This is a genomic window from Bacillus cereus group sp. N24, from assembly GCF_016483345.1.
In the GTDB taxonomy this organism is placed as follows: Bacteria; Bacillota; Bacilli; order Bacillales; family Bacillaceae_G; genus Bacillus_A; species Bacillus_A toyonensis.
In genome coordinates, this window is the sequence record NZ_JAEHCA010000012.1 from 115,343 (window position 1) to 158,434 (window position 43,092).

The window sequence follows — 43,092 nt, forward strand, 5'->3', positions numbered from 1 at the left end:
TTTGGAAATGATACGTCTTATAAGAAGTTATTAACGATTGTTGTATATGCTAATATTATTCTTATTATTGGTGGACTTATTAATGGTATTATAGCCCTAATTTTAGATGGTGGAGCAACCCAGTATACAAGTTTAGGACCATTATTTGACCAAGGTTCACTTGCATATGGAATAGGTAATACAATTGAATTGTTCTATTTATGGAATTTAGTTTTAATTTGGTTGGGATTACAAGTTACAGCTGGATTAAGTAAAGTGAAAGCAGCTATTCCAATTATTGTTTTATTCATTATTAAAGCGGCATTCTTAGCTGCATTTGTTGTGTTAATGGCAAAAATATTACCAAATATTCCTGTATAATATGATCTGACAAAAAAGGTGGCTCTCTAGAGTCACCTTTTTTATTTTTACCCTTACTTCAAATACCACCAACAAAATTTCAAATACTGCCTAGTGTAATTTCAAATTCCTTCGGTAGTATTTGAAATTACTCACAGTGAAGTCTCTTCTTTATTTTTATATTGTAAAGGTACCGCGGAATAACAAAGGGGTATACCTTTTAGAAATAGGTACTATGTGAAGCCAGCGACTTTTACAGAGACGGTTGTTTTGTATGAGGGAATGATTGTAAATCAAATAAAAAAGTTAAGTATTTATCAAGATCATGAAGAGTATTATCAATGTGGTTTAATTGGTCTTTGGTATGCGTATGAAAGATATGAGGAGGGGAAAGGAAGTTTTCCTGCTTATGCGGTGATAACGGTACGTGGTTATATATTGGAAAGACTAAAGAAAGAATGTGTAATGCAGGAGAGGTATGTGTGCGTCGGAGAGTACGATGAACAATTTGAGTCTGAAGAAACGGGAATGAGAGCACAGGATTTTATGAGTGTGTTAAATAAGAGGGAGAGACACATTATTTCGGAACGATTTTTTGTAGGGAAAAAGATGGGTGAGATAGCCTGTGAAATGGGAATGACATATTATCAAGTGAGGTGGATATACCGGCAGGCACTTGAGAAAATGCGAGATAGTGTAAAGGGATAAAGAGAATAAGTAGAATGGAAGATAAGAGAAAGATCACCTTCCATTCTATTTGTTTTAAGATAGTAAATGTGGCATGAGGTTTTATGAGTGTAGTGAATCTTGCATGTTCATTTGGGATAAAACATATCCAGCTTTCCATAATTGCTGACTTAACTTATGGGAACTAATTTGTATCGTTACGGTAAATCCGTTTGAGAAATGAATTTTGGCTTTCTTCGTTTTTTTGAAAAACTCTATTGTATGGATATGCTTGTAGAATAACCAAATACAGTTTGGAGAAGCAGGAGATTCTGTTGGAAAAGCGCAAATATATTCCTTATGATTAATTGGAATCGGAACGTTTTGTTTGAATTTAAAGTTTGCTTGAACTGCATTACGTCTGCCCTGATAAGTAGAATAAACATCTGTTAGACAAGATTTCTGTATGAGCTGGAGAGCGGTTTGGCGGGAGTAAAGGTGCTTCCCGCTACTGTCGATAATTTTTGTACGGTAAGAGGGGTGCTTACATGGCTCTAACATCATTGTAGAACTAGAAATAAAAATATCATTTTCATTGTTCATTAGTATAATGCCTCCCTTGTAATTTTTATTCTGAATATAATTATATATAAATTTTGTAAAGTCACTATTAATATTCTGTTTTATATTGTAAATTTTAGTTATTCGTTTACAATCAACAGATGATAGTCTTTCTAATTTGCATCGCTTGTACATATATATGAAAATAGAAAAGAATAGGCGGTGATATAGCATGAAGAAAAAGTATATTATTATAGTTCTAGCTGTTGTTCTCCTAGTTTATTTAGCAAATAGTAATCCGAGTAAAGGAGAATATACGGATTGGGCAGCGAAGCAGTTTATGAAACGTAATGATGTGAGTAAGAAGCTAGATGAGGTTCAAAAAGAAAATGAAGAGGGTCTTCTTGGCGATTTAGCATCGGCAGGTAAGAAGTTGGCGAAAAAGTATGTTGAGCCACAAGTTGGATTATTAATCGACCATTATACAAAGCGAAATGATTATATTTTCTTCTCAACATATACGACCGATTTCGATTTAGGTGGAGAAAATTATAAATATGTATGCGTCGGTTTTTCAAAGATTTTTATTCCGATTGAAATGCCGAAGAAAAAAGACGAATCTGCAAAATAATGCAGATTCGTCTTTTTCGTTTATTCCGCTATTTGCGGGTAGTAAGACTCCTACCTCAAAATTCGGCTGGAGAGAAGAAGTTAGTTGGGAGCCTTACTGCCTGTAAATGCCCGATTGGTGAAGGTTAATAATCAGTAGGGATGAACAAAATCCCCACTGATTAAAGTTTTACTTTATAGAGTAATTGGAACTTCGGATACATTTTTTTCTACGAGACGGGCTCCTTTTTTTCGGGTATTTTCATCAATTGATGAAAATACAGATGACGCAAGAATGGTATCCATTACTTGATTTACGACTTGTGCATCGACGGGTGTGATGGGCTTATCGATAGAAAAAACAACTGTTTTTCCATCTTCTTTCGTGAAAATCAATTCGAGTACTTGCATGCTTTATTCCCTCCTTATTATTTATACGTTAGCAAGATCTGAAGTACTTACAAGTTGTACAGCGTGAAGTGATGATTCTTGTAAGGAAGCAAGGGCACGGGCTACGTTGTGTACTTGCTCTAAGTTTGCATTTGTTTTAACGCGTTTAAATTGTTTGTTCTTCAAAGTTGTTTTTCCATTCTTATCTAATCCATCGTTTAATACAAGACGTAGAGTTAAATCCATTACGATTGTTTCAACTGCCATGTTTATCACCCCCTTTCACTTTATAAATAGGAGGCAAATGTCATGTTTTGGCGTGAAATTTTTTCTTTTTTTTGGTACTCTTAAAAGACTAAGAGAGGGGTTTCGGAAGAATGAATCGTAAATGGTTATTTTGGATTCCTGTATTACTATGGATGGGGATTATCTTCTATTCCTCAGCACAACCATATAAAAAACAGGATATGCGCTCGGATATTGAACAATATGTAAATGTTGAGTTTGTGAAAGAGCATTTTTCGTGGGTATCTATCGATTATGGCGGAGGTACACCTGTTAGTATTGCAAATAAAGGTGTGGGCGGATTTATTGAATTTTTCCTTCGTAAAGGTGCTCATTTTATGGTGTTCTTCATGCTCGGTTCTTTGACGTATTACGCTTTTCATCGATCGGGTTGTTCGAGAAAAAGATGTTTTATATATGCCCTTCTTTTCGTTGCAGGGTATGCAACATTGGATGAAATCCATCAATGGTTTACGGGAGACCGTACACCGATGTGGCAAGATACATTGCTTGATACGTGCGGCGGATTGACAGGAATTATAATAAGTAATTGGTTTTGGAATAGAAAAAGGAGCTAATCTCATTTCGAGATTTGCTCCTTTTGTTTATACACCAAGTAATTCTTTTAATTCGTCTGTTGATAGTTCAGTCATCCAACTATCACTTGTAATGACCGCATTGTTTAGAGATTGTTTTCTTTCTAACATTTCATCAATTTTTTCTTCTAATGTTCCTGTAGTAATGAGTTTGTGAACATGAACGAATCGTTTTTGACCAATACGATATGCGCGGTCTGTTGCTTGATTTTCTACAGCTGGATTCCACCAACGATCGTAGTGAATGACATGGTTGGCAGCGGTTAAGTTTAATCCTGTTCCGCCAGCTTTTAAGGATAAGATGAAAATGTCATACGTTCCGTTTTGGAACTGTTCGATCATCTTATCACGCTCTTTCTTCGGTACACTGCCGTTTAAGAAGAGGACGCGCTGACCAAATGTTTCTTCTAATATGCTCTTTAGCATGTTTCCCATGCTGATGTATTGGGTAAAGATTAAACAGCTCTCATTCTGATCTTTAATATTTTCGATTAGTTCCATTACCGTTTTTGTTTTCATAGAACGTTCAACGATATCTTTCGGCTCTGTTTCTTTTAAATAAAGAGCAGGGTGATTGCAAATTTGTTTTAGTTTATTCAACATTAGTAATATGAACCCGCGACGTTCAATACCGCTTAGCCCTTCAACATTTTGTAATGTATCTTGAACAAGTTGCTCGTATAAGGAAGCCTGTTCACCAGTTAGTGGACAGTAAGCTTTCTGTTCCTGTTTATCTGGTAAGTTTAATGCGACTGTTTGATCTTTCTTCGTTCGACGCAGTAAAAATGGTGAGATAAAGCGTTGGACTTGTTGGATTTTTCTTTCATCACGGTCTTTTTCAATCGGTGTGACGAAGCGGCGCTGGAATTGTCCTAAACTGCCAAGATATCCATGATTAATAAAGTCGAAAATGGACCAAAGCTCGGCAAGTCGGTTTTCCATCGGTGTACCAGTTAAAGCAATTTTATGATTTGCCTGCAAGTTGCGTACTGCTTTCGACTGTTTCGTATGTGGGTTCTTAATATTTTGTGCTTCATCCAAAATAACAGCGTCCCAGCATAACGAAGTAAGTTCTTCCTCGTCAAGTTGAGCTAACGCATAAGACGTTAATACAACATCTGCTGATTGAAGAAAATCTTTAAATGAATCTCCCTTATCGCGGTTACTTCCATAATGTAATTGAACGCGTAAATTTGGTGCGAAACGCTCAAATTCTTTTTGCCAATTTCCAAGGACGGATGTCGGCGCCACGATTAATGCAGGACCTGTTTTGAGCTTGTTTTCTTTTACATATAGTAAGTAAGAGATGGTTTGAATACTTTTCCCAAGTCCCATATCGTCCGCTAATAATGCCCCAAATCCAAGTTTTCGTAAATATAATAACCATTCAATGCCGTGTTGCTGATACGGACGAAGTGTTGCGTTTAGTGAAGTAGGGACATCTACTTTTGGAATATCTCCAATATGGAGCAGCTTTTGGAATAGCTCTTCATAATATCCGTCTAGTTCGATTTCAATATCAGTAAACGGACTATCTTCTTCTACAATTTCTGTTTCAGCAGTGTTTGATAAATGTTGCTGGAGGACATCTTTCATTTCTAGTCCGTATTTATCGGCACGGTTCATTAGTTTTCTTACTTCTTCAATAAAGGCTGGATCCAGTCGCATCCATTGACCATTTATATTGAATAATCGTTTGTTTTGTTCAATGAGTTCAAAAAATTCGCTTTCCGATAAATCAATTCCGTTCGTTGAAATGCGCCAATCAAAATTAACGAGCGTATTCATGCCGAAGAAAGATTGTGTTTGTGCTGTGCTTTGCTTCAGCTGTACACGCAGCTTCGGTTTTGCTGCTTTTAAATTTTGCCACCATGATGGTAATAAAATTGTAATACCAGCTGCAAGTAACTCGTCACTTGCTTCTGTTAAGAAATTCCAAGCTTCCGTTTCAAACAGTTCTTTTCTGAACGTATCCTCTTCTTTTAGCCACGGTACGAGCTTACTAAAGCCTTCTTGCGTTTCCGTAATACGCTCTTCGTAATCGTGCCATCTTTTCGGTAAGGAATCGATGTTTTCATATACATATATGCGATGTGCCCCGCGCTTTGGTGTCACAATCGTTTCAAGCTTCCACATTTCAAATTCCTCTTGTGGTTCTTGCAGTCTTAGTCCAATTGTAAAGGGAAGGTCATCTTCAATGTAACCGATTTTTCGAAGCCAATCTTCTTCATGTAGCGCTGTTTCCAGCTGTCTTTTCGTAAAGTCGTAATGTTCGTATAGTCTCTTTGCATCTTCCCATCCGTCATTTGATCGGTTATCTTGCAATATACTTTCATTTACCGAGGTTGAGAAAAGCGTTGCTAATGTGTCATCTTCGATTGGTGTATTTTGAACTTTCCAAGATGGTTGTTTGGGCCAACGTTCCATATCGGGTACGAAGCTACCGCTTAGGAAGGCATCCCATAATTCATTTGCATCTTTCGTAAGTGCTGTAATAGGATCATTCATTTGAATATGTGCAAAGGAGTTCATCGGTTTGTTTGCGATGTATTCAAATGCTTGTGCGTTTGTTAGCATAACACCTTGTTTCCCTTCAAAGGTTGCTTCTTTTAGAAACGTGCCATAGAAGGAAGTGGCGTGCCATGTAAATGCATTTCGTTTCCAACTTGTTACGGATAATGGAGTACCGCTGTCATCTTCACCCCAAAGGAACCAACCTTGACTAACATGCTGGAGCCTAATTGTTACTTCAGTTTGATTGATCATCGATTAATTTTCCTTTCCGTAATTCCTCTTGTAGTGCACGAAGGCGTGAATGTAGATTGGCGATATGAATAATGAAAGCATCCCATTCATCGGTGCGTTTTAAACGTTTATATAATGTACGTAATTTCTTTAAGTAGCGAACTGCACGTCTATATGATTTACGGTTTCGTTCTTCAATGGCTTCTACAGCAGCAAGATGATAAAGAGGAAGTGCCGCTTCTGGCGCTTCTTTTTCAATATCTTTCAATGGCTCTTTCAATAGTTCAATTGCTTCAAATCCATATAAGAGATGAAGTTCGGACCATGTACGATACTGCTTCTTCGCGAGTACGTATTGTTCGTAGTTTGTGAAACTATACGGTAATAGTTCTTGTAAAATCATTTCGAATCCAGCTTGTTCATTTGTATGCGTTGCATATGTTTCGTACATGATTACAAATAACCGAACGATATCTTTTATGAAGATTGTATCCTCGTGCTCATGTATGGTTTTCTTTACTTGTTTATACGTAAACGAAAGCCAGTTTTTTCCGCGATCCCACTGCATGGCGCTTAATAGCTCTTCTAACCAATAGAAATAAAGACTTACAACAGAAGCAGGCTGTTTTTTTAGTAAGTCCATTGCTAGTAGGTCTTCGTCATTTAAAAAGAATAGATGAGAAGATGCTAATGCTTTGGAAAGTGGATTTATTTTCGTGTCAATTCGTTTTTCTTCTTCTTGCAGTTGATCTTTATTATTTAACAGTTCACTCCATATGTGACGATAAATAAAAAATCTCTCCTGTGTATAGGCATCAGTGGAGAAGAATACTTCGTGAACGAGACGAGCAGTTTCTTGCAAAATGATTTCAGACTCTGAAGGAATCGCTTCTGATTGTAAGTCCCGAACGATGGATTCCACTTTATCTACAAATAGGCGAACGACGTTAACAGGTTGGTGATAAGAATACGTTTTATTTACTTCGAATGCCTGAATTTCTTCTAATAATTTTTGAAAGCAATAAAGTGCCGCGTGTAGTCTGAACAATTCATGTATTGCAATGATACGCGGAGCTTTCCGCTCGAGTTTTGTATAGAAGTCTGTAAAAATACTCATAAGAAAATACATTTGTTTATAAGTAAGCCGAGCTTGTTCTTTTTTAAATGATTCATATTCGTTGTCAAAATATGATTGCCAACTTTTATAATCCGTTTCTTCAAAAGCTGATGATTGCAATACTTGTCTTGCAGTTCGAATAGGAGGAAGAGAAGGTTTCGTATTATTTTTAAATAAAGTTAATACATCTCCTACTTGCCCGAAACTAGACGCTGCAGATAGTAACACAGCGAGCATATGCTCACATTGCGTTGGTGCGAAGCAATCGCAATAGCTTTCAGCGACGTTACGAATCGGGATATGAACGCTATATACGCTGCCTTCAGCATCTACAGTTCCTGATAGCGTGTAACCATCAAAGTCAACGTTGTAGACAACACCACTACGATATAGGTGCCGAGCTGTAGCGACATGTTCCTGATCAGCTGTTTGCTGTGGATCTAGTCCTTGAACGAACTCATTCGCAATCATCATAATTTCATCTTTCGTAATTGAGTGTTGCAGCATAATATTCCTCCGTACACATATTTCTTTCCTTTACCATTATAAACAAAAAATGCTCAAAACAGAAAAAATGAAATTTAGATTATCATATCGTAACTGTGAATGGGAAGATGCTGTATCATTCTCTTGGTACAAAGAATACGTTGAAACCAGGGGAAGTATCTGGTCCGACTCGTTAACGTAAGAAAGACTATCTCTTGTAATTGAGATAGTCTTTTTACGGTCAAAAGCGTGTCTGCTTTAATGTCGCTTGTACATACGGATCATTTACTATTTGTTCGACTAGCGGTAGCATTGCTTGTTCGAATGGAATATCGATAGGAAATGGCTTTTGTGAGCCTGGTTTTATCCCGTATTGTACAATTTTGTAATGTATATTTCCTTCATGGCCGAGCACAATTAATTTATAGCGATTGTCATCGCCGGCGAGTGAAAAATCAATGGATGTAGCATCATATGTTACTTCGTCTTTATATATATAAGGTTTTGGTGTACCAATCCAGTCTACTTTTGCTTGTACATTCATGATAATAGCCTCCTCATAGCTATTATAAATAAATAAAAGCCAGCTCTCAACAAAGAGAACCGGCTGTAATTTAGCAGTCATTGGTTATTTTAAAATTTTCACTTTAACAGTTTTGCGTCCCCATTTTTGGGCAGCGCTATCTGATCCAAGTAGAATGTCGATACGGTTACCTTTAATTGCACCGCCAGTATCTCCAGCGATAGCTTCTCCATAACCTTCAACCCATACTTTAGATCCTAATGGGATTACTTTCGGGTCAACAGCGATCATTTTCATGTTTGGATTCGCAGTTAAATCATGACCCATTGCAGTTAATACACGACCGCCATATGTGCCACCGTTTTCGCTCGGGTGAGCTGTATATGCTGTAGCTACAACTGTTAACTCACGACCACCAGAAGGTTCGCTAGTTTCAGCAGCTTTCACAGCAGGCTTAGCAGCTGGTTTTGCTTGTGCTACAGGTGCTTGAGCTTTAGCTGGTGCTGCAGCTTTAGCAGGAGCTGGTGTTTCTTGTTTCTCAATAACAGGTGCTGTACCTGTTAAGAAAGGAACATGAACATAAGCTGTTTTCCCGTTATATTCAAATTGTAACCACTCATTTTGTACTTGGTTCGTTGTTTCGATCATATCGTCCTTCTTCAATGTTCCAAGAATTTCTGAGTTTGTGTTCGCTTCAGCACGTACGTTTAATACGTTAGCTGTTACGTAGTAGATGCTTTTTGTGAACTCTGCACTTACGAATGCGTCTTTACCATCTAAAGTGATTTTTGACCATCCGTTCTCTGTATTTAGAACATCTATTTTATTACCGTTTAGTAATTTACCGACAACTTTTGATTCAGTAGTAGGGTTTTCGCGTACGTTTAGTACGTCTGTTGTTACAACAGTTTCTGCATTGGCAGATGATGTGAAAATCCCAAGACCAAAAACTGCTGCTGTTGCTATACCAATTAATTTTTTCATGATAGCCTCCATTGCGTTTGTTTTCGTGTCCTCATTATAGCAACAGATTTTTTCGGATTTGGGGAAAACACACAATTACAAACCATTCGTAATCAGTCGTTAACATCCTGTAATATAACAAAAAATATAGGAAAGCGTTTTTCATTCTATATGATTAGTAGGTTTCTAGTTATATTCAAAATATTTAATACAACATATTTTTTTCGGCGTAAATAAAAGTGTTACAATAATATTACAAAACGTTTACTATACAGTTACATTCCTTGAGTATTTTACCGTTTTATGGGTAATATAGTTATATAAACATAAACATTTCGTTTGTGAAGCTATAAACATGTGCTATATACTAGTAAAAAAACCGCATAATTGTTACAAGAAGAAAAGGTTGCAAGGAAGGAATTTGCCCTTTTTTACATATGTAACACATCCTTTTTTGGGAAAATACATTCCCACCCGCATTTTTCTCGCACAATTTGGCAGCAGTATTTCTACCTTGTAGCTCTTGCAGAGTGAAAAGGTTATACGGAAGGTAAGGCTGTCTATAAGAATTCTAATTGGTGAAGGTGAAAGTAAGAGATTTGAAAGAAAATCACCGCAAAAATTATAGTTTTCTATCCGATTTAACATATCGGAATTTATGTTTTTTACAAAAGTGAAACCTACGAAGGGGGATTTGATGAGGAAACTGACAAAAACATTCATCGTTTCATTAACATTATGTATTGCATTTACAATTTGGGGGATTATTCCCGAATCTATTATTGGACAAGGTAGCCTAGGAAATGTAACAACTGCAATTCAAACTGCACTAGTTAGTAAGTTTGGATGGTTTTATATTATTTCTGTTTCTATCGTTTTAGGTGTGTCCATCTTTTTAATTGTCTCGAAATACGGTTCTATTCGTTTAGGTAAAGATGATGACGAACCTGATTATAGTTATATGACATGGTTTGCTATGTTATTTAGTGCTGGTATGGGTATCGGTTTAGTTTTCTGGGGTGTTGCGGAACCATTAAACCATTTATACGCACCTCCGTTTGGAGATAGTGCAACTGAGGAAAGTGCGCGTCTTGCACTGCGTTTTTCATTTTTCCATTGGGGATTACATCCTTGGGGACTATATGCGTTTGTAGCGTTATGTATTGCGTACTTCACTTTTAGAAAAGGAAAAGCAAGTACAATTAGTGCGACAGTAGGTCCGTTATTTAAGGGCGGGGAACATGGGCGTATTGCTCATTCATTTGATGTGTTAGCTGTGTTCGCGACTGTGTTTGGTGTTGCGACATCATTAGGTCTTGGGGCAAAACAAATTGCAGGTGGTGTTAGCTATTTAACATCTATTCCTAATTCATTAACAACACAGTTAGTTATTATCGCAATCGTAACAGTTCTTTTCATGTTATCTGCGCAAACCGGTCTTGATAAAGGAATTAAATATTTAAGTAATACGAACATTATTTTGGCATTTGCACTTATGATAATTGTATTATTTGCAGGTCCAACAAACTTTATTATGAATTACTTCACTTCAACGATTGGGTCTTACATTCAGGAATTGCCAGGCATGAGTTTCCGTTTAAGTCCATTGGATGAAGGCGGAAATCAATGGATCCAGTCTTGGACAATTTTCTATTGGGCATGGTGGATTGCATGGTCACCATTCGTAGGTACATTTATTGCTCGTGTGTCACGAGGGCGTACAATTCGTGAGTTTGTTATTGGTGTGTTACTTGTTCCGACCGTAATTGGTGCACTTTGGTTCTCTGTTTTCGGCGGGACGGGTATTCATATGGAGCTGTTTGGTGATGCGCATATCTTCGACAAAGTGAAAGAGATGGGAACAGAAGTAGGATTATTCGCTATGTTCGATCAGATGGGTAGCTTTGGATCAGCTTTATCAGTTTTAGGTATTCTACTTATTGCAACATTCTTTATTACATCAGCAGATTCTGCGACGTTTGTTTTAGGAATGTTAACGACGCATGGTAGTTTAAATCCACCGAACCGCATTAAAATGGTTTGGGGTATCGTTCTAGCTGCGATAGCTTCTACCTTATTATATGTCGGCGGATTAGAAGCATTGCAAACGGCAGCTATTATTGCGGCATTCCCATTCGTCTTTGTTATTTTCTTTATGATGGCAGCATTATTTAAAGAATTGCAAAAAGAAGGACGTATGAAGCAACATAAATAATAGAAGGAAAAGGGCTGATTCCATATCAGCCCTTTTTTATCCCTCTATTTGTGGGCAGTAAGACACCCACCTCAAAATTCAGCAAAAGCAAAGAAGTTAAGTGGGGGATGAACAAAGCCCCACTGATTAAAGTTTCATTTTATATAGAAGAGATTTTAAATACAAATCAGGGAAATAAAATACTGTACTATATAAGTAGTATGCCTTTTATACGAAGAAAAAACGATAACTTTCGACAACATTCAATTTTTTATGAATTCTATTCATATTTTTGTCAAAAATATGTCGGAAATGTGTTGTCACTTTTATGTATATGTGCTATATTATTTCCTGTAAGCGATTTCAAATAGTTTTAAAGCGCATTCAAGGGGGACATCTAGAATAATGAAACGTTACGAAAGAAAGTGGAAGCATATTTGTTTGAAACGTGTGGCACATCGAAATGTGCAAGAAAGCACGGAACCTAAGACTGAAACGCGCAAAGATCAGCAAGAGAAGCAATTGGTTCTACAAAAATAGCAATCACTTTTTCGTATATAAATGAAGGTCGATCGTTCGTTGGGGGATGGACGTGAAATTACTTTCAGCTAAGGGGTATTGTCTGATATATAATTTATACGGCAATAAATAAGCACAGAGCATACGGCGCTCTGTGCTTATTTTTATTATTTATCTTTTTTGAATCGAACGGTTTTATCCCAGCCGATGACTTGTTTCTTGCTCTTTGCACGTAAGTATAAGATTAGACTGCGAATAAATAAATACGTGAAGAGCTGTGCGTACGTAAAGTACATGATGACGCTAATAAAAATATTCGTCGGTGTAAAGGTTCGTTCGACGCTCTGGGCACTAAATAATTGCGAAACATATGTAATATATGCAACATACCACATAAATAGTAACGGAATACTATATTGAATCTGGAATATCCCGAGTAGTCCAATGACAAACCAAACGTTTGAAATGATTAAAAATAGCCAAAATACGACATACACTAAAACTTGCTGCAAGGAATGGACAAGAAGTTTCCCTTTAAAGAAACTTAACGAAGAAAACATCTTTTCTAAAATATAAAGGTTTCCTTGGAGCCAACGTGTACGTTGTTTAATAAGAATTTTTAAATGCTCAGGTTCTTGTTCCCATGTAATCGATTCTGGAACGATTGGTAAGAGATAGCCTTTTTGTGTAATTCGTAATGTTAATTCAGCGTCTTCTGCAATTGCATAAGGATCATAGCCACCAAGCTCTTCTAAGGCAGAGCGACGAAGAAGCATGTTCGTTCCTGTTAGTGAACCTGTTTGGAATAGTAACCAGCGTCCAGATTGCATAAGGAGCTGGAAGATTTGAAACTCTAGTGAAATCATTCGTGTCAGCCAGTTTCTATTTTCATTGACTGTACGAACGTGTCCAACAGCCCCAACAGCATCTTTGGTTGTTTCAGCATGTTCGACAAGCATTCGCAGAGCATGTGGTTCAGGTTGATTGTCTGCATCGTAAACGCAGAAATATTCACCATCCGAAATACTAAGTCCATAGTTTAATACACGTGATTTTCCTTTTGGTTCACCAGGAGGGACACGAATGTGACGGATATGAGCATAAGCTTTGTCAAAATCATCACCAATTTCAGGTGTTTCATCCTGAGAATTATCGTTTAATAAATAAACAGTTAGTTTGCCTGGATATTCAATCTTTGCCATCGCCTCTAATGTATCTTTAATAACGACCCCTTCATTATGGGCGGGTATTAAAATATCAACGCTCGGATAATGTTCTAGCGTACGATCTTTTCGTTTACTATTTCGGTGAATTAAGCCTGCGAGTGTTAAGAAAGAATAATAAACGAGTAAGCCAGAGAATAGAAAGGCTGTAAAAATAAGTACGTATTTAATTGAAAATGCGATGCTGATCCAAAAAACGAGTACACAGAATAAAAGAAATAAAAGGAGTATAACAAGCGTCATCATAATAATGTCGGTCCTTTACTTCCAATTTGCTCTCGCGAAATTTTTATATCTTGAATTGCTTCAGCAGCAAGCCATTGCCCCATTTTTGGCTGTAGGCGGTTCATTACAATGTTAGCACCGGCTTCATTTGTGTTTTGTAGTAAAATAACCAGTGTATTGCTATCGTATTCAGCAGCAAGGTCAAAGTCATTTCTTACCGTTTCAACTAATAATGAAGCTACACGGTCCATGACGCTTTCTTTCGTGTATTTACTAAAGGAAGCGAAATCGAAGTATATGATAATACCTGATTCATTGCGACGATTCATTGCAGTTATTAATAATGCTTGTCTTCTTTCGAATTCTTGTCTCGTTAATAATTTTGATTCTCCAATGTATTGTTCTAGCGTTCTCACACGCTCAGTTAATTCTTTATTCTCATGAATAACTTTCTTTAATAGATGTGTTGAGATATAAACAATGAAGAAGTTTGCTACCATCAGGAAGTGAGTAATAATGTACTCCCATTGATCTGATGTACTCCATAAGTAAAGCCACGCTTGATAGAATAAATAGAATACCGAAATAATGGTTCCCAATATGAAGAAAACAAATGCGGTTTTATCAGGCAAAAATAGAAATAGTACATTAACGATTACATATATAATTGTAAAAATGAGAGCATGCTCATAATGCGTCACATGTACAGTTGTAAAATAAAATAAAATTTGTAAAATCCACATAGAGAAGACTTTATAGAAATTATTTTTCACAAAACTTTCCTCCTTAAAGGTAATTCAGGCAAGGATACTTGTAGTATGCGCAATTAATAAGAATTAGACCATGTAACTGCAATTCTTTTTTAATAGAACAAAATGAAGTAGTATCTCCCTTGCGCAAGAAAAAATAAACAGACTTACTAATTATTGTATCATAATGTTTTCATATTTAAGCATAAAGTATTTCGTATATATAAAAAATACATTTATACATACAAAAAACCCTCCTCTATGGAAAGAGGAGGGTTGATATAAATTTATAGGAACATCATACCTGCAACTGCTGCGTTTAAGAAGTTCGCTAGTGTACCAGCGATAACTGCTTTAATCCCTAATTGTGCAATTTGTTTACGGCGAGTAGGAGCTAACGTTCCAGTTACACCTAATTGAATTGCAATAGAAGAGAAGTTTGCGAATCCACAGATTGCGAATGTTAAAATCAGATTTGTTTTTGCAGAGAAATCTGCCATATGTGGTCCTAAGTTTGCATATGCAACGAATTCGTTGATTGCAAGTTTTTGACCGATAAAGCTTGCTGCTTGTATAGCTTCACCTGGAGAAACCCCAATTAAGATTGCAAATGGTGATAATAAGTAACCGAAGATTAAATCTAGGCTAAGTTTAATATCGAACCAAGAACCAACCCATCCTAATAATCCATTTAATAAAGCGATTAATGCGATGAAAGCCATTAACATTGCTGCTACGTTAATAACAAGTTGCATACCTTCAGATGCACCACGTGCAGCTGCATCAATAACGTTTGCGTCTTCACGTTCTGTAGAAAGCTCAACGTTATTATCTACTTCTTCTGTTTCTGGCATAATTAGTTTTGCAATTAATAAACTTGATGGAGCTGCCATAATTGCTGCTGCTAATAAGTGTTCTAACGGAATTCCCATCGCTGCATAGCCGACAAGAACTGACCCGGCAACAGCCGTCATACCACTTACCATAATAGTGAAGAACTCACTATTTGTTAAGCGTGCTAAGTAAGGTTTGATTAAGATTGGTGCCTCAGTTTGTCCTAAAAATACAGTTGTTACTGAGTTTAAACTTTCTGCTTTAGAAGTTCCAAGAAGTTTACTTAATGCACCACCAACGACACTAACAAATTTCTGCATAATACCGAAATGATATAAGATTGCTACTAATGAACTAATAAATACAATTGGAAGTAGTGCTTGAATAAAGAAGACAAATCCCCAAGGGCCTTTTGCGTTGACTAAATCCCCAGCAACGAACCTAATTCCCTCGTAAGAAAAATTAATTAATCCTTGAACACCATCAGCAGCGTGTTTTAAACCTGCTTTACCAGCATCCCAGCGTAATACGATAAATGAAAATGACATTTGTAATGCTAGCGCGATTAAAATTGTGCGCCAATTAATAGCTTTGCGGTTGGAAGATAGTAAAAAAGCAATTGCTAATACTCCAATCACGCCGCCAATTCCCCATAAAAGATTCATGCAGTGTATGCTCCTTCCTCATAGTAAAAAAGTGTATAAACCAGTTGTCTATACTTTTGCGAATATAACATCTTAAGTAACTTATCATAATGGACATCGGAGGTCAAACGTCTAACGAAAAGTTTAAATAAAAAGAAAATTCTTCAAAAAAACACATATGAAATGAATAGACATGAAATAGGTTATGTTTTTTGTGGGAATATATTCATTGTGATAACGTTTTGAGTGATTTTTATAGAATATAGTGTACGAAATAGGAAAATGAACGCATAATTTTTGTGTGGAGAGAGAACGAAAGGGGATTACTATATTGAGTTCTTTAAAAAAGAGCCTTCTAGTAATCTAGAAGGCTCTGAAACTATAACTTAAGGTGCTTTCGTATAACCTAAGAAGTGGCTCTTCCAATAAGAGTTACTTAATGAAGCGATTGCTACCCCTTTATCTCCAGATTGGATAAATGATCCGCCCCCAAGGTAAATTCCCATATGAGAAGGACCTGCTTTATAAGTGTTTTGGAAATAAATTAAGTCGCCTGGTTGTGGACTTGAAGTTTTCGGTAAGCTGCTCCAATATCCCGCAACACTTTGACGGCTAATGTTATGACCAAATTTCTTAAATACGTGGTAGATGTAACCACTGCAGTCAACACCGTTAGCAGAAGTACCGCCCCAAACGTATGGTACACCTTGCATAGATTTCGCGTATGCAAGTAGAGAAGAAGTGTCACCGCTGTTGTTGCCTGTATTGTTGTTGTTGTTGTTGTTGTTGTTTTGATTGTTGTTATTTTGATTATTATTGTTGTTAGGCTTATCTACTGCACCACCAACTGGTGTTTTAGATAGGAAACGTGTTCCGATATAACCATTTTGGCCATTATAGTTAATTTTACTCCATCCAGAGTTTTCAGAGATTACTTGCACCTTCTGTCCTTGCGAAAGTGCCCCTATGATTCTATAATTTGTACCTTCGCCACTACGTACATTTAGTGCAGAAGCATTAATGTAGTAGTCACCAATTGCACCTTGGTTAGGCTTTTCAGGTTGTTTCGGTTGTTCAGGAGTAGCAGTGCCACCTTTAACGAATTTTACAAACTCGCCACTCACAAAACCAGTTTTTCCTTGGTAATTAACTTTAAACCAGCTACCTTCAGATCCAACTACGTTTAATGTTGTACCATTTAACACGCCGCCAATTACACTATGGTAAGCAGCAGGGCCTGTACGAACACGTAGAGACGTTGCGTTAACAACGTAAGTACCACCAGTTTGAACAGTTACGTTATTATTTTGATTATTATTTTGATTGTTGCCTTGTGAATCGTTTTCGTTAGAACCGCCCTTTGTTACGTAGTCTTTACTTATGTAGGCAGCTTGTCCTGCATAATTGATTTTGAACCAATCTTGAACTTCGCCAACGACTTGTACTACTTGTCCTTTTGTAATAGAAGCTACAGTTGTATGAGAAGTGCTAGGGCCTGTACGAACACGAAGGGAAGATACATTTACTGTATAGTTTCCGCTTGCTGGTTGTACAGTTTGTTGATTCGTATCGTTTGTAGCTCCTGTATTTGCAGAAACGCCTGATACGAACTGACCACTAACATAACCAGTTTGTCCATTGTGATTGATTTTCACCCAACCATTTTCTTGACCAATTACGTTTAATGTTTGTCCTTCATACACACGTCCTGAAACGGAACTGGAAGTGTTAGGAGCTGTACGTACACGTAATACATCGGCAGTAACTTTATTCTTTCCACCTGTTGTACTTACATTGGAATTAGTTGCTCCCTTTTTTGATACAAATTCGCCACTGACAAAGCCAGTTTTTCCATTATGGTTAATTTTGAACCAACCATTTTCTTCGCCAATCACGTTTAATGATTGACCGTTATAAACACGAGAGATGATATCTTGAGAAGTGCTTGATCCTGCACGAACATGTAATACATCAGCATTTACCGTGTAAGATGAAGTGTTAGGTGCAGAAGCTTGTACAGTTTGTGTAGCAGCTTTTTGTGTATTTTGTTCCGGGGCAGCTTGCACACTATCAAGTGTAGGTGCTGCTCCTCCTGCTACAGACACTGCGGCAAGACCGGCAAGGTATTTTTTCATAGTTTGTCGATTCCTTTCTGTCTGTAATGTAGTGAAGAAAAATTTACCAACTATTAAAAATTCTAAAAGGCATGTCGATTACTGTCAAGACTTATGCGGGAAACTGAATGTGACAAAAAGATTACAAGAAAAAATCAAGGTATGAATTTCTACCTTGATTTTGATTTAAATACATATATTAACATTATAGGAAATGGTAATTATTCGTATTTAAGAAGATGGTGTGTTTGATTTTAAAAGGCTTTGAGAAAAGGATTTTTGTATTGTTTTTGTAATGGGGCCAACTTGACCATCTCGAATCGCAGCTCCATCAAGGTGAGTCATCGGTAAGATTTCAATTGTTGTTCCTGTAAAGAAACATTCATCAGCTTGGTAAACATCACGAATGCTAAAAAGTTCTTCTTGTACAGGAATGTGAAGAGTATTAGCTAAAGAAAGGACATACTGACGAATAATTCCATTTAAAATAAGATGATTGGCTGGATGTGTGTAGAGTGTTCCATTTTTAATTAAAAAGAAGTTGGAACGGCTACCTTCAGTTACAATACCATTTCGTACGAGAAGGGCTTCTTTACAACCTTTGCGTTCAGCTTTCGTAGCAGCTAATACATTTGGTAGTAAATTTAATGATTTAATATCACAGCGAAGCCAGCGAGTATCTGGTTCTGATATAGCACGTACACCATATTCAATCCATAAAGCCGGTCTTTCCTTTTTTGTGATATAGGCATAGATTGTCGGGGGAATGTCATATGAGAATGCATGAGTACGAGCTTGTACACCGCGAGATACTTGCAAATAAATGGTTCCATCTTCGTAGAAATTATTACTTTCAATGAGTTTGTACAGTAAGGTGATGAGCTCTGCTTTTGAGAAAGGAAGCGATAATTCTATTTCTTCTAGGGAGCGATATAGTCTTGTTATGTGCGGATCTAATAAGTGAAAGTTTCCGTTGTAGAGCCGCATTACCTCGTAGACACCATCTCCAAATTGCAAGCCTCTTTCTTCTAGTTCTATGTATGTTTTTTGTTTTGTTGTATCAATAACTGCATCATTCCAAAGTACAAATCTTTCATATGCCAATTTCCATCCCATCCTTTCGTAAGTACTGAAGTAAGGTGAAACTTTGATTAATCGAGCTTATACGGTTAGACCACCCATATGATTTTTGAATCCGGCCAAATTTTGAAGTGGGATTCCTATTGCTAGTTAACGCGGCATAAAATCGCTATAGTAATTTTTATGTAAGCAATACTCTACATATGACGTATATGTATTTGTAAATAATAGGGAAGTAATAGAGATTTATAGCATTTTGTATATACAAATTCGAAAATAAGAAATAAGAATCCTGCCTATAAATAAAAAAAAGCAACATTCATATGGAATGCTGCAAAAGGAGGGTAGCTATCTTTCATAGGGATATCATCTTATTGAAGGTTTTGTACATGAGAACAAAACACTTTAAAAGACAATTAAAAGAAAGTAGAAAACAAACGGTTCGCATATTTCTTTAAGGGATCTTATTGAAGATGAGAGATAAGAAATATGTAGAACCTCGTTTACATATTTTATTATAGAGATGTTTCATTAATGTGGTGTGAATATTTGGTAAAGGTTACGTAATTTTAAAGTTAATGAATAGGAGAAGAAGGATAGCGGAAAATAAAAAAGAGGCTGAGATTACTCAGCGCTCTTCTTTTCTTCTTTAATAGCTGTTTTTACTTCACCAGTTTTAATCTTGTTACTTTCAGAGAAGCGAAGTAAGTCACCTTCAATGAGTTTGTCTGACATGTTCAATTCATTTTGGGCACGATCAATGAGTGGTTGAGATTCTTCTTTCGGTAATTGTACAACTTCGCCAGTAGCACGGTCGTAGAATGTACTGTTCGTGTACATGTACTTATCTGTAATGAAGCTACCGTCACGAAGAACAACGAATCCTTTATTATCAGGTGAGAATACGTCATGGCCAAATTGAATTTGATTCGTAGAATCTACACCAAGTAAGTTTAGAATAGTTGGTTTAATATCAATTTCACCAGTTGGTTTTGAAATTGTTTTACCTTCTTTTTGACCTGGAACGTGAATAAACATCGGTGTTTTTTGTAAGTTCATATGGTCAAATGCAGTAATTTCTTCTTTTCCTAAGAACTGTGCCATTGCACGGTTATGGTTTTCAGAAATACCATAGTGATCACCGTAGAATACGATCACAGAGTTGTCGTAAATGCCTTCTGCTTTTAGACGCTCAATAAAATGTTTCATTGCTTCGTCTAAATAGCGAGCAGTTACCATGTAACGGTCAAACACGCCATCACCAGAATTATATTCATCGATTAATTTCGTGTTGTCATCATAAGTGAATGGGTAATGGTTCGTTAAAGTAAGGAAGCGAGTATAGAATGGTTGCTTCACTTCTTTTAACATATCGATAGATTGATCAAAGTATTCGATATCTTTTAATCCCCAATTTAATTTTGTTTCTGGCGTAATCTTGTAGTCAAGCTCGTTGTAGTAACGATCATAACCAAGTGCCGGATACATAATGTTACGGTTCCAGAATGTTGCGTTGTTTGCGTGGAATACCGATGTGTGGTACCCTTGCTGACGTAAAATTTCTGGAGTTGCTGTGTATTCGTTGTTACCGTGTGTGAAGAATACAGCACCACGGTCTAGTGGATATAAAGAAGTATCTACTAAGAATTCAGCATCAGATGTTTTACCTTGCCCAGTTTGATGGAAGAAGTTATCAAAGTAATAACTTTCTTTCGTAAATTGGTTTAAGAATGGTGTAACTTCTTGTCCGTTAACTGTTGCGCCAATTAAGAATGTTTGTAATGACTCAAGAGAGACAACAATTACGTTTTTTCCTTTTGCAGTACCGAACATATTTGGATCTGGTTTACTTTGTGTTGTTTTCACATAGTTTTCTGTTTCTTGTAATTTACTACCGTCGGCAAATGCCTTTTGTGAACTTGACTTCGCTTGTAAGCCAAGATCGTATGCTTGGTGTACATATAATCCTAAGTTTTTAACAAGCATAACGCGGTCGAATGAACGTGTTAATAGTTCTGGACGTTCAGCTTCTGCAAACCCTAGGTTTACAAAGAAAATAGCAACTGTTGACACGAAGTATAGAGAACGCATCGGACGTGCTACACGCTCTGTCGGTGCAAAGTTTTTCTTCTTCTTCAATAAGATGAAGAATACGATAATATCCGCAAATGCAAGGATAATTTTGTAGTTAAATAATTCTTTCACACTAGAACCTAAGCTTCCAAAGTTAGAAGTTTGCCCTAGTACTGGTAAAGTAACGAAGTCATTGTAGAATCCGTAGAACATTACGTTACCAACAAGAATGAACGTTAAAACAAAATTAATTCCAAGTGCTATATAGTTACGTTTTTTTCCTTTTGCAAATAATGCAAGTCCCACAAACAGTAATGATGCTGCTAATGGACTAATGAATAAAATGAATTCTTGCATGAAAGATTCAAGTTTTAAATCAAAGCTTGTGCGTGTAATAATGTAGGTTTTCAGCCATACGGCTAAAGCTACGAATAAAGTGAAACGCACATTTTGAAATTGTGATTTCAAGGTTTCTTTCATTCATTTCCACCCTTTCTCTATCAGGCTTGGTCGATTTTGGAGCGAAAAATGCTAAAATAAAAAATACATAGTTTCTTTTGCCATAATTAGAGCTTCTATATTCACCCATATACGACTTTAACTATGCATACCCTTTTTTGGTTTCTTTTGCTGCTCATAAGTATAACGTCATTTCTGTATTATACAACAAAATTCATTTCTGAGAAACACTATAACATTTTACATTTTTTGTATGTGTTTTGTCACTACCAGAGAAAACTTTATCATTCGTTTATATGTCCGTCAACTAGAAAATATAACAAAGATAGAGAAGAATGTTAAGTGAAAGTGAAAATTTTCATGGTTGAGAAATAAGAAATGGAAATATGTAATGGTTTGTCTAGAAAACTATTATATGAAGGAAAGGGTATGAAAATTAACGAACACTTGTTCTTTTTAGGTTTGTTTGTTAAAATAAAAATTCATTGATAGATTATGTGTAATTTTGATGAACTTTTACTGGTAATATATTGTAGCTTATTTCTTTTGAAAAATAGGGGGGCTTTTACATGAAACAAAAATTTTCAGTTGAAGCGTTTTGGAAAAAAGTAAAACATGTTGCAAAGCAAGCCGGACAGTCGGTCATTTATGCTAGTTTATTACTGTTTTACGTTTTGCAAAGACCTGATGTTCCAAAGCGGGTGAAAATTATTGTAATTGGAGCACTTGCTTATTTTATTGCACCGATTGATGCCATCCCAGATTTCATTGCTGGAGTTGGTTATACGGACGATTTAGGGGCATTAACGGCGGCACTAATACAGGCGTCATTATATGTCAATGAAGATGTGAAAGATAAGGCACGAGTGAAGTTGGCAGAATGGTTTGGTTCGGATATAGACACATCATTTATCGATCAGAAATTAGATCAATAGGTGAGAACTGTCATAGAGTGACAGGGCGAACGTAAGCGAGGAAGTGCATTATGCCATCAGGAAAAACGCATACGAAAATAAACTTAATATCCCTTCCGGTTGTTTTGTTTCTGCTCTTTTCGTATGGATTAACAAATTTTGATTTTTTATTAACTTTTGCAATTGGCTTTTTAGTAGGTACTTCATTTTTAACACCTGATTTAGATACGTACAGTAATGCGTATAATAAATGGGGATTCCTGCGTATATTTTGGTATCCGTATAAGAAAGTAATGCCACATCGTTCCTTTCTTACACATACGATTATACTTGGTGATGTAATTCGTATTGCATACATGTTAATCGTATTTTCTCCGTTTTTATTTCTATTAAATGTAATAGCACTGGACGGGAACTTAATAGAAATTGCGAAAAAACATGAGGTGGAAATTAAAACGTTCCTAATGGGAATTGTTGTGGCGAGCACGCTTCACATTATAGCGGATAAAACGAATACGCGCCGAAAGAAAATGATGAGAAAAAAGAAGAAACGAAGAAGATAAAGTGAAACTTTAATCGGTAGGGGCATCCCCCGCTAATTATTAGCTCACACTAATCGGGAAAAGGACACTTGCAAATTGCAAGTGTCCTTTTTTTAAACAAACGTTTGTTTAAAATTAAGCTTTCAGCACTTTAATTCCTTTTACAATGTTCCAGATGAAGTAGTATAAGCTGATGATTCCGCAAATAGCTAAGACAATCATTGCTCCAATTCCAAGTGTTACATCTGGTTGGTCCGATCCGATGCCCATAATTCCTAAAATGGCTACGCCGATAAATGTAGCGATACTTGGAATGATATGTGTCCATAGAGCACGTTTTGCATGTGGCTTTGTTTCAGCATCCCCCACAATCCAAACGATGATTGGGAATAAGATAGGGGCAAATAGTACACTAAAGTATGATAAAGCAGCTAGTATTTTGTTTCCATTCATATATATCACCTCATAAATAATGTCCGTTGTTATACTATTATTATGCAGTAATTTTTGCAAGCTTACTATCGATGAACATTACAAGAACGTGACGATTTTGTAAGATTTTTTCTTTAAATAATAAAATTTTCAAAAAAATCTTTTTTTATAGAAAATGCTGTGATAAAGTATAAATGGGATTAGATGAAAACGTTTTCTTGAACGTTTTTTATTTTTAGACTTAAAGGTATGATGACCTGATAGTCTATTGATGAGGTTATTCTATTTAAAAGGGGATTCTTTAGGGGGAGAGAACAATGAACACATGGACACAAGTTTATGATCCGTTCGGTAACATTTGGATTTCGGCAGCAGTGGCACTTATTCCAATCATCTTTTTTTTCTTAGCTTTAGCAGTTTTCCGCATGAAGGGGTATGTGGCAGGGTTTATTACAGTTGTACTTACAATTTTAGTAGCGTTATTCGCTTATAAAATGCCGTTTACGATGGCGATGGCAGCAACCGGATACGGTTTTTTATACGGACTATGGCCAATTGCTTGGATTATCATTATGTCGGTATTTTTGTATAAAATTTCCGTAAAAACAGGTCAATTCGATGTCATTCGTGCATCTGTATTATCTATTACAAACGATCACCGTTTACTCGTTATTCTAATTGGTTTTTCATTCGGAGCATTTTTAGAAGGGGCTGCGGGATTCGGTGCACCAGTAGCAATCACGGCAGCGCTTCTAGCAGGTCTCGGATTAAATCCTTTATATGCGGCTGGTCTTTGTTTAATCGCAAATACTGCACCGGTAGCATTCGGAGCGATGGGAATTCCGATTACAGTTGCTGGACAAGTAACGGGTATTGATCCACATAAAATCGGACAAATGGCTGGACATCAGTTACCGTTTCTATCATTATTTGTTCCGTTCTTCATCGTATTTTTAATGGATGGGTTTAAAGGGGTAAAACAAACGTGGCCTGCGTTACTTGTAGCAGGTAGTTCATTTGCAATTACACAGTTTATTACAGCAACGTTTCTAGGGCCGGAGCTTCCGGATATTACGTCAGCACTTGTAAGTTTAGTGAGTTTAGCGCTGTTCTTAAAAGTTTGGCAGCCGAAAGAAATCTATCAATCTAAACAAGCAAATAGTGAAGTAGCGGCAACAACGACGACATCTATGCCAAAACTCACAATAGGAAAAGTAGTGAAAGCATGGTCTCCGTTCATTATTTTAACGGTTATGGTAGTTGTTTGGAGCCAAAGCTTCTTTAAATCTTTATTTGCTCCAGGAGGCGCTTTAGAAAGTCTTGTATTTAAGTTTGAAGTTCCAGGCTTACACAATTTAGTAATGAAAGCAGAGCCGATAGTAAATAAACCAACGCCTTATGAAGCAATTTTGAAATTAGATGTTTTATCAGCGACTGGAACGGCAATTTTAATTGCTTGTATTATTTCTATCTTTATTTTGAAAATGAGTGCAAAAGATGCAGTAGCGACATTTAAAGAAACGTTAAACGAACTTAAGATGCCAATTCTATCTATCGGATTCGTATTAGGATTCGCATTTATCGCAAACTATTCTGGTCTATCTTCTACATTAGCGCTAGCGCTAGCAGGAACTGGCGGACTATTCCCGTTCTTCTCACCATTCCTAGGTTGGATTGGTGTATTCTTAACAGGATCCGATACGTCAGCGAACGCACTGTTCTCGAATTTACAAGCAATTACGGCGCAGCAAGTTGGTGTATCTGAAGTACTTCTCGTTGCGGCAAATACAACAGGTGGTGTAACAGGTAAGATGATTTCTCCGCAATCGATTGCAATTGCTTGTGCGGCAGTTGGACTTGCCGGAAAAGAGTCGGATTTGTTCCGTTTTACAGTTAAGCATAGTTTGTTCTTCGTTATTATTGTTGGGATTATGACGTATGTTCAGGCTTATTATTTAACTTGGATGATTCCGTAAGCGGAAAACAAATAACCTTTGCATTTTTCAGATTATCGTGTATGATGGGAAAGTATTGAAAATTAAATCAGTGATAAACTAGGGGTGCCTAACGTATGCGTAGGCTGAGAGAGAAGCGTGTGAACTTCTTAACCCTTTGGACCTGATCTGGCTCGTACCAGCGTAGGGAAGTTAATGGCTTTACATAATGATGTCTTTTATGAGCCAGGTCCTTATTTTTTTATGGACCTGGCTCTTTTTGTTTTGGCATACGCTGGCCATATCTCGTCCTTGTCACGTACAGGGGGGCAACAAAGGTTATGAAACAATCTGTTTCAGCTGAACAAATTGAATTGAAATCGAGTTTACCAGGAAGTAAGAAAGTGTATGTAGATGGACCACGAGAAGGTATGAAAGTACCGATGCGTGAGATTGCACAAAGCGATACGAATGGTGTCCAAAATCCGCCCATCCGTGTGTATGATACGAGTGGTCCTTATACGGATCCGGCCTATAAAGTGGAGCTGGAAAAGGGGATTCCAACGCCGCGTCATTCTTGGGTCATGGAGCGCGGGGATGTAGAGGCATACGAAGGGCGTGAAGTAAAACCAGAGGATGACGGTGTGAAAGTGGCTTCGAAACATACACCTGTTTTCCCGCAAATGGATCGTAAGCCGCTTAGAGCGAAGGAAGGTGCAAATGTTACGCAAATGCACTATGCGCGTAATGGCATTATTACGTCTGAGATGGAGTATGTTGCGATTCGTGAAGGAGTGGAGCCTGAGTTTGTTCGTAAGGAAATTGCAGAAGGTCGTGCGATTTTACCAGCGAATATTAACCATCCGGAAGCAGAACCGATGATTATCGGACGTAACTTTCATGTGAAGGTAAATGCAAATATCGGAAACTCTGCTGTATCTTCTTCTATTGCAGAAGAAGTAGAGAAGATGACATGGGCAACGCGCTGGGGTGCAGATACGATTATGGATTTATCTACAGGTAAAAATATTCATACGACGCGCGAATGGATTATTCGTAATGCTCCTGTACCGGTTGGAACTGTGCCCATTTATCAAGCACTTGAGAAAGTAAACGGAATTGCAGAAGATTTAACGTGGGAAGTGTACCGTGATACGTTAATTGAGCAAGCGGAGCAAGGCGTTGATTACTTTACGATTCACGCTGGTGTATTACTTCGTTACATTCCAATTACTGCAAAACGTACGACAGGTATCGTTTCACGCGGTGGTTCGATTATGGCACAGTGGTGTTTATTCCATCATAAAGAAAACTTCCTATATACTCATTTTGAAGAGATTTGTGAAATTATGAAGCAGTACGATGTTTCATTCTCGCTTGGAGATGGATTACGCCCAGGTTCGATTGCAGATGCAAATGACGAAGCGCAGTTCTCGGAGCTTGAAACGCTTGGTGAATTGACGAAAATCGCTTGGAAACATGATGTGCAAGTTATGATTGAAGGACCTGGACATGTACCGATGCACTTAATTAAAGAAAATATGGAGAAAGAACTTGATATTTGTCAGGGCGCGCCATTTTATACACTTGGGCCGCTAACGACAGATATTGCACCAGGATATGACCATATTACATCCGCAATTGGAGCAGCAATGATCGGCTGGTTTGGAACGGCGATGCTTTGTTATGTAACGCCGAAAGAACATTTAGGTTTACCAAATAAAGATGATGTTCGAGAAGGGGTTATTACGTATAAAATTGCAGCACATGCGGCTGATCTTGCGAAAGGGCATAAAACGGCTCATCAGCGCGATGACGCACTTTCAAAAGCACGTTTCGAATTTCGTTGGCGCGATCAATTTAATTTGTCTTTAGATCCTGAACGTGCGATGGAGTATCACGATGAAACGTTACCAGCAGAAGGAGCGAAAACAGCTCATTTTTGTTCAATGTGTGGACCGAAGTTTTGTAGTATGAGAATTTCACATGATATTCGTGAATATGCGAAAGAAAATGACTTAGAAACGACAGAAGCAATTGAAAAAGGAATGAAAGAGAAGGCGAAAGAATTTAAAGATACTGGTAGTCATTTATACCAATAACACGTTACACCTCTTTACTTGATTGATCACACTGTAGTACCTAACTTAATTATAGAAAAAGCCCCCTTTGCTAAGACGGTAGCAAAGGGGGCTTCTGTTTTCTTTATAAGGCGAAGAAGAGGTGTACCCAGTAGTATAAGAGGAATAATGTGACGACTGTTGTGAGAGGAATAACGATGAGAGATACGCTTAAATAATCTTTCCATTTTACTTTAATTTTGTTTTGTTTCAGAATATACATCCAGATGAGGGAAGCTAGTGTACCGATTGGTAATAATAGTGAACCGATGTCACTACCAATAATGTTTGCGAGATAGATTGTTTTTAATGTGACTGGATCTAGTCCCATTTCTGTTAATGTGATTGTACCAATCATAAGTGCAGGGTGGTTATTGAAGACGTTAGAGAGGATGGATACAAGTCCGCCCATTGCAAAGCTAGCATAGAGTAAATGCTGACTTACAAGTGGCTCGAGCCATTGCACAAGTGCGGCTGTTAATCCTGCGTTGTGAAGCCCGTAAATAATGACGTACATAGAGAAGGCGAAGATTAAAATGTGCCACGGTGTCTTTTTCAAAATATCGACAGGGTTTGTTCGTAAGTAGTACCATCTCCAGATGAGAAGAACGAGGGAACCGAGCACCGCAACGATTTCGATTGGGATAGATAAGAAGGATGCAACGAACAGAAGACAGCGCATAAGGAAGACAAAACCTAATACTTTTAACATGAATTTTGTACGTTTTTGTTTCGTATCAACAGAGTTTTTTCCTTTTAATGGATGGAAGTTTTTCGTGAAGAAAATTTCTTCAATATCATATGAAGAAACTGGTAATTTCTCTGGTAATTTTTTCTTTAAAACAGTATACATGAGCCATGACATAAACAATAATCCTAATGTTGCAGGTACAAACATCATCGCTGTGTGCATATAAAGAGTCATATTAACGATATTTAATGCGATTAAGTTTACGATATTACTTACACCGATTGGTGCACTAGATGCAGTGGCTATTAAAGCACCGCTTAATAAATAAGGAATTTGTTGATGAGGCTTTAATTGAAGATTTTTCAGAAGAAGGATTAAAATTGGGGTTGTAATCAAAATACTACCGTCATTATTAAATAAAAGAGTCATAAGAAAGCATAGTAATTGAATATACCAGTATAGGCGGCGTCCAGAACCTTTCGCTAAATTTGCGAGTTTTGCTGCAGCCCAGTGGAAGAAGCCGAAGCTTTCTAATATAACTGCCATAACGATGGTCGCCAATATCGTTATGGAAGCGCCTCCGATTTTACTTATAATGTCTATGACATCTGGCCTTGAGACAAGTCCAGTAATGAGGATTATACCAGCGCCAATTGCTGCTGGCCATGCCTCATTTAAGCCACGAGGTCGCCAAAAGATAACAATCATCGTTAAGAAGAATACAATAATAGTAATCCATATCTCAATGCTCATATTTTACCTACCTTTCTATTTTTCCTTGAATCAATGTAGCTTGTCTCAAGGTCTGTATTGGTAGTATATTCGAAAAAGAATAAGAGGAACTAGACGTATAATAGAAGAAAGTGAATATGTGTTTTTCAAGCTATAGGACAAGTATACATACTAGTGAAATAACTATTAGGAGAGGAGTCTAATAAATGAGGGGCATTCTATGTACGAATGCCCCTCATTTATCCCGCTATTTGTGGGCAGTAAGACTCCTACCTCAAAATTCGGCGAGAGCAAAGAAGTTAGGTGAAAGTCCTGCTGCCCGTAAACGCCTGATTGGTGAAGGCTAATAATCAGTGGGGGATGAACAAAACCCCCATTGATTAAAGTTTCACTTTATTATTTTTCCTTCAAAAAAGTTCGATCCTTCAAGAATAAATTCCAGAAGAAAATGAATCCGGGTAGTAAAATTGCAATCCCGATTGCGTAGAGGATAAGAAGCGCATAGAAGGTTTCGACCGTTGTAAAGCTTGTAAATACAGTTACGTCCGGGTAAATGATATACGGTAAATGAGCGACGCCGTAAGCGTAGCTTGCAAATGCATATTGAGCGACGACAGCTAAAACTGCAATGCGAGGAAACCCTAGTGTGCTATATTTCTTATTTGTCCACCAAAGGGAGGAATAGCCGATAACAAATAAAATGATAGAGACTGTAAACCATGGGAATTGCTTTATTAATCCTTGCATTAGCCAGTGTGTTTGTGGGTCCATTACAACGAGAGCTATAATTGCCGTAACGAGCGTTGCAGGACCAAGTATGATGGCATTTCTTCTATAAATTCTATATGCATCTTCTGAACCTTGCTCTCTCGCAAAATCCGCGAGAAAGAGAGAAGATAGAAACAGTTCCGAAGTTAGTCCGAATAGCATATAACAATAAATAACAGGACTAGAAAGAAGTTTTCCGTAAAGGAGTACTTCTTTTCCTTCAGCCATTGTAATGTAGGCACCCTCTGTAACAGGTAAAACGGTAATTAATAGGGCTGGAATTAAGAGCCCTGTAATACCTGAAATAATCCGAAGAAGATGTTGGTACTTCGGCAGAGAGTAAGCAAATACCATAAATGTACTACGAATTGCAACGAGTACTAGAATTAGCATGACTGGTACGAACATAACGGTTGCAAGGGTAAAGGCTGCTTTCGGAAAGAAACCAAGGAAAGCGACAACGACAAAGACAAGAAACGTATTTGTTACTTCCCAAGTTGGTGATAAGTATCGATTGGCAAGCTTGGCAGCAAGTGTTGGATGTTTCGCATATACCATGCCCCAAAAACCCGCTCCAAAATCAATGGACCCTAATATACTGTATACGAAAATAAGAGCCCATAAGATGATGATTGCAATGCTTTCCTCATGCACGAGAATCGCCTCCTTGGTGATGTAAATCATTCTTTAGCGGATGTCTCTTAAAGAATGTCCGTAGTACAAAGACTGTTAAAATACCGAGTCCGATATATAAAATGATGAATAGAATAAATAAAGGGCCGACGAAATCAGCGCGTGTAGAAGCATCGACTGTACGTTGCATACCATAAATTGTCCACGGCTGACGACCGCTACAGCTGAAAATCCATCCGAATTCAATACCGAGCATCATAACAGGTCCACATGCGGCAGCTCCCCAAAGAAGCCACTTCGGTAACTCGGCTCCTTTTTTTCGGTAAACGAAGTACCAATATAAGAGAGCGATTGCTGCAACTGCAAAGGTAAAGGCAGCGGTGCCGACCATTAAGTTGAACAGCGTATGTGTGTAAAATGGTGGCCATGTTTCTTGTGGGAATTCCTTTAAACCCTTTACGACGGTGCTAGGGTCTAGTCCCACTAATAGGCTAAGCATGTTCGGAATTTCCAGCGCATAGTTTAGTTCAAGTGTGTTAGGATCCACAACCCCGCCAATTGATAAGGGAGCATGTGATGTCGTTTCAAATAAAGCTTCAGCAGATGCAAGTTTTTCAGGTGAATGCTTATGTAAGGCGATTGCTGATTCGTGCCCTGAAAGCCACATCGTAGCACCTGTAATAAATGTCACGACGAGTCCTAACAGTAGTCCCTTTTTATGATAAGCCACTTCACGCTCACTTACATTCTTCTTTAATAATTTAAATCCAGCGATAGAGGCAATGACGGCTGCTCCAGTCGCATAGGCTGTAATAACGACGTGGAATGCGCTTGTGCCAAAGCTCGGATTAAAGAAAGCTTTCCACGGATCAACGTTAAAAACCGATCCATCTGGCCCCATGGAAAAGCCTGCGGGTGTATTCATCCATGTATTTGCTGATGTAATAAGCACGGCGGATGCCGTGGCACCAATCATGACGAAAAAGAGTGAGATTAATCTCATGAATGGAGGTAATTTATCAGCTGCATATACATAAATAGACATGAATAAAGCTTCTAAAAAGAAGGCGAAAATCTCAATTTGAAAGGGAACAGAAATAACTTGCCCAACAATTTTGGCGAAACCAGGCCAAAGAAGTGAGATTTGTACACCAACAATTGTTCCAGTTGGAATTGCTACACCGAGAAGAATAGCAAAAGCCTTTGTCCATCTTTTTGCCATAATGGCATAGTCGGAATCTTTCTTCCAGTGATAGAGTATCTCACTTATAAAAATCATCAAAGATAGCCCGACTCCAAGTGTTGCAAAGATAATGTGGAATGCTAATGAAGAACCAAAAAACGCTCTTGCTAATGTTACGGTATCCATATATATACTCCTCTTCTTTTTTGCCATTATTTTCTGATTGAATTGGAAGATTTATTCAATAAACTGCCAAAAATATATATGTATTTAAAAAGTGAATATGGTAATATGATGTTTGAATATTATAAATAGAAAGAAATTAACGTTTAATAATATTTTGTTTGTTTTTTATCTAGGAATATTTTATAATCTTTTATGCGAACATAAGTTCTATTTTGATTGGAGAAGTTTATGTGAAATGGAGAGGGTGTTTTATGTATCCTGAAGTCATTAAAAAGATGGCGTTTTCAAAAGAGCATAGAGATTTATTATTGAAGTTGTATAATAAAGAAATTACACGTCGTGAATATGACCGACTCGTGGAATCACTATATAGACCTTCTAAAGAGGTTTGTGAGGGGTAGAAATGCGGGAGACAATCTAATAGATTGTCTTTTTTAATTTACGTATGTTCTGGTAAAATTAAGGTTAGCCTTATTAGGGAGGTGAAAAGATTGCGGAAACGTTTATATATAGGGATTGGAGTGATTCTCTTAATCGCCTTAGGTGGAATTGTATTTTGGTCAGCCTTACAAGGAAACCGTACGGAACATTTTATTTTAAGACATATGGTGAATGAAAATGGGACACTTGCCACCTACCGTTTAGAAGATACAAAGGCAGGTACTGGGGAAGCGAAAGGCCGTGAAGCTTTATCAGAATCGGCAGGACTATGGCTACAATATACATTGGATAAAGATGATCAAGCGTTATTTGATGAACAAGTAAAGGTCGTTCAAAATAACTTTGTACATAAGGATCGTATCGTTTTATGGAAAGTCTCTGAAAAGGGAGAAATGCAGTCAGCTACAAATGCACTTATAGATGATCTTCGTATTATAGAACAATTATATCGTGCTTATGAAATGTATAAGGAAGATCGTTATAAAAATCTTGCAGATCAATTGAGTGATGCTGTACTTCGTTACAATAAGAAAGATAATTATTACGTTGATTATTATGACGCGGATGCAGGGAAGCAAAGTGGTTTTGCAACAACATCATACATAAATCCGCATGCATTCTCGTACATGAAAAAGTATGGAAAAGTTTCTGCTGAGCAGTATCAAGAAGTGGTTCAATTTCTAGCGGATTATCCAAGGCATGGCTGGGCATTCCCGAAAGAGTATAAGGAAGATGGTACATTTACGTACGATAAAGAAGTGAATCTTATTGACCAATCATATGTTGCTTACCATCGTAGTTTAGGTGGTCTTTCATCAGATGCTTATTTGGAATTCATAAAGAAGAAGTTCCAGAAGGACGGAAAGTTATACGGCCGTTATAATTTAGAAACGGGAAAACAAACTGTGGATTATGAATCACCAGCTGCTTACGGATTAACGATTTTGTACGTACTACAAACAGGTGATACAAAGTTTGCGACGGAATTGTATGAACATATGGCCACATTCCGAAATGATAATGTATTTAGTAGATATTACGGTGGGTACGTAACAGGCGAAAATAATAATACGCATATTTTTGATAATGTACTACCACTTTTAGCTGAAATGGAATTAGAGAAGAGTAAGAAATAGAAGGTGCCATCCTATGGGGGTGGCACCTTCTATTTGTGTCGTTATTTGTTGATAAATCAATATTTCTTGGCGAAACGTCGATATATTTGAAGTTATGATCGATATAATTTTATGACCTAATATTGGAGAAGTAATCAATCACAAATTCACGAAATTTCTGAGCAGTTTTCGATAAGTAGCGTTTCTTCGACCAACTTAAGCCGATGGTTCGCTCGCAATTCGGTTCAATAATACGTAATTTATTTAATGCTAAAGTAGAGTTTTTTAATAAAGTTAAACTTGGGACAAAAGCGATGCCGAGACCTTGCTTAATGAGGTCGCTAATCACGGTTGGTTCATCTACTTCAAAAGCGATATGTGGAGTGAAGCCAGCTTCTTTACAAAATTCATCTGTTAAGTGTCGAAATCCATAACCAGTGTTCATACTAATAAATGGTTCGTCCTTTACTTCATGAAGATAGATACTTTCACGTCCTGATAAACGGTGGCCTGAAGGGACGACTAAGAAAATTTCTTCTGTAATAAGTGGTTCCCAAATAATCTCCTCGCCTTCAATTGGCACAGAAGAAATGCAAAAGTCAATTTCTATATTATCTAGTTGTCGTTTCATAGAAGGAGTAGATGCGAGAAACTGTTGGAACCGAACGTTAGGATGTTCTAGTAAAAAAGAACCGAGTAGTTCTGGTAATATTCTTGGAATAGAAACGGCCAGCGTAATAGAGCTTTGTTGTAAGTTAGCTAAATCTTTAATTTCTCGTTCGCCTTCACTTAATTCATGAAAAATGCGCTCTACTCGTTTTAAGAATACTTTCCCGAAAGAGTTTAATGTAATTTGTCGACCTTGGCGATCAAATAACGGGACGCCTAAGTCTTTTTCTAGTCTAGCAATTGTTTTGCTGAGCGAAGGCTGTGCGATATGCAATTCTTCAGCGGCTTTTGTCATATGTTCTAATCGTGCAACTGTTTGAAAGTATTTTAGTTGAAGAAGTTCCATTTTGACTCTCCTTTCTATAGACCAAAAGGAATGGATTGATAATTAAAGATGTATTATACAGTATGAAAATGGACGTGTATAGTAAATCTGTTAAACCATTCTAATGGTGTTAAATTCGGAGAAGGAGTATGTTTCATGAAGGGAATTCAACTTATATTTAAAGATTGGAAAGCAATGTGGAACCATAAACATGGACGTATCGCTTTAATTTTTTTGTTAATCGTTCCTTTAATTTATTCGGGATTCTTTTTAGCTGGATATTGGGATCCATACGGACGATTAGATAAATTACCTGTTGCAGTTGTGAATTTAGATAAAGGTGCTGCAATGGATGAAAAAACAATTCATGCAGGAGACGATTTTGTTAAAAATTTAAAAGAGAATAAGGAACTGGCTTTTCATTTCGTATCAGAAAAAAATGCTGATGAAGGGTTAAAAGAAGATAGGTATTATATGGTTGTTACGATTCCGGAAGATTTCTCTAAAAAAGTAAGTACACTTATGGATGAGAAACCAGAACCGGCACAATTGCAGTACAAAGTAAATCCAGGTAAAAACTTTGTAGCAGCTCAAATTGGAACGACAGCTGTTGAAAATATGAAAACAAAAATCTCAAAAAGTATTACGAAATCTTATACAGAAGGTGTCTTTTCAAAGTTTCAAGATTTGGCACAAGGATTGAGTGATGCAAGTAATGGGGCTGAGAAGTTACATGAAGGAACGACCGATGCAAAAAATGGAGCAAATTGGCTTGCGGATGGTATTGATCGTTTAAGTGACGGGACATCGAAATTGAAAGAGGGAAGTGACAAGCTTGCATCCAGTCAATCTGCTTTAACCGGGGGAGCAAATGAGCTAAGTCAAGGAGCGACATCACTTCATAGTGGTTTGGAATTACTAGCGCAAGGTGAAGGAACTTTACAATCAGGAGTTAGTGAATTAAGTGCTGGTACAAACGAATGGGTGAACGGAAGCGAGAAACTTGCTGAGGGACAAGTGAAAGCGGATGATGCGGCAAGTAGTGTGAAGAAGCAATTAGAGGAGTACATGAAAAGTCATCCAGAAGCACAGCAAGATCCTGCTTTTCAAAAAATCGTTGCTACTTCTAATGGGTTAGCTAAAGCAACAAATACTTTAAATAATGGCCAACAACAATTGACACAAGGCGCGAAGAAGCTTGCTGACGGTCAGCGTAAAGTTGAAGAAGGCATGAATACATTCGGAGTTAAGTTAAATGAAGCTACTGCTGGAACGAAAAAGATAGCAGATGGTGCGGCAAATCTAGCTGATGGATTTACGAAGTGGGGCAATGGATTTACATCATTACAAGAAGGTGTAAATCAGCTTGCGAGTGGTGGAACAGAGCTGAATAATGGCGCTGGAAAGTTAGTGAATGGCCTTGTTAAACTTGACGATGGTGCGAAAGAACTTGCTACGAAATTAGGAGAGGGCGCAGAGAAGATAGCGGATGTTCGCAATGATGATGCACGCAATACGATGTTCTCGGAGCCAGTTCAATTAGTGAAGTCAACAGTTTCTGACGTACCTAACTACGGTTCAGGTATTGCACCATATTTCTTATCACTTGCATTTTATGTCGGCGGAATTATGGCATCAAATATTTTACCGCTTGGCCGTAGACAAAATATGAAAGTAAGTGGAACGGTACACTTTATTAATAAACTAGGATTAGTATATTTAATTGGGCTCATTCAAGCGCTACTTGTAGATGTTGTTGTGCTAGGAGCCATGAAATTAGAAGTTGCAAGTGTACCGCTCTTTGTTTTATCAAGTATTGTTATTTCCTTTACGTTCATGACGTTTATTCTTATGTTAGTAACGGTATTTGGTCTTGTTGGGAAATTCGCGGCAGTAACACTTCTCGTCTTGCAATTAGCGACGAGTGGGGGGACTTTCCCAGGAGAATTAAACGTAGCTGTTCTTAGCAAAATCGGACAGTTTCTTCCAATGTCACATTCTCTTAAAGGATTACAAGATGTTATTTCTTTAGGGGATTGGTCGCAATTACGAATGCAAATTTTAATATTGTTATGTTACCTCGTTGTTGCTGGTGGAATTGCTTGGATTACGAGTCATATACAGCATAGAGAAACGAATACAGAACAAGTTTCTTAAAATGAAAGAAGCTATCCGATTTTTTCGGATAGCTTCTTTTTTATTTTCGTTCCATTACCGCAAAGTAATTATTTTCATTATCAGCAAAATTAAATGCTTTACCAGTAGGTAAATCTACAACTTGTCCAACTGTGACATTTTTCTCAGAAAGGTCTTTATATAGACGGTCTAAGTTATTTGAGAAGAACATAAGTGAAGGTGTATTAAGATTTAGTTCAGGTTGCATCTTCGCGATTAACGCTTTATCGTGAAGGACGATGCTTGTTCCTGCTTCTTTCGCCGGTGCAATTTCAATCCAGCGGAATCCTTTTCCGTTATTTTCTTCCGCAATAATTTGGAATCCTACTGTCTCAGTCCAAAATTGTACGGCTTCATCTTGATTATTTACATATAACATAATTTGTCCAATTTGATTAATCATAGGTGTATCCTACTTTCTTTTCTTGTATGGAATTCTATTATATCAAAGATATGGTTTGCATACTTTTTCGTGATTTTTCCGAAGTATGATCTTCGCCCACTTTATATTTGTTGTAGGAGAAGGTCCTGTAATCCACGTATGAAGTGGTAGTGTACTGCAAATGGCCATTGCTGAAATCGAGATTGTAGCCGTTATTGTAAATAATAATAGGCTATATAATATTGTGTTTTCTTGCAGTGTGAATAAAGAAAGGAATTTTGTACATAGTTGCAAGAAGAAAAAGTGAGCTAAATAAGCACCATACGTGTAATTTCCGATAAATCGTAAAGCTTTATATAAGAAACCGCGTCGCTGTACGATTGTAATAGATAGCACGTAAAGTATCATAATTTCACAAACGATATATAAAAACATAGACGGTTTTAAATAAGTAGAAACGGTTAAATGAATAGAGTTTGCTCCGTAAAAACTAAATAACTCATAATTGATGAATAAAAATAAGATGAAAAATAATATTGTGATAAGCGGGATATGTTTCATGACAAATATACGCCAAGTTTTTAATGATACAGCAACGATTCCGCCCATAACGAAATAGAACGAGTAGAAGAAGAAGGAACGATCTGTATAATGTAAAATGGTTGAACTAGTCAATTTCTCTCCATTAAAAATGTAGTGAGAGGAGTACCACATTAAAAGGAAATATAGACAAGCAAAGATGGTTATATATTTATATATGTCTTTTTTATTTTCTGTTCGTTTTTGAAACCAATAAAATAGTGTGCATAGTAAAGGGAATAATAAATGAATTTGGAACATCATAATAACGTACCAAAGATGCGGTGCGGCTGTTCCGAGTAATAAACTTTTTATCCCGCCTTGTAATGTCATAATATCGTTTGTTGTTAATAAGTAAAGAATAGACCAAAAGAAATAAGGAATGAGTAGGTGTGTGGCTTTTTCAGAAATATATTCTTTGTATACTAATTGCTTTGTATAGTGACGAATTAGGTGAAACCCAACGATAAATATGAATGCAGGTGCTGAAAACTTTGCGAGATTAAATAGCATACCCATAATGAGGGATTGTTCAAGTAAGACATTTCCTTGATTCATTGTATATAATAAGGAACTTTGCAAAACGACAGCAAGAAATGCAATGCTTTGCAAAACTTTAAATTCCGGTGCGCTTTGTGTCATTGTTTCCATCTCCTTTTCCATACATGATTATAGTACGGAGTAAGGATGAGAGGTGTGGAATATTTGTGAAGATTTTAACAAATTTGTGGCAAGAGGAGATATCAACGATTTTTCGGATATATCTATTATAACTTCAAATATATCAACGATTTTTCGAATATATCTATCATAACTTCAAATATATCAACGATTTTTTCAATATATCGACGTTTCGACAAGGGATATCGACTTATCAACAAATAACGACAAAAAGAGGATGCTCGTTTAGAGCATCCTCTTTTTATTTATTAAGCAAATTTATTTTTGATCCAGTTTTTACCTTCTACAAGGCGAGCTGTCATTACGGCACAAGCATTATCTGCTGTTACGTTTAACATCGTTGCAGGAGGATCAATAATTGTACTAATTGCTGCGATAATTGGCAGTGCTTCTGGCGGGAATCCATATAGAGAAACGATTAACATTTCCCCAATCATACCTCCGCCTGGAATAGCACCCATTACTGTTCCTACTAATAGAGAAACGACAAGTGCGATTGCTAATGTTTTTGGTCCTTCAAATTCCATGTTGAAAATACCGAATAAGAAAGCAATCTTTAATACCCCGCCTAAAACAGAGCCGTCTTTATGAAGTGTAGATCCAAGAAGGACAACTGTTTCACGAACGTCTGAAGAAATACCCATTTTCTTCGTTGCTTCTAAGTTCGCTGGAATACTTGCGGCACTACTACAAGTTGCAAGAGATGTAACTGTAGGAGAGACCATGTTCTTCCAAAATATTTGAACACCTTGTTTGCGACCTGCAAGGTATGCATAGAAAGTGAAGAATACAAAGAAATAAATTAGAGATGCTGGATAGTATACCATTGCTGCTCGGAAGTAAGTTCCAAGAAGTTGTGGTCCGAATTCGCCAACTAATGCTGCGAAGTAAGCAGCAAGTCCGATTGGAGCGTAGTACATAATGAAAGATACGACTTTCATTGAAATCTCTGCACCAGCTTGTAGGAATGTAGCGAACGGTTTACCTTTTTCACCAACTGCTGAAGTTGCAACCCCCATTAAGATAGAGAAGAAAATAAGAGCTAACATATTTTCACGAGATAGTAACTTCGAGAAGTCAGATACTGTTAAGATACCGACGATTTGATCCGCAACACTCACTGCTTTTTCAGCTTTGTCAGGTTGTGTTAGTTCTAATACAACGCCTTGTGCTGGCGGGAATACTTTCACGACAATAATCATAAAAATAGCAGCTAAAATACTTGTAAATAAGAAAGTTCCAGCCATACTAGACATAATTTTACCGAAACGTTTTAATCCATCCATATTAGCAATAGATGACGCGATGCTAAAGAATACTAAAGGTACAACAATCGTAAACATTAAGTTTAAGAAAATGTCACCAAGTGGCTTTAAAGCAACTGCATCGGCACCCATGAAATAACCAATGAAACCACCAATTAGGATAGAAGATAATAAAATAAGTGGAAAGCGATATGCCTTCATAAATATACCCTCCTATCAATTATAAAAAATCATACTGAACTATTATAGCGAGTTAGAGTCCTCTTTACTAGAAGAATACCGATAGATGGAATAGCGTGAAAACCGAGAAATTTTTGTTTTTAAGCTCGGCATACAGTTAGAAATCTAGACATATATATTTGTAACCTAGTGGTAGCAAGGGATGTACCATAACTTAGGTTTAGAAAAAAGGGGAGGGATGCGGGATGAATATTTTGCTTTGCTGTGCAGCGGGAATGTCTTCCAGTTTGATTGTTATAAAAATGGAGAAAGCAGCACAGGCAAAAGGGATAGAGGTAAAGATTTGGGCTGTATCAGGTTCTGAAGTGAATAGTCACATCGATGAAGCAGATGTACTTTTACTTGGACCGCAAGTACGTTATTTATTACCGAAAATGAAAGAACTATGTAAGGGAAAAGGGATACCTGTTGATGTCATTCAATCCGTCCATTACGGACTTTGTAATGGGGAGGCTATCTTGCAAGCAGCTTTGTCAATGAAACCATGAGGAGAGTGGGATAGATGATACGGTTTTTAGAAAAATATGTAATGCCAATAGCAGGGAAGGTAGCAGAGCAGAGGCATTTGCAAGCTATACGTGATGGAATTATTTTAACGATGCCTTTCTTAATTATTGGATCATTTTTTCTTATTATTAGTGCATTACCAATACCAGGTTATAATGATTTTATGGCAGGGTTGTTTGGTGAGAGTTGGCAGAAAGCTTTGGGGTATCCAGTTAGTGCAACTTTTAATATAATGGCTTTAATAGCTGTTTTTGGAATCGCTTACAGACTTGGAGAGTATTATAAAGTGGATGCTTTAGCATCCGGGGCATTGTCGCTTGTGACATTTTTACTTGCGACTCCATTTCAAGTTGCATATATTATACCAAGCACGAAGGAAAGTGTGATTGTAGATGGAGCAATCCCAGCGGCGTTAATGGGAAGCCAAGGTTTATTTGTAGCGATGATTATTGCAATTATATCTACTGAAATATACCGATTTATTGTACAGAAAAAAATGATTATAAAGATGCCTGAGACAGTTCCACCTGCAGTAACACGTTCATTTGCTGCTCTTATTCCAGGATTTATTGTTGTGACAGTTGTTTGGATCATTAGATTGATTTTTGAACACACAACTTTCGGAAGTATTCATAATGTTGTAGGGAAGCTGCTGCAAGAGCCACTTAGTGTACTTGGTGCTAGTCTTTGGGGCGCAGTAATTGCAGTTATTATTGTCCATGTTCTTTGGGCGTGCGGAATTCATGGTGCTGCAATTGTTGGTGGTGTAATGAGCCCGATTTGGTTATCGTTAATGGATCAAAACCGAGTTGCTTTTCAAGCAGGGCAAGATGTACCAAATACGATTACCGCACAGTTTTTTGATTTATGGATTTATATGGGCGGTTCCGGTGCAACACTTGCTTTAGTTGTAGGAATGTTATTGTTTGCACGAAGTCAGCAATTAAAAAGTATTGGTCGATTGTCCATTGCACCTGGTATTTTTAATATTAATGAAATGGTGACGTTCGGCATGCCAATTGTAATGAATCCACTTTTACTTATTCCATTTATATTAGTTCCAGTTGTGTTAACGCTTGTTTCTTACTTTGCGATGGAATGGGGATTAGTTGCTCGTCCGAGCGGAGCGGCTGTACCTTGGACGACACCTATTCTTTTTAGTGGATATTTAGGATCGGGCGGGAAAATTTCAGGGGTTATTTTGCAACTTGTTAACTTTGCACTAGCATTCTTTATTTACTTACCATTCTTAAAAATATGGGATAAACAAAAATTAGCAGAAGAAAAGGGGGAGTAAAGAACTAAAATGGATACGATAGAGACGAAAGCTTTTCATCTAATCTTGCATGGGGGAAATGCAAGAAGTTGTTCAATGGAAGCAATTGATTGCGCGAAGCGTGGGGCGTTTACAGAAGCTGAAGCCAAATTACAAGAAGCACTAGAAGAATTAAAAGAGGCGCATCGTGTACAAACGGAACTTATACAAAAAGAGGCTGGTGGCGAAAAGACAGAGGTTACCCTACTGATGGTGCATGCGCAAGATCATTTAATGAATGCTATTACAGTAAAGGAATTAGCGAGTGAATTTGTAGAATTATATAGGAAGATGTCAGTGAATGAATGAACCTTGCGTATGCAAGGTTTTTTTATGTATTTGCCCGCACCATCAGTGGGGTGTTCGTTCCACTGATGGTATTTACAATCCTCCTTTTTACGGATGAGTAAGAGAAATAGTTAATCAATAGTAACAATTTCTCCTATACCACGAATCAATTTTTTAATTTGTATCTGCTCCGGTTTTAATATATTTACGATATAATCAATCGCCATTTGTGGTTCAACAGTTGTACCGCATGTATAGCAATCAATTGCTGCAAAGTTTTTTTCTGGATAAGTGTGAATAGAAAGATGGCTTTCTGATAGTAACACTAATACTGTAACGCCATAAGGATGGAATTCTTTTGTACTTACATTTAAAACATGTGCGCCAGAATGGTCGGCAGCGACAACTAAATGGCGTTCTAAAAAGTGAATATCATCTAAGAGGGAAAAATCCACTCCCCACAAATCTACTATTATATGCTTACCGAAAGTAGAATATTCCATAGGTTAGCACTCCTTACTATAATATCGTCAAAACTCCATTTCCTTTTTGTAACATTGATGTAGGATAAGATTGGATTCTGAGTTTAGAAGAGCGAGATTACGGTGATCTAAATGTTCTTCTTTAAATTGAAATAAAGGAAAAAGAAGAGAAGGTAATGTTCGAGGAGTTGGTACTACGTATAATTGCTCAATTTGATCGAGTACATAGGCAGAATTAGCTGCAATATGAAATCCCCAGTCAGTTCCGAAAGAAGGAACAATTATATGATAGCTTTTTACAATTAAGCCGGCATTTTCAATTGTATTACCGATACTCCAATATACAAGAGGTGCATCAGCAGGTGAATTAGATTGGCAGACGAAAGCACCATCTTCTGTTAAGAATGTAGCTATACGAGCAAAAAGTTCGCTTGTATATAAAGTACTTAATAACTCTGTCGCTGGATCAGGGAAATCAATGATGATTACATCGTATAAAGAGGAAGGAGAATTCAAAAACTCTTTTGCATCGCATACGTGTGCATTCACACGATTATCAAAAAATGCGCTTTTGTTCAAAGAAACTAATTCAGGAACGTTACGCGCCATATTAATCATTGCCTCGTCTAGATCAACAAGGTCTACATGTAGCACTGTTTCATATTTCAATACCTCTCGTAAGGCAAGACCATCGCCACCGCCTAATATGAGAACACGTTTTGGATCAATTACCTTTGACATAATCGGATGCACAAGTGCTTCATGATAAATTTGTTCATCAACGGAACTAAATTGTAGTTGTTTGTCCAAATAGAGGCGAACATCGCTGACTTGTACTAAATTAATATTTTGATAATTACTTCTTTCTTCAAATAAATTTGTGTGTTCCCCAGCTTGTATTTCTTTTAGAGAAATTTCATCCCATATATCTAAGCTGTGTGAATCTGTGGGTACTATGACTACATTTTCCGATTGTACTTGTTTGTCCTGTTTGTCCTGTTTGTCCTGTTTGTCCTGTTTGTCCATTTATATAATACAAATATGAAGCTGAAGAAGAATATCATTGTGTAGATATAGGTGGTAGCCGTATAATTAAAAA

Annotated in this window: 38 protein-coding genes, 1 pseudogene and 1 riboswitch (1 of these 40 running past the window's edge); of the genes and pseudogenes, 16 read left to right on the forward strand and 23 right to left on the reverse strand. The window is 37.2% G+C overall.

Features of this window, described 5'->3' with window-relative positions; translation table 11 throughout:
- A protein-coding gene (yknW, locus tag JDS95_RS18110; RefSeq protein ID WP_016107266.1) for a YknW family membrane protein crosses the window boundary here: on the forward strand, positions 1-360 show its 3' portion. It extends 339 nt beyond the left edge of the window; 360 of the gene's 699 nt are visible here — the last part of the coding sequence; the start codon falls outside the window, past its left edge; the stop codon is at positions 358-360.
- 216 nt (positions 361-576) lie between these two features.
- Positions 577-1,047, forward strand: a complete 471-nt coding sequence (locus tag JDS95_RS18115) for a sigma-70 family RNA polymerase sigma factor (RefSeq protein WP_000801309.1) — start codon at positions 577-579, stop codon at positions 1,045-1,047.
- A gap of 81 nt (positions 1,048-1,128) precedes the next feature.
- Here JDS95_RS18115 and JDS95_RS18120 read toward each other — a convergent pair whose 3' ends face one another.
- Complete coding sequence (locus JDS95_RS18120; protein WP_001058458.1) at positions 1,129-1,608, reverse strand: competence protein ComK; 480 nt, start codon at positions 1,606-1,608, stop codon at positions 1,129-1,131.
- A gap of 190 nt (positions 1,609-1,798) precedes the next feature.
- On the opposite strand from JDS95_RS18120, the gene JDS95_RS18125 reads away from it, so the two are divergent.
- On the forward strand, positions 1,799-2,197 hold the full coding sequence (locus JDS95_RS18125) for a DUF4359 domain-containing protein (protein ID WP_000731398.1): 399 nt from the start codon (positions 1,799-1,801) through the stop codon (positions 2,195-2,197).
- Positions 2,198-2,370: 173 nt separating this feature from the next.
- On the opposite strand, the gene JDS95_RS18130 is transcribed toward JDS95_RS18125, so the two are convergent.
- Both JDS95_RS18130 and JDS95_RS18135 read right to left on the reverse strand, forming a co-directional pair.
- The gene (locus JDS95_RS18130; protein WP_001197607.1) at positions 2,371-2,586 is read right to left on the reverse strand and encodes a DUF2922 domain-containing protein; all 216 of its coding nucleotides are present in this window, start codon (positions 2,584-2,586) and stop codon (positions 2,371-2,373) included.
- Positions 2,587-2,607: 21 nt separating this feature from the next.
- On the reverse strand, positions 2,608-2,832 hold the full coding sequence (locus JDS95_RS18135) for a DUF1659 domain-containing protein (protein ID WP_000257692.1): 225 nt from the start codon (positions 2,830-2,832) through the stop codon (positions 2,608-2,610).
- Positions 2,833-2,942: 110 nt separating this feature from the next.
- On the opposite strand from JDS95_RS18135, the gene JDS95_RS18140 reads away from it, so the two are divergent.
- Positions 2,943-3,428, forward strand: coding sequence for a VanZ family protein (locus tag JDS95_RS18140; RefSeq protein ID WP_001080697.1), 486 nt, complete (start codon positions 2,943-2,945; stop codon positions 3,426-3,428).
- 27 nt (positions 3,429-3,455) lie between these two features.
- Here the strand turns inward: JDS95_RS18140 and JDS95_RS18145 are convergent, their stop codons facing one another.
- The 4 genes from JDS95_RS18145 to JDS95_RS18160 all read right to left on the reverse strand — a co-directional run bounded on the left by JDS95_RS18145 (position 3,456) and on the right by JDS95_RS18160 (position 9,301).
- A complete protein-coding gene (locus JDS95_RS18145; protein WP_199690706.1) occupies positions 3,456-6,212 on the reverse strand; it encodes a DEAD/DEAH box helicase in 2,757 nt (918 codons plus the stop codon).
- A complete protein-coding gene (locus JDS95_RS18150; RefSeq protein WP_144467253.1) occupies positions 6,196-7,815 on the reverse strand; it encodes an SWIM zinc finger family protein in 1,620 nt (539 codons plus the stop codon). Before JDS95_RS18150 ends, JDS95_RS18145 begins: the two co-directional genes overlap by 17 nt.
- A 220-nt stretch (positions 7,816-8,035) precedes the next feature.
- The gene (locus JDS95_RS18155) at positions 8,036-8,338 is read right to left on the reverse strand and encodes a DUF3910 family protein (RefSeq protein WP_001102519.1); all 303 of its coding nucleotides are present in this window, start codon (positions 8,336-8,338) and stop codon (positions 8,036-8,038) included.
- Positions 8,339-8,422: 84 nt separating this feature from the next.
- On the reverse strand, positions 8,423-9,301 hold the full coding sequence (locus JDS95_RS18160; RefSeq protein ID WP_000733305.1) for a cell wall-binding protein EntA: 879 nt from the start codon (positions 9,299-9,301) through the stop codon (positions 8,423-8,425).
- A gap of 676 nt (positions 9,302-9,977) precedes the next feature.
- Here JDS95_RS18160 and opuD point away from each other — a divergent pair.
- A complete protein-coding gene (gene opuD, locus JDS95_RS18165; RefSeq protein ID WP_087970385.1) occupies positions 9,978-11,495 on the forward strand; it encodes a glycine betaine transporter OpuD in 1,518 nt (505 codons plus the stop codon).
- Positions 11,496-11,879: 384 nt separating this feature from the next.
- Positions 11,880-12,014 carry a hypothetical protein gene (locus JDS95_RS31555; protein ID WP_000833064.1) on the forward strand — a complete coding sequence of 45 codons (135 nt, stop codon included), beginning with the start codon at positions 11,880-11,882 and terminating at the stop codon, positions 12,012-12,014.
- A gap of 146 nt (positions 12,015-12,160) precedes the next feature.
- Here the strand turns inward: JDS95_RS31555 and JDS95_RS18170 are convergent, their stop codons facing one another.
- From JDS95_RS18170 to JDS95_RS18195, 6 genes are all read right to left on the reverse strand, one after another.
- Positions 12,161-13,462 carry a glycosyltransferase family 2 protein gene (locus JDS95_RS18170; protein WP_000988737.1) on the reverse strand — a complete coding sequence of 434 codons (1,302 nt, stop codon included), beginning with the start codon at positions 13,460-13,462 and terminating at the stop codon, positions 12,161-12,163.
- A complete protein-coding gene (locus JDS95_RS18175; RefSeq protein WP_000794326.1) occupies positions 13,459-14,214 on the reverse strand; it encodes a diguanylate cyclase domain-containing protein in 756 nt (251 codons plus the stop codon). The genes JDS95_RS18170 and JDS95_RS18175 overlap by 4 nt, the downstream gene beginning before the upstream one ends.
- A gap of 263 nt (positions 14,215-14,477) precedes the next feature.
- Positions 14,478-15,689, reverse strand: a complete 1,212-nt coding sequence (locus JDS95_RS18180) for a NupC/NupG family nucleoside CNT transporter (RefSeq protein WP_001051031.1) — start codon at positions 15,687-15,689, stop codon at positions 14,478-14,480.
- Between the two features lie 365 nt (positions 15,690-16,054).
- Entirely contained in the window at positions 16,055-17,803 is a 1,749-nt protein-coding gene (locus JDS95_RS18185) for an SH3 domain-containing protein (protein WP_199690707.1), read from the reverse strand.
- Positions 17,804-18,013: 210 nt separating this feature from the next.
- A complete protein-coding gene (locus JDS95_RS18190; RefSeq protein WP_002040014.1) occupies positions 18,014-18,898 on the reverse strand; it encodes a D-amino-acid transaminase in 885 nt (294 codons plus the stop codon).
- 588 nt (positions 18,899-19,486) lie between these two features.
- Positions 19,487-21,415: an LTA synthase family protein gene (locus tag JDS95_RS18195; protein ID WP_000665340.1), complete on the reverse strand. Its 1,929-nt coding sequence runs from the start codon at positions 21,413-21,415 to the stop codon at positions 19,487-19,489.
- A gap of 548 nt (positions 21,416-21,963) precedes the next feature.
- On the opposite strand from JDS95_RS18195, the gene JDS95_RS18200 reads away from it, so the two are divergent.
- Both JDS95_RS18200 and JDS95_RS18205 read left to right on the forward strand, forming a co-directional pair.
- A complete protein-coding gene (locus JDS95_RS18200; protein ID WP_000810376.1) occupies positions 21,964-22,329 on the forward strand; it encodes a YkvA family protein in 366 nt (121 codons plus the stop codon).
- A 50-nt stretch (positions 22,330-22,379) separates the two neighbouring features.
- The gene (locus JDS95_RS18205; RefSeq protein WP_001139015.1) at positions 22,380-22,871 is read left to right on the forward strand and encodes a metal-binding protein; all 492 of its coding nucleotides are present in this window, start codon (positions 22,380-22,382) and stop codon (positions 22,869-22,871) included.
- A gap of 114 nt (positions 22,872-22,985) precedes the next feature.
- On the opposite strand, the gene JDS95_RS18210 is transcribed toward JDS95_RS18205, so the two are convergent.
- A complete protein-coding gene (locus tag JDS95_RS18210; RefSeq protein ID WP_001014094.1) occupies positions 22,986-23,303 on the reverse strand; it encodes a magnetosome magnetite crystal formation protein family in 318 nt (105 codons plus the stop codon).
- A gap of 296 nt (positions 23,304-23,599) precedes the next feature.
- Between JDS95_RS18210 and lldP the strand changes: the two genes are divergently transcribed.
- Both lldP and thiC read left to right on the forward strand, forming a co-directional pair.
- Entirely contained in the window at positions 23,600-25,258 is a 1,659-nt protein-coding gene (gene lldP, locus JDS95_RS18215; protein WP_001099311.1) for an L-lactate permease, read from the forward strand.
- Positions 25,259-25,328: 70 nt separating this feature from the next.
- A riboswitch (TPP riboswitch) is annotated at positions 25,329-25,444 on the forward strand.
- Positions 25,445-25,557: 113 nt separating this feature from the next.
- Positions 25,558-27,318, forward strand: a complete 1,761-nt coding sequence (gene thiC / locus JDS95_RS18220) for a phosphomethylpyrimidine synthase ThiC (RefSeq protein WP_000814456.1) — start codon at positions 25,558-25,560, stop codon at positions 27,316-27,318.
- A 103-nt stretch (positions 27,319-27,421) separates the two neighbouring features.
- On the opposite strand, the gene JDS95_RS18225 is transcribed toward thiC, so the two are convergent.
- The 3 genes from JDS95_RS18225 to cydA all read right to left on the reverse strand — a co-directional run bounded on the left by JDS95_RS18225 (position 27,422) and on the right by cydA (position 31,529).
- Positions 27,422-28,780, reverse strand: a complete 1,359-nt coding sequence (locus tag JDS95_RS18225) for an arsenic transporter (protein WP_000021136.1) — start codon at positions 28,778-28,780, stop codon at positions 27,422-27,424.
- A gap of 375 nt (positions 28,781-29,155) precedes the next feature.
- Positions 29,156-30,181 (reverse strand): cytochrome d ubiquinol oxidase subunit II, encoded by a 1,026-nt coding sequence (locus JDS95_RS18230; RefSeq protein ID WP_000544171.1) that lies wholly within the window; start codon positions 30,179-30,181, stop codon positions 29,156-29,158.
- Complete coding sequence (gene cydA / locus JDS95_RS18235) at positions 30,174-31,529, reverse strand: cytochrome ubiquinol oxidase subunit I (RefSeq protein WP_000381962.1); 1,356 nt, start codon at positions 31,527-31,529, stop codon at positions 30,174-30,176. The genes JDS95_RS18230 and cydA overlap by 8 nt, the downstream gene beginning before the upstream one ends.
- Positions 31,530-31,780: 251 nt before the next feature.
- On the opposite strand from cydA, the gene JDS95_RS18240 reads away from it, so the two are divergent.
- Both JDS95_RS18240 and JDS95_RS18245 read left to right on the forward strand, forming a co-directional pair.
- Positions 31,781-31,930 (forward strand): hypothetical protein, encoded by a 150-nt coding sequence (locus tag JDS95_RS18240; RefSeq protein ID WP_000283176.1) that lies wholly within the window; start codon positions 31,781-31,783, stop codon positions 31,928-31,930.
- A gap of 90 nt (positions 31,931-32,020) precedes the next feature.
- The gene (locus tag JDS95_RS18245) at positions 32,021-33,106 is read left to right on the forward strand and encodes a hypothetical protein (protein ID WP_001231683.1); all 1,086 of its coding nucleotides are present in this window, start codon (positions 32,021-32,023) and stop codon (positions 33,104-33,106) included.
- Between the two features lie 109 nt (positions 33,107-33,215).
- Here JDS95_RS18245 and JDS95_RS18250 read toward each other — a convergent pair whose 3' ends face one another.
- The gene (locus JDS95_RS18250) at positions 33,216-34,100 is read right to left on the reverse strand and encodes a LysR family transcriptional regulator (RefSeq protein WP_000421932.1); all 885 of its coding nucleotides are present in this window, start codon (positions 34,098-34,100) and stop codon (positions 33,216-33,218) included.
- 135 nt (positions 34,101-34,235) lie between these two features.
- On the opposite strand from JDS95_RS18250, the gene JDS95_RS18255 reads away from it, so the two are divergent.
- Positions 34,236-36,236, forward strand: a complete 2,001-nt coding sequence (locus tag JDS95_RS18255) for a YhgE/Pip domain-containing protein (protein ID WP_199690708.1) — start codon at positions 34,236-34,238, stop codon at positions 36,234-36,236.
- A 40-nt stretch (positions 36,237-36,276) separates the two neighbouring features.
- Here JDS95_RS18255 and JDS95_RS18260 read toward each other — a convergent pair whose 3' ends face one another.
- The 3 genes from JDS95_RS18260 to JDS95_RS18270 form a co-directional block, all read right to left on the reverse strand.
- Positions 36,277-36,657 carry a VOC family protein gene (locus JDS95_RS18260; protein ID WP_000609841.1) on the reverse strand — a complete coding sequence of 127 codons (381 nt, stop codon included), beginning with the start codon at positions 36,655-36,657 and terminating at the stop codon, positions 36,277-36,279.
- Between the two features lie 42 nt (positions 36,658-36,699).
- Complete coding sequence (locus JDS95_RS18265; protein WP_000194324.1) at positions 36,700-37,857, reverse strand: acyltransferase; 1,158 nt, start codon at positions 37,855-37,857, stop codon at positions 36,700-36,702.
- Positions 37,858-38,144: 287 nt separating this feature from the next.
- Positions 38,145-39,362 (reverse strand): dicarboxylate/amino acid:cation symporter, encoded by a 1,218-nt coding sequence (locus JDS95_RS18270; RefSeq protein WP_000649372.1) that lies wholly within the window; start codon positions 39,360-39,362, stop codon positions 38,145-38,147.
- A 224-nt stretch (positions 39,363-39,586) separates the two neighbouring features.
- On the opposite strand from JDS95_RS18270, the gene JDS95_RS18275 reads away from it, so the two are divergent.
- Genes JDS95_RS18275 through JDS95_RS18285 form a run of 3 tightly spaced genes read left to right on the forward strand, consistent with a single transcriptional unit; the run spans position 39,587 to position 41,532 of the window.
- Complete coding sequence (locus JDS95_RS18275) at positions 39,587-39,889, forward strand: PTS sugar transporter subunit IIB (protein WP_001023534.1); 303 nt, start codon at positions 39,587-39,589, stop codon at positions 39,887-39,889.
- A gap of 14 nt (positions 39,890-39,903) precedes the next feature.
- Positions 39,904-41,205, forward strand: a complete 1,302-nt coding sequence (celB, locus tag JDS95_RS18280; RefSeq protein ID WP_000617765.1) for a PTS cellobiose transporter subunit IIC — start codon at positions 39,904-39,906, stop codon at positions 41,203-41,205.
- Between the two features lie 9 nt (positions 41,206-41,214).
- Positions 41,215-41,532 carry a PTS sugar transporter subunit IIA gene (locus JDS95_RS18285; RefSeq protein ID WP_000379629.1) on the forward strand — a complete coding sequence of 106 codons (318 nt, stop codon included), beginning with the start codon at positions 41,215-41,217 and terminating at the stop codon, positions 41,530-41,532.
- 110 nt (positions 41,533-41,642) lie between these two features.
- On the opposite strand, the gene speD is transcribed toward JDS95_RS18285, so the two are convergent.
- A complete protein-coding gene (gene speD / locus JDS95_RS18290) occupies positions 41,643-42,014 on the reverse strand; it encodes an adenosylmethionine decarboxylase (RefSeq protein ID WP_000456812.1) in 372 nt (123 codons plus the stop codon).
- A gap of 27 nt (positions 42,015-42,041) precedes the next feature.
- Positions 42,042-43,016: pseudogene (locus tag JDS95_RS18295) on the reverse strand (polyamine aminopropyltransferase); the annotation flags it as partial.
- Positions 43,017-43,092: the final 76 nt, after the last annotated feature.

Coding starts and splice junctions, on each gene's coding strand:
- lldP (WP_001099311.1), top strand. CDS start 23,600: ATGAACACATGGACACAAGTTTATGATCCGTTCGGTAACATTTGGATT.
- JDS95_RS18240 (WP_000283176.1), top strand. CDS start 31,781: ATGTATCCTGAAGTCATTAAAAAGATGGCGTTTTCAAAAGAGCATAGA.
- JDS95_RS18190 (WP_002040014.1), bottom strand. CDS start 18,898: ATGGGATGGAAATTGGCATATGAAAGATTTGTACTTTGGAATGATGCA.
- JDS95_RS18135 (WP_000257692.1), bottom strand. CDS start 2,832: ATGGCAGTTGAAACAATCGTAATGGATTTAACTCTACGTCTTGTATTA.
- JDS95_RS18210 (WP_001014094.1), bottom strand. CDS start 23,303: ATGAATGGAAACAAAATACTAGCTGCTTTATCATACTTTAGTGTACTA.
- cydA (WP_000381962.1), bottom strand. CDS start 31,529: ATGGATACCGTAACATTAGCAAGAGCGTTTTTTGGTTCTTCATTAGCA.
- JDS95_RS18260 (WP_000609841.1), bottom strand. CDS start 36,657: ATGATTAATCAAATTGGACAAATTATGTTATATGTAAATAATCAAGAT.
- JDS95_RS18145 (WP_199690706.1), bottom strand. CDS start 6,212: ATGATCAATCAAACTGAAGTAACAATTAGGCTCCAGCATGTTAGTCAA.
- JDS95_RS18130 (WP_001197607.1), bottom strand. CDS start 2,586: ATGCAAGTACTCGAATTGATTTTCACGAAAGAAGATGGAAAAACAGTT.
- JDS95_RS18155 (WP_001102519.1), bottom strand. CDS start 8,338: ATGAATGTACAAGCAAAAGTAGACTGGATTGGTACACCAAAACCTTAT.
- JDS95_RS18270 (WP_000649372.1), bottom strand. CDS start 39,362: ATGAAGGCATATCGCTTTCCACTTATTTTATTATCTTCTATCCTAATT.
- JDS95_RS18275 (WP_001023534.1), top strand. CDS start 39,587: ATGAATATTTTGCTTTGCTGTGCAGCGGGAATGTCTTCCAGTTTGATT.
- JDS95_RS18125 (WP_000731398.1), top strand. CDS start 1,799: ATGAAGAAAAAGTATATTATTATAGTTCTAGCTGTTGTTCTCCTAGTT.
- JDS95_RS18150 (WP_144467253.1), bottom strand. CDS start 7,815: ATGCTGCAACACTCAATTACGAAAGATGAAATTATGATGATTGCGAAT.
- JDS95_RS18195 (WP_000665340.1), bottom strand. CDS start 21,415: ATGAAAGAAACCTTGAAATCACAATTTCAAAATGTGCGTTTCACTTTA.
- JDS95_RS18160 (WP_000733305.1), bottom strand. CDS start 9,301: ATGAAAAAATTAATTGGTATAGCAACAGCAGCAGTTTTTGGTCTTGGG.
- JDS95_RS18120 (WP_001058458.1), bottom strand. CDS start 1,608: ATGAACAATGAAAATGATATTTTTATTTCTAGTTCTACAATGATGTTA.
- thiC (WP_000814456.1), top strand. CDS start 25,558: ATGAAACAATCTGTTTCAGCTGAACAAATTGAATTGAAATCGAGTTTA.
- JDS95_RS18180 (WP_001051031.1), bottom strand. CDS start 15,689: ATGAATCTTTTATGGGGAATTGGCGGCGTGATTGGAGTATTAGCAATT.
- speD (WP_000456812.1), bottom strand. CDS start 42,014: ATGGAATATTCTACTTTCGGTAAGCATATAATAGTAGATTTGTGGGGA.
- JDS95_RS18250 (WP_000421932.1), bottom strand. CDS start 34,100: ATGGAACTTCTTCAACTAAAATACTTTCAAACAGTTGCACGATTAGAA.
- JDS95_RS18285 (WP_000379629.1), top strand. CDS start 41,215: ATGGATACGATAGAGACGAAAGCTTTTCATCTAATCTTGCATGGGGGA.
- JDS95_RS18265 (WP_000194324.1), bottom strand. CDS start 37,857: ATGACACAAAGCGCACCGGAATTTAAAGTTTTGCAAAGCATTGCATTT.
- JDS95_RS18205 (WP_001139015.1), top strand. CDS start 22,380: ATGCCATCAGGAAAAACGCATACGAAAATAAACTTAATATCCCTTCCG.
- opuD (WP_087970385.1), top strand. CDS start 9,978: ATGAGGAAACTGACAAAAACATTCATCGTTTCATTAACATTATGTATT.
- JDS95_RS31555 (WP_000833064.1), top strand. CDS start 11,880: ATGAAACGTTACGAAAGAAAGTGGAAGCATATTTGTTTGAAACGTGTG.
- JDS95_RS18225 (WP_000021136.1), bottom strand. CDS start 28,780: ATGAGCATTGAGATATGGATTACTATTATTGTATTCTTCTTAACGATG.
- JDS95_RS18200 (WP_000810376.1), top strand. CDS start 21,964: ATGAAACAAAAATTTTCAGTTGAAGCGTTTTGGAAAAAAGTAAAACAT.
- JDS95_RS18185 (WP_199690707.1), bottom strand. CDS start 17,803: ATGAAAAAATACCTTGCCGGTCTTGCCGCAGTGTCTGTAGCAGGAGGA.
- JDS95_RS18170 (WP_000988737.1), bottom strand. CDS start 13,462: ATGATGACGCTTGTTATACTCCTTTTATTTCTTTTATTCTGTGTACTC.
- celB (WP_000617765.1), top strand. CDS start 39,904: ATGATACGGTTTTTAGAAAAATATGTAATGCCAATAGCAGGGAAGGTA.
- JDS95_RS18255 (WP_199690708.1), top strand. CDS start 34,236: ATGAAGGGAATTCAACTTATATTTAAAGATTGGAAAGCAATGTGGAAC.
- JDS95_RS18140 (WP_001080697.1), top strand. CDS start 2,943: ATGAATCGTAAATGGTTATTTTGGATTCCTGTATTACTATGGATGGGG.